This window comes from Geodermatophilus sp. SYSU D00965 (assembly GCF_054050075.1).
On record NZ_JBJGYQ010000005.1, the window covers coordinates 112,096 to 169,303 of the forward strand.

General features: G+C 74.3%; 51 protein-coding genes (2 of these 51 running past the window's edge). 34 read left to right on the top strand and 17 right to left on the bottom strand.

Going from position 1 to position 57,208, the window contains the following annotated elements:
* On the top strand, positions 1 to 75 hold the 3' end of the coding sequence (locus tag ACI789_RS06465; protein WP_457007249.1) for a GuaB3 family IMP dehydrogenase-related protein. It extends 1,074 nt beyond the left edge of the window; 75 of the gene's 1,149 nt are visible here — the last part of the coding sequence; its start codon lies beyond the left edge, outside the window; it ends in the stop codon at positions 73 to 75.
* A complete protein-coding gene (gene guaA / locus ACI789_RS06470) occupies positions 75 to 1,637 on the top strand; it encodes a glutamine-hydrolyzing GMP synthase (RefSeq protein ID WP_457007251.1) in 1,563 nt (520 codons plus the stop codon). Before ACI789_RS06465 ends, guaA begins: the two co-directional genes overlap by 1 nt.
* Positions 1,638 to 1,853: 216 nt before the next feature.
* Here the strand turns inward: guaA and ACI789_RS06475 are convergent, their stop codons facing one another.
* Positions 1,854 to 2,156: a hypothetical protein gene (locus tag ACI789_RS06475; protein ID WP_456917479.1), complete on the bottom strand. Its 303-nt coding sequence runs from the start codon at positions 2,154 to 2,156 to the stop codon at positions 1,854 to 1,856.
* A complete protein-coding gene (locus ACI789_RS06480) occupies positions 2,149 to 3,084 on the bottom strand; it encodes a PspC domain-containing protein (RefSeq protein WP_457007253.1) in 936 nt (311 codons plus the stop codon). The genes ACI789_RS06475 and ACI789_RS06480 overlap by 8 nt, the downstream gene beginning before the upstream one ends.
* A gap of 124 nt (positions 3,085 to 3,208) precedes the next feature.
* Between ACI789_RS06480 and ACI789_RS06485 the strand changes: the two genes are divergently transcribed.
* Positions 3,209 to 4,387: an ATP-binding protein gene (locus ACI789_RS06485; protein ID WP_457007255.1), complete on the top strand. Its 1,179-nt coding sequence runs from the start codon at positions 3,209 to 3,211 to the stop codon at positions 4,385 to 4,387.
* Complete coding sequence (locus ACI789_RS06490) at positions 4,384 to 5,067, top strand: response regulator (RefSeq protein ID WP_457007257.1); 684 nt, start codon at positions 4,384 to 4,386, stop codon at positions 5,065 to 5,067. Before ACI789_RS06485 ends, ACI789_RS06490 begins: the two co-directional genes overlap by 4 nt.
* A 12-nt stretch (positions 5,068 to 5,079) precedes the next feature.
* Here ACI789_RS06490 and ACI789_RS06495 read toward each other — a convergent pair whose 3' ends face one another.
* Both ACI789_RS06495 and ACI789_RS06500 read right to left on the bottom strand, forming a co-directional pair.
* Positions 5,080 to 6,459: an acetamidase/formamidase family protein gene (locus tag ACI789_RS06495; protein WP_457007259.1), complete on the bottom strand. Its 1,380-nt coding sequence runs from the start codon at positions 6,457 to 6,459 to the stop codon at positions 5,080 to 5,082.
* A 118-nt stretch (positions 6,460 to 6,577) separates the two neighbouring features.
* The gene (locus ACI789_RS06500) at positions 6,578 to 7,312 is read right to left on the bottom strand and encodes a PIG-L deacetylase family protein (RefSeq protein WP_457007261.1); all 735 of its coding nucleotides are present in this window, start codon (positions 7,310 to 7,312) and stop codon (positions 6,578 to 6,580) included.
* Positions 7,313 to 7,455: 143 nt separating this feature from the next.
* Between ACI789_RS06500 and ACI789_RS06505 the strand changes: the two genes are divergently transcribed.
* Complete coding sequence (locus ACI789_RS06505; RefSeq protein WP_457007263.1) at positions 7,456 to 9,753, top strand: putative bifunctional diguanylate cyclase/phosphodiesterase; 2,298 nt, start codon at positions 7,456 to 7,458, stop codon at positions 9,751 to 9,753.
* On the opposite strand, the gene sigJ is transcribed toward ACI789_RS06505, so the two are convergent.
* The 4 genes from sigJ to ACI789_RS06525 all read right to left on the bottom strand — a co-directional run bounded on the left by sigJ (position 9,678) and on the right by ACI789_RS06525 (position 15,002).
* The gene (sigJ, locus tag ACI789_RS06510; protein WP_457007265.1) at positions 9,678 to 10,649 is read right to left on the bottom strand and encodes an RNA polymerase sigma factor SigJ; all 972 of its coding nucleotides are present in this window, start codon (positions 10,647 to 10,649) and stop codon (positions 9,678 to 9,680) included. The two genes, ACI789_RS06505 and sigJ, sit on opposite strands and share 76 nt — an antisense overlap.
* Positions 10,646 to 11,200: a carboxymuconolactone decarboxylase family protein gene (locus ACI789_RS06515; protein ID WP_457007267.1), complete on the bottom strand. Its 555-nt coding sequence runs from the start codon at positions 11,198 to 11,200 to the stop codon at positions 10,646 to 10,648. Before ACI789_RS06515 ends, sigJ begins: the two co-directional genes overlap by 4 nt.
* An 86-nt stretch (positions 11,201 to 11,286) precedes the next feature.
* The gene (locus ACI789_RS06520) at positions 11,287 to 14,256 is read right to left on the bottom strand and encodes an acetoacetate--CoA ligase (RefSeq protein ID WP_457007269.1); all 2,970 of its coding nucleotides are present in this window, start codon (positions 14,254 to 14,256) and stop codon (positions 11,287 to 11,289) included.
* Complete coding sequence (locus ACI789_RS06525; protein WP_457007271.1) at positions 14,253 to 15,002, bottom strand: 4'-phosphopantetheinyl transferase family protein; 750 nt, start codon at positions 15,000 to 15,002, stop codon at positions 14,253 to 14,255. Before ACI789_RS06525 ends, ACI789_RS06520 begins: the two co-directional genes overlap by 4 nt.
* Positions 15,003 to 15,250: 248 nt before the next feature.
* On the opposite strand from ACI789_RS06525, the gene ACI789_RS06530 reads away from it, so the two are divergent.
* Positions 15,251 to 15,658: a YybH family protein gene (locus ACI789_RS06530; protein ID WP_457007273.1), complete on the top strand. Its 408-nt coding sequence runs from the start codon at positions 15,251 to 15,253 to the stop codon at positions 15,656 to 15,658.
* A gap of 63 nt (positions 15,659 to 15,721) precedes the next feature.
* On the opposite strand, the gene ACI789_RS06535 is transcribed toward ACI789_RS06530, so the two are convergent.
* Positions 15,722 to 15,997, bottom strand: a complete 276-nt coding sequence (locus tag ACI789_RS06535) for a chorismate mutase (RefSeq protein WP_457007275.1) — start codon at positions 15,995 to 15,997, stop codon at positions 15,722 to 15,724.
* 272 nt (positions 15,998 to 16,269) lie between these two features.
* On the opposite strand from ACI789_RS06535, the gene pcrA reads away from it, so the two are divergent.
* Positions 16,270 to 18,567 (top strand): DNA helicase PcrA, encoded by a 2,298-nt coding sequence (gene pcrA / locus ACI789_RS06540; RefSeq protein ID WP_457007277.1) that lies wholly within the window; start codon positions 16,270 to 16,272, stop codon positions 18,565 to 18,567.
* 130 nt (positions 18,568 to 18,697) lie between these two features.
* On the opposite strand, the gene ACI789_RS06545 is transcribed toward pcrA, so the two are convergent.
* Positions 18,698 to 19,513 carry a M23 family metallopeptidase gene (locus tag ACI789_RS06545; RefSeq protein ID WP_457007279.1) on the bottom strand — a complete coding sequence of 272 codons (816 nt, stop codon included), beginning with the start codon at positions 19,511 to 19,513 and terminating at the stop codon, positions 18,698 to 18,700.
* A gap of 232 nt (positions 19,514 to 19,745) precedes the next feature.
* Positions 19,746 to 20,645: an esterase/lipase family protein gene (locus ACI789_RS06550; protein WP_457007281.1), complete on the bottom strand. Its 900-nt coding sequence runs from the start codon at positions 20,643 to 20,645 to the stop codon at positions 19,746 to 19,748.
* Positions 20,646 to 20,831: 186 nt separating this feature from the next.
* Here ACI789_RS06550 and ACI789_RS06555 point away from each other — a divergent pair, with 186 nt between their 5' ends.
* From ACI789_RS06555 to ACI789_RS06590, 8 genes are all read left to right on the top strand, one after another.
* Positions 20,832 to 21,923 carry a hypothetical protein gene (locus ACI789_RS06555; protein WP_457007283.1) on the top strand — a complete coding sequence of 364 codons (1,092 nt, stop codon included), beginning with the start codon at positions 20,832 to 20,834 and terminating at the stop codon, positions 21,921 to 21,923.
* 123 nt (positions 21,924 to 22,046) lie between these two features.
* Positions 22,047 to 23,207 carry an ADP-forming succinate--CoA ligase subunit beta gene (gene sucC / locus ACI789_RS06560; protein ID WP_457007285.1) on the top strand — a complete coding sequence of 387 codons (1,161 nt, stop codon included), beginning with the start codon at positions 22,047 to 22,049 and terminating at the stop codon, positions 23,205 to 23,207.
* Positions 23,208 to 23,301: 94 nt separating this feature from the next.
* Complete coding sequence (sucD, locus tag ACI789_RS06565; protein WP_457007287.1) at positions 23,302 to 24,180, top strand: succinate--CoA ligase subunit alpha; 879 nt, start codon at positions 23,302 to 23,304, stop codon at positions 24,178 to 24,180.
* Between the two features lie 307 nt (positions 24,181 to 24,487).
* The gene (locus ACI789_RS06570; protein ID WP_457007289.1) at positions 24,488 to 25,762 is read left to right on the top strand and encodes a hypothetical protein; all 1,275 of its coding nucleotides are present in this window, start codon (positions 24,488 to 24,490) and stop codon (positions 25,760 to 25,762) included.
* A 123-nt stretch (positions 25,763 to 25,885) separates the two neighbouring features.
* Complete coding sequence (locus ACI789_RS06575) at positions 25,886 to 27,082, top strand: cell division protein PerM (protein ID WP_457007291.1); 1,197 nt, start codon at positions 25,886 to 25,888, stop codon at positions 27,080 to 27,082.
* 56 nt (positions 27,083 to 27,138) lie between these two features.
* Positions 27,139 to 27,744: a phosphoribosylglycinamide formyltransferase gene (gene purN / locus ACI789_RS06580; protein WP_457007293.1), complete on the top strand. Its 606-nt coding sequence runs from the start codon at positions 27,139 to 27,141 to the stop codon at positions 27,742 to 27,744.
* Positions 27,741 to 29,291 carry a bifunctional phosphoribosylaminoimidazolecarboxamide formyltransferase/IMP cyclohydrolase gene (gene purH / locus ACI789_RS06585; RefSeq protein WP_457007295.1) on the top strand — a complete coding sequence of 517 codons (1,551 nt, stop codon included), beginning with the start codon at positions 27,741 to 27,743 and terminating at the stop codon, positions 29,289 to 29,291. The genes purN and purH overlap by 4 nt, the downstream gene beginning before the upstream one ends.
* Positions 29,292 to 29,302: 11 nt before the next feature.
* Positions 29,303 to 29,968, top strand: a complete 666-nt coding sequence (locus tag ACI789_RS06590) for a pentapeptide repeat-containing protein (protein ID WP_457007297.1) — start codon at positions 29,303 to 29,305, stop codon at positions 29,966 to 29,968.
* Between the two features lie 87 nt (positions 29,969 to 30,055).
* Here the strand turns inward: ACI789_RS06590 and ACI789_RS06595 are convergent, their stop codons facing one another.
* Complete coding sequence (locus tag ACI789_RS06595; RefSeq protein WP_457007299.1) at positions 30,056 to 30,688, bottom strand: hypothetical protein; 633 nt, start codon at positions 30,686 to 30,688, stop codon at positions 30,056 to 30,058.
* A 101-nt stretch (positions 30,689 to 30,789) separates the two neighbouring features.
* On the opposite strand from ACI789_RS06595, the gene ACI789_RS06600 reads away from it, so the two are divergent.
* The 4 genes from ACI789_RS06600 (at position 30,790) to ACI789_RS06615 (ending at position 34,280) form a co-directional block, all read left to right on the top strand.
* Positions 30,790 to 31,659, top strand: coding sequence for a bifunctional methylenetetrahydrofolate dehydrogenase/methenyltetrahydrofolate cyclohydrolase (locus ACI789_RS06600; protein WP_457007301.1), 870 nt, complete (start codon positions 30,790 to 30,792; stop codon positions 31,657 to 31,659).
* A complete protein-coding gene (locus tag ACI789_RS06605; RefSeq protein ID WP_457007303.1) occupies positions 31,659 to 31,958 on the top strand; it encodes a DUF3017 domain-containing protein in 300 nt (99 codons plus the stop codon). Before ACI789_RS06600 ends, ACI789_RS06605 begins: the two co-directional genes overlap by 1 nt.
* A gap of 69 nt (positions 31,959 to 32,027) precedes the next feature.
* Complete coding sequence (gene mdh, locus ACI789_RS06610) at positions 32,028 to 32,981, top strand: malate dehydrogenase (RefSeq protein ID WP_457007305.1); 954 nt, start codon at positions 32,028 to 32,030, stop codon at positions 32,979 to 32,981.
* Between the two features lie 81 nt (positions 32,982 to 33,062).
* Positions 33,063 to 34,280: an NADP-dependent isocitrate dehydrogenase gene (locus tag ACI789_RS06615; protein ID WP_457007307.1), complete on the top strand. Its 1,218-nt coding sequence runs from the start codon at positions 33,063 to 33,065 to the stop codon at positions 34,278 to 34,280.
* 67 nt (positions 34,281 to 34,347) lie between these two features.
* On the opposite strand, the gene ACI789_RS06620 is transcribed toward ACI789_RS06615, so the two are convergent.
* On the bottom strand, positions 34,348 to 35,193 hold the full coding sequence (locus tag ACI789_RS06620; protein WP_457007309.1) for a CAP domain-containing protein: 846 nt from the start codon (positions 35,191 to 35,193) through the stop codon (positions 34,348 to 34,350).
* Between the two features lie 248 nt (positions 35,194 to 35,441).
* On the opposite strand from ACI789_RS06620, the gene ACI789_RS06625 reads away from it, so the two are divergent.
* The gene (locus ACI789_RS06625; protein ID WP_457007311.1) at positions 35,442 to 36,776 is read left to right on the top strand and encodes a hemolysin family protein; all 1,335 of its coding nucleotides are present in this window, start codon (positions 35,442 to 35,444) and stop codon (positions 36,774 to 36,776) included.
* 38 nt (positions 36,777 to 36,814) lie between these two features.
* Here the strand turns inward: ACI789_RS06625 and galE are convergent, their stop codons facing one another.
* Positions 36,815 to 37,771 carry a UDP-glucose 4-epimerase GalE gene (gene galE, locus ACI789_RS06630; protein ID WP_457007313.1) on the bottom strand — a complete coding sequence of 319 codons (957 nt, stop codon included), beginning with the start codon at positions 37,769 to 37,771 and terminating at the stop codon, positions 36,815 to 36,817.
* 57 nt (positions 37,772 to 37,828) lie between these two features.
* Here galE and hisC point away from each other — a divergent pair, with 57 nt between their 5' ends.
* From hisC to ACI789_RS06650, 4 genes are all read left to right on the top strand, one after another.
* The gene (hisC, locus tag ACI789_RS06635) at positions 37,829 to 38,941 is read left to right on the top strand and encodes a histidinol-phosphate transaminase (RefSeq protein ID WP_457007315.1); all 1,113 of its coding nucleotides are present in this window, start codon (positions 37,829 to 37,831) and stop codon (positions 38,939 to 38,941) included.
* Positions 38,942 to 39,004: 63 nt separating this feature from the next.
* Positions 39,005 to 40,027 carry a tryptophan--tRNA ligase gene (trpS, locus tag ACI789_RS06640; protein ID WP_457007317.1) on the top strand — a complete coding sequence of 341 codons (1,023 nt, stop codon included), beginning with the start codon at positions 39,005 to 39,007 and terminating at the stop codon, positions 40,025 to 40,027.
* A complete protein-coding gene (locus tag ACI789_RS06645; protein WP_457007319.1) occupies positions 40,024 to 40,593 on the top strand; it encodes a 2'-5' RNA ligase family protein in 570 nt (189 codons plus the stop codon). Before trpS ends, ACI789_RS06645 begins: the two co-directional genes overlap by 4 nt.
* 92 nt (positions 40,594 to 40,685) lie before the next feature.
* Positions 40,686 to 41,687: a YihY/virulence factor BrkB family protein gene (locus ACI789_RS06650; protein ID WP_457007321.1), complete on the top strand. Its 1,002-nt coding sequence runs from the start codon at positions 40,686 to 40,688 to the stop codon at positions 41,685 to 41,687.
* Here the strand turns inward: ACI789_RS06650 and ACI789_RS06655 are convergent.
* On the bottom strand, positions 41,590 to 42,900 hold the full coding sequence (locus ACI789_RS06655; RefSeq protein WP_457007323.1) for a D-alanyl-D-alanine carboxypeptidase family protein: 1,311 nt from the start codon (positions 42,898 to 42,900) through the stop codon (positions 41,590 to 41,592). The two genes, ACI789_RS06650 and ACI789_RS06655, sit on opposite strands and share 98 nt — an antisense overlap.
* Before the next feature lie 258 nt (positions 42,901 to 43,158).
* Between ACI789_RS06655 and ACI789_RS06660 the strand changes: the two genes are divergently transcribed.
* The 10 genes from ACI789_RS06660 (at position 43,159) to ACI789_RS06705 (ending at position 55,007) form a co-directional block, all read left to right on the top strand.
* Positions 43,159 to 44,220: a BMP family lipoprotein gene (locus ACI789_RS06660; protein WP_457007325.1), complete on the top strand. Its 1,062-nt coding sequence runs from the start codon at positions 43,159 to 43,161 to the stop codon at positions 44,218 to 44,220.
* 238 nt (positions 44,221 to 44,458) lie between these two features.
* Positions 44,459 to 46,045, top strand: coding sequence for an ABC transporter ATP-binding protein (locus tag ACI789_RS06665; protein WP_457007327.1), 1,587 nt, complete (start codon positions 44,459 to 44,461; stop codon positions 46,043 to 46,045).
* Entirely contained in the window at positions 46,042 to 47,277 is a 1,236-nt protein-coding gene (locus tag ACI789_RS06670) for an ABC transporter permease (protein WP_457007329.1), read from the top strand. The genes ACI789_RS06665 and ACI789_RS06670 overlap by 4 nt, the downstream gene beginning before the upstream one ends.
* Positions 47,274 to 48,560 carry an ABC transporter permease gene (locus tag ACI789_RS06675; protein WP_457007331.1) on the top strand — a complete coding sequence of 429 codons (1,287 nt, stop codon included), beginning with the start codon at positions 47,274 to 47,276 and terminating at the stop codon, positions 48,558 to 48,560. The genes ACI789_RS06670 and ACI789_RS06675 overlap by 4 nt, the downstream gene beginning before the upstream one ends.
* Before the next feature lies 1 nt (position 48,561).
* Complete coding sequence (locus tag ACI789_RS06680) at positions 48,562 to 48,981, top strand: cytidine deaminase (RefSeq protein ID WP_457007333.1); 420 nt, start codon at positions 48,562 to 48,564, stop codon at positions 48,979 to 48,981.
* The gene (locus tag ACI789_RS06685; protein ID WP_457007335.1) at positions 48,978 to 50,261 is read left to right on the top strand and encodes a thymidine phosphorylase; all 1,284 of its coding nucleotides are present in this window, start codon (positions 48,978 to 48,980) and stop codon (positions 50,259 to 50,261) included. The genes ACI789_RS06680 and ACI789_RS06685 overlap by 4 nt, the downstream gene beginning before the upstream one ends.
* A 138-nt stretch (positions 50,262 to 50,399) precedes the next feature.
* A complete protein-coding gene (locus ACI789_RS06690; protein WP_457007337.1) occupies positions 50,400 to 51,305 on the top strand; it encodes an ABC transporter ATP-binding protein in 906 nt (301 codons plus the stop codon).
* Positions 51,302 to 52,123 (top strand): ABC transporter permease, encoded by an 822-nt coding sequence (locus tag ACI789_RS06695; RefSeq protein ID WP_457007339.1) that lies wholly within the window; start codon positions 51,302 to 51,304, stop codon positions 52,121 to 52,123. Before ACI789_RS06690 ends, ACI789_RS06695 begins: the two co-directional genes overlap by 4 nt.
* Before the next feature lie 68 nt (positions 52,124 to 52,191).
* Positions 52,192 to 53,268, top strand: coding sequence for an adenosine deaminase (locus ACI789_RS06700; RefSeq protein ID WP_457007341.1), 1,077 nt, complete (start codon positions 52,192 to 52,194; stop codon positions 53,266 to 53,268).
* Between the two features lie 230 nt (positions 53,269 to 53,498).
* Complete coding sequence (locus tag ACI789_RS06705; protein ID WP_457007343.1) at positions 53,499 to 55,007, top strand: DEAD/DEAH box helicase; 1,509 nt, start codon at positions 53,499 to 53,501, stop codon at positions 55,005 to 55,007.
* Between the two features lie 203 nt (positions 55,008 to 55,210).
* On the opposite strand, the gene ACI789_RS06710 is transcribed toward ACI789_RS06705, so the two are convergent.
* Both ACI789_RS06710 and ACI789_RS06715 read right to left on the bottom strand, forming a co-directional pair.
* Positions 55,211 to 56,611, bottom strand: coding sequence for a hypothetical protein (locus ACI789_RS06710; protein ID WP_457007345.1), 1,401 nt, complete (start codon positions 56,609 to 56,611; stop codon positions 55,211 to 55,213).
* Positions 56,612 to 56,688: 77 nt separating this feature from the next.
* Positions 56,689 to 57,208, bottom strand: partial view of an aldehyde dehydrogenase family protein gene (locus ACI789_RS06715; protein WP_457007347.1) — the 3' portion only. 350 nt of this gene lie beyond the right edge of the window; 520 of the gene's 870 nt are visible here — the last part of the coding sequence; its start codon lies off the right edge, out of view; the stop codon is at positions 56,689 to 56,691.

Sequence of the window (57,208 nt, forward strand, 5' to 3'; positions counted from 1 at the left end):
GGCTACCGCGACCTCAAGGAGTTCCAGCGGGTCGACCTCGTCATCGGTGGCTACCAGCCCCAGCAGGACGCCTGATGGAGTTCCCCACCGTCCTCGTCGTCGACTTCGGTGCCCAGTACGCCCAGCTGATCGCGCGGCGGATCCGCGAGGCCGGGGTCTACTCCGAGATCGTCCCGTCCGACGTGCCGGCCGAGGAGATCGTCGCCCGCAAGCCCGCGGCGATCGTCCTGTCCGGCGGGCCCTCGAGCGTCTACGCGCCCGAGGCGCCGCAGGTGGACCCGACGCTGTTCGAGTCCGGGGTGCCCGCGTTCGGCATCTGCTACGGCTTCCAGGCGATGGCGCAGAGCCTCGGCGGCACCGTCGCCCGCACCGGCGACCGGGAGTACGGCGGCACGCCGCTGACCGTCACCACCCAGGCCCGCCTGTTCGGGGACCTCCCGGTCGAGCAGTCGGTGTGGATGAGCCACGGGGACGCCGTCAGCGCCGCGCCGCCCGGGTTCACCGTCACCGCGACGTCCACCGGGGCGCCGGTCGCCGCCTTCGAGGACGTCGACCGCAAGCTCGCCGGCGTCCAGTTCCACCCCGAGGTGCGGCACACCGCGCACGGGCAGACCGTGCTCCAGCACTTCCTGTTCGACATCGCCGGCCTCGAGCCGACCTGGACGATGGCCAACGTCGTCGAGGAACAGGTGGAGCGGATCCGGGCGCAGATCGGGGACCGGCGGGCGCTGTGCGGGCTCTCGGGCGGGGTCGACTCCGCGGTCGCCGCGGCGCTGGTGCAGCGCGCCATCGGTGACCGGCTGACCTGCGTCTACGTCGACCACGGGCTGATGCGCGAGGGCGAGACCGAGCAGATCGAGCGGGACTTCGTCGCCGTCACCGGCGCCGACCTGCGGGTGGTCGACGCCCGCGAGCAGTTCTTCACCGCGCTGGCCGGCGTCAGCGACCCGGAGCAGAAGCGCAAGATCATCGGCCGGGAGTTCATCCGGGTCTTCGAGCAGGCCGCGGCCGACGTCGTCGCCGACGCGCAGGCCCACGGGGAGACCGTCGACTTCCTCGTGCAGGGGACGCTCTACCCGGACGTCGTCGAGTCCGGCGGCGGCACCGGGACGGCGAACATCAAGAGCCACCACAACGTCGGCGGGCTGCCCGAGGACCTCACCTTCACCCTCGTCGAGCCGCTGCGCACGCTGTTCAAGGACGAGGTGCGCGAGGTCGGCCTGCAGCTGGGCCTGCCCGAGTCGCTGGTGTGGCGGCAGCCGTTCCCCGGCCCGGGTCTGGGCATCCGGATCGTCGGCGAGGTCACCCAGGAGCGGCTCGACGTGCTGCGGAAGGCCGACGCGATCGCCCGCGCGGAGCTCACCGCGGCGAACCTGGACCGGGAGATCTGGCAGTGCCCGGTGGTGCTGCTGGCCGACGTCCGCTCGGTCGGCGTCCAGGGCGACGGCCGGACCTACGGCCACCCGGTCGTGCTGCGTCCGGTGTCCAGCGAGGACGCGATGACCGCCGACTGGACCCGGCTGCCCTACGACGTCCTGGCGCGGATCTCGACGCGGATCACCAACGAGGTGCCCGAGGTCAACCGCGTCGTCCTCGACGTGACGAGCAAGCCGCCCGGCACCATCGAGTGGGAATGACCGGCACCTGACGATCAGGAGCGGCGGCGTGTTCCGCCGACGGTTCGTGCACACAACGCGCACGGAACGGCGTGGCACCCGCGTTGCGTGCACGGACTGAGGCGGGACGCCCGGGTCCGGGCGCGCGGGTCGGCGTCCGCCGCCCGGTCCACCACAGCGACGAGGACCCGGGGAGCGATCGCTCCCCGGGCCCTCGCCGTCTCCGCCCCGTGCCGGTCAGCCCCTCCTGCGGCGGGCCTTCCTGACCTCGCTGAGCAGCAGGGCCACCCCGCCCCCGATGAGCAGCAGCCACAGCAACCCGCCGTCGGCGAACAGGCCCAGCGGGAAGGCCGCGCCGGCCATCACCGAGATCGCCAGGACGACGAACAGGATGCCCGGGACCAGGGCGGTGAGGTCCACGCCGCGGCGCTGGGGTGCGGGCGGGTCCTCGACGGGGAGCGGGGCGACCGGGGTGACCTCACCCCAGGCGTGCTCCTGCCAGGCGGTGGGGGTCGTGGGGAACTCGCTGTAGTCAGGCACGGGACACCTCCACGTCGCCGATGCCGGCGTTGATGGTCAGCACGATCTCGGGATCACCGTCGTTGCTCCAGGACGCCGACCCGGACCCGGCGTGGTAGCCCTCGGCCGCGCCCTCGTCGAAGACGTCGACGTCGCCGATACCGGTCTCGACCTGCACCCGGACGTCGGCCGAGCGGGGGACCAGGACGTCCACGTCGCCGACCCCGGCGTCGATGCGGGTCGTCACCGGGACGTCCCGGCCGGCGAAGTCGAGGTCGGTGAGGTCGAGCGTCGTGTCGCCGACGCCGAGGTGGTACTCGGTGCGGACGTCGGCAGCGGTGACCGGGGTGTACGTGCGGTCGCCGATGCCGCCCTCCGCGTTGCGCCACGGCTCGGCCGCGACGGCCAGCAGCGCCAGGGAGAGGACCGCGCCGAGGGCGATCAGCCCGCCCTTGGCCCGTCGTCCCCCGGAGAAGGCGGCGGCCACCAGGCCCAGCCCGACGACCAGCAGGCCCGACCCGAGGATCCACCGCGGGCCGATCGACCAGTCGGTGAACCGGCTGATGAGGACCAGCGTGCCGACGACGATGAGCAGGCCGGCCAGCGTCACCCCCGGCACCGGGGAACGCGGACCCGCGGCCGCCCGGTCGCGGGCGCTGCGGGCGACCCCGCTGCCGCCGGGGCCCGCCGCCATGAACAGCCACAGCAACAGGTAGACCGGGATGCCGGGGCCGGCCAGCGCCAGGGCGACGAAGCCGACCCGCCACAGCAGCGGGTCGATGCCGGTGTACTCGGCCAGGCCGCCGGAGACGCCGCCGATGACCTTGTCCGTGCGGCTGCGCCGCAGTGGCGGCCGGACCGGCGGGCCGGGCGGGGGGTACTCCGCGGCCGGCGGCTCGGACGGCGGGGGAGCGGGGGGTGCGGGGGGAGGAGGCGGTACGGAGGTCATGGCACAGAGCCTGCGCCGCGCCGCCCTCCCCGGACATCAGGGAAGGCCCCCAATCGACCCTGGTCCGGTACTCCAGGGTGATCACCGGTGTGAGCCGGCACCGCGCGGTGCGACGATCGTCAGCGTGACCACGACCGCCCTGGTGCCGCAGCGCCCGCAGCTGGCGCGCCCGCGCTCGGGGCGGCTGCTGGCCGGCGTCGCCGCGGGGACGGCGGTGCACCTGCGGCTGGACCCGCTCGTCGTCCGGATCGCCTTCGTCGTCCTGGCCGTCACCGGCGTCGGTGTCATCGCCTACGCGCTGCTGTGGTTCTTCATGCCGGTCGCCGACGTCGACGCGGTGCCCGAGGCGCCCGCGCCGGACACCGAGCCCAGCCGGCGGCAGGCGCTCGGGCTGACCCTGCTCGGGTTCGGCGGGCTGGTCCTCGTCACGAACCTGGCGACCTGGGGCAACAGCGACCTCGTCGTCCCGCTGCTGCTGGTCGGTGCCGGGCTGGCGGTCATCTGGCGGCAGCTGGACACCGACCGCACCCTGGCCCGCCCCGGCGTCCCGTGGGTGCTGGCCGGGGGCATCGCGCTCGGCGTCGTCGGGGTGGTGCTGCTGCTGGCGACGACCGGCCAGCTGGCCAACGCCCGCAACGGCTTCGCCGCGACCCTGGTGATCCTCGTCGGCGTCGCGCTGGCCACCGCACCGCTGTGGCGCCGGCTGCTGGCCTCCCGGGAGGCCGAGCGGACCGCCCGCGTGCGCTCGGAGGAGCGGGCCGCGGTCGCCGCCCACCTGCACGACTCGGTGCTGCAGACGCTCGCGCTGATCCAGCGGCACGCCGAGGACCCGAAGGCCGTCGCCCGGCTGGCGCGCAGCCAGGAGCGCGAGCTGCGCACCTGGCTCTACGAGCCGGAGAAGTCCGCCGAGGGGACGTGGGCGGCGCTGGTGTCCGGGCTGGTCGCCGACGTCGAGGCCGACCACGCGCTGACCGTGGAGTCGGTCGTCGTCGGCGACGCGCCGGTGGACGACGCCCTCGCCGCGCTCGGCGCCGCGACCAAGGAGGCCCTGGTCAACGCGGCCAAGCACTCCGGCGCGACGTCGGCGGACCTGTACACCGAGGTCACGCCGGCCCAGGTGTCGGTCTTCGTCCGGGACCGCGGCGCCGGGTTCGACCCGGCGACGGTCCCAGGGGACCGGCGCGGTCTGCGCGACTCCGTCACCGGCCGGCTGGCCCGGGTCGGCGGGACGGCGACCGTGCGCTCCGCGCCGGGGGAGGGGACCGAGGTCGAGATGTACCTGCCCAGGGAGGAGGCCGCGTGAGTGACGCCGTGGCGGTGCCGGAGAGGCCGCGCGTCTTCCTCGTCGACGATCACGCCATGGTCCGCTCGGGCGTGCGCACCGAGCTGGGCGACGCGGTGGCGATCGTGGGGGAGGCGGCCGACGTCGCCGGTGCCGTCGAGGGCATCCGGGCCACGGTGCCCGACGTCGTGCTGCTCGACGTCCACCTGCCCGGCGGCGGCGGGCACGCGGTGCTCCAGGAGCTGCGGGCGGAGCTGCCGGAGGTGCGCTGGCTGGCGCTGTCGGTGTCCGACGCCGCCGAGGACGTCATCGCGGTGATCCGCGCCGGCGCCCGCGGCTACGTCACCAAGACCATCTCCGGGCCGGACCTGCTCGACGCGGTGCACCGGGTCGCCGAGGGCGACGTGGTGTTCAGCCCGCGGCTGGCGGGCTTCGTGCTCGACGCCTTCGCCGCGACCACGGCGTCGGCGCCCGCGCCCTCGGAGGACCCGGCGACCGACCCCGGGCTGGACCTGCTCAGCGCCCGGGAGCGCGAGGTCATGCAGCTGCTGGCCCGCGGCTACACCTACCGGGAGATCGGCTCCCGGCTGTTCATCTCGGTGAAGACGGTGGAGTCCCACGCGTCCAACGTGCTGCGCAAGCTGCAGCTGTCCAACCGCAACGAGCTCACCCGCTGGGCGGCGACCAACCGGCTGCTGTGACACGGGTGCCGGTCAGGCGAAGTGGCTCTTGTAGATGACGCCGTGCACGCCGACGGTCCGGTCGACCACCTGCGAGACCTCGAAGTCGGCGGCCGCCGAGAGGTAGGCGTAGGCCACCGAGCGGTCCATGCCGAGGTCGGTCTGCAGGAAGTCGAGCGCGTTGACCACCGCTCGCCGCGCGGCGACGTCGAGGTCGACGAACTGGCCGTCGCGGAACCCGTCGGGGTCGGACAGCCCGATCGGCAGCCACGCGTCCGGCGACTCACCGAACGGGTAGCGGAACGCGACGGAAGGCGCGTCGCCGGACCCGGGCTTGCACACGGTCAGCCGGAAGGTCAGCCGCAGGGACCCCTCCAGCGCGGTCAGGGCGACCTCGCCGTGGCCCATGGACATGTGCGGGTCGCCCACCGAGAACAGCGCGCCCTCCGCGACGACCGGCACGTAGAACGCCGAGCCGACGTTGAGCCGGCGGATGTCGATGTTGCCGCCTCCGACGGTCGGCGGGATCGAGTTCACCAGCGGGTCGTTGAGCACCGGCGCGTCCGAGACGGTGGCGACCGCCATGAGCCCGGGGAAGCAGTCGACCGGCCAGGAGACCCGCCGGCCGGCGGCGCCGACGGGCAGCCAGGCGCGGGTCTCGCCGTCCCGGCCGGAGTCCAGCGGCGTGAACACCGAGACGTTGCCGTAGCGGGTCGGGTCCCCGGTGGCGCGCCCGTCCGTCGAGACCGGCGGCATGACCTCGGCCTCGCTGATCCCGCCCTCGGGGCCGGCGAGCTGGCGGGCCAGGGCACCCTTCCCGTGCCGGCTGGAGACGACGCCGTAGGGCACCCGGGGCAGCGCGGTGAGCGGCTCGATCTTCAGCACGTCGCCGGGCTGGGCGCCCTCGACGAACACCGGACCGGTCACGACGTGCGGTCCGTCGGCGTCGAAGTCGCGCGGGTGCTTCGCGTACTCGGCGGCGATGGCGACGGCGTCGTCGAGCACCTGCTCGCGGGGGACGCCGTTGCCGCCGAACCAGGCCACCGGGTCGCGGCCCTGGTCCTCGAGGATCCCCTCGTGGCTCACGGTGTCGACGGTGACCGTTCCGCCCGAGCGGAGCCGGGTCACCGGCGCGTCGCCGACGCGGGGCAGGTAGCCCCAGAGGACCTGCTCCGGGAGGGAGTTCAGGTAGACGTCGCCGTCGATCGGCCCCTGCCCCGGCTGCAGGACCTCACCGGGCAGGCGGGTGCGCGCCTGCGCCGCCGCGGGGGCCGCGGTGGCGATGCCGGTGCCCAGCACCGCTCCGGCGGCCAGCGCTGCCTGGACGAACGCCCGCCGGCCGATGCCGCGTTCGACGAGCTCCGCGGCACGTGCCGGGTCCGGCCGGCCGTCCTCCGGCGTGGTCAGCGTCATGGGTGGGGTCTCCCGTCCGGAGGGTCGTGCTGGACGAGAGCAGTCCAACGGACGGCGGATTACGGTCCGGGGTCCTGTGTTAGAGGCAGGTTGCCGAGTGCGCGGCAGCCGCGCAGCGTCATGCCGTGAACACGACGTGGAAGGCCTCGGCGAGCCGTCCGGCCGGCAGGCCGAAGCGCGACGCGGTCTGCCGCATCCAGCCGCCGACGAACTCCTCGAGGTCGTCGCGGTGGCTCACCTGGGTGACGTGGCTCTTCAGTGCCGCGAACTTCAGCTCGACGACGTCGGTCACGTCGACGGCGTGGTCGGCGCGCGGGCTGGCGGTCAGCCACACCTCGCGCACCGTCCACGCCTCGAGCCCCTCCTCGGCGAGCAGCTCGGGGAAGGCGAACGGGTTGCGGGCGTCGGGGTAGACCGCCCGCAGCGTCGACTCGCCCACGGTCATGTGGTCGGGGTGGCTGGCGCCGATCCGCTCGTAGAACCGCTCCGGCGAGCTGGTCAGCACCCGCTGCGGCCGCACCTGCCGGATCACCCGGGCGATGTCGCGGCGCAGGTCGAGGGTCAGCTCCAGCCGGCCGTCGGGGTAGCCGAGGAAGCGGACGTCGGTGACCCCGACGGCCTTGGCCGCGGCCTCCTGCTCGGCCCGCCGCAGCGGCCCCATCGCCTCGCGCGGGGTCTCGTCGAAGCCGCCCGCGTCGCCGTCGGTGACGATCAGGTAGGTGACCTCGGTGCCGGCCGCGGTCCAGGTCGCGACCGTCCCGGCGCTGCCGAAGTCGACGTCGTCGGGGTGGGCCAGCACGCACAGCGCGCGGTCGACGGACTCGGCGGGACGGCGGGACTGCGGCGAGGTCACCCGCCGGAGCCTAGGTGTCCCCCCGGAGGCGGCGCAGCGGACCGGGTCGACCAGCATCTCCCCCTCCCGGGTCATGCGGCAGCGACGGTCGCGCGCCGATCAGAGCAGGGAGGGCGACCAGCGCCCGCGAGACGAGGGGCGACATGGGACGGGTTCCCGTACACCGGGAGGCGGCAGCGCGCGGCGTCGTGCTCGCCTGCGCCGCGGTGGTGCTCGCCTGGGCCGCGGTCGCGGTCTGGTCGCCCGACGGCCCGTCCCCGGTGGCCTCCGAGCTCTTCCAGCTCGGCGCGGCCGGGGCGGCCACGGGGTCGACGGCCTGGCGGGCGGTGCGGTCGGCCGGCCGGCTGCGCGCGACGTGGGCGGCGTTCGCACTGGCCTGCGCCGGGTGGACCGCCGGCCAGGCGTACTGGACCGTGGAGGGGGTCGCCGGCCGGCTCGCGCCCTTCCCGTCACCGGCCGACGCCGGCTTCCTCGCCTTCCCGTTGTTCGCCGCCGTGGGGCTGCTGCTGCACCCCGCCGACGACGGCGTGCGCGGCCGCTGGCAGCGGACCTCCGACGCGGTGATGACGTCGGCCGCCATCGGGCTGGTCAGCTGGCAGACCGCACTCGAGGCCGTCGTCACCGGCAGCACGACCAACGACCCGCTGGAGACCCTGCTCCTGGTCGCCTACCCGGTCCTCGACGTCCTGCTCGTCGTCCTGACCCTGCTCACCCTCGCGCGCAGTCGGCGCCGCGGCGCCGACCTGCTGCTGGTGGGCGCCGGGCTGGTGGCGCTCAGCGTCTCCGACAGCGCGTTCGCGTTCCTCCAGTCGACCAGCGCCTACGACGGCGGGCTCGTCGACGGCGGCTGGGTCCTCGCCTTCCTCGCCATCGCCGCGGCGGGTGCCCTCTCCGGGGTCGGTGCGCCCGGTGGGGCGGCCACGGCGCGCGGCCGGGGCGTGCGCACCACCTTCCTCCCGTACCTGCCGGTGGCCGCGGCCCTGACCAGCAGCCTGACGGTGACCATGGTCGGGCGTCCGCTGGGCCGGGCGGAGATGCTCCTGGCCACCGTCGTCATCACCCTGCTGCTCAGCCGCCAGTTCGTGGCGCTGCGGGACAACGTCCGCTTGGCCGGCGAGCTGGCCGCGCGCGAGGCGATGCTGCGCCACCAGGCCTTCCACGACGGCCTCACGGGGCTGGCCAACCGGGCCCTGTTCCGCGACCGGCTGCAGCACGCGCTGCAGCTGCACCGCCGCGACCTGCGCCCGGTCTCCGTGGTGTTCCTCGACCTCGACGACTTCAAGGTCGTCAACGACACGCTGGGTCACGCCACCGGGGACCAGCTGCTGGTCAGGGTCGCCGAGCGGCTGCGGGACGCGGTGCGCATCGGCGACACGGTGGCCCGGCTCGGCGGGGACGAGTTCGCCGTCCTGCTCGAGGACGGCGCCGACACCTCCGCCACCACGGCGCGGCTGCTGGAGGCGCTCCGTGCGCCGGTGTCCGTCGGCGGACGGTCCTTGTCGGTCCGCGCCAGCGTCGGCGTCAGCACGCTCGGGGCGAGTGACGCCACCGTGGACGTCGACGAGCTCCTGGTCCGCTCGGACCTGGCCATGTACGCCGCCAAGCGCGCGGGCAAGGACCAGGTCGTGGCCTACACGCCCGGCCTCAACCTCCTGGAGGTGGAGGAGGGGGAGCTGCGGGATCGGCTGCGCGTGGCCGTCGCCGAGCGCGAGGTCACGCTGGAGTACCAGCCGATCGTCGAGCTGGGGACGCACCGCGTCGTGGCGCTCGAGGCGCTGGCCCGGTGGCGGCCCGACGGCGTCGAGGTGGGTCCCGACGTCTTCGTGCCGGTCGTCGAGCGCACCGGGCTCATCGACGAGCTCACCGTGCAGCTGCTCGGCGAGGCCTGCGCGCGGGTGGCCGGCTGGTCCGCGGACCGCGGCGCGCCGGTGGCGGTGCACGTCAACGTGGCGCCGTCGTCCCTGGCCGCGCCCACCTTCGTCGCCACCGTCGGAGAGCTGGTCGCCCGGCACGGACTGGCCCCCGGGCAGCTGGTCCTCGAGCTGACCGAGCGGGGCCTGCTCCCCGATCCGGAGGCGGCCGAGCGGGTGCTCGCCCGGCTCCGGGCCCTCGGCGTCGGGGTGTGCCTCGACGACTTCGGCGTCGGCCAGTCCTCGCTGGCCCGGCTGCGCACGCTGCCGCTGGACTCGGCGAAGATCGACCGGTCGTTCCTCGAGCGCAGCGACAGCGACCCGCGGGCGGCGACGCTGCTCGGCGCCGTCCTCCGGCTGGCCCGCGACATCGGCCTGCCGGTGGTCGCCGAGGGGGTCGAGCGCCCCGGGCAGCTCACCACCCTGCGCGGTCTCGGCTGCCCCCGGGCGCAGGGCTACCTGCTCGGCCGGCCGGTCCCGGCCTCCGCCGTCCCCGGGCTGCTGGACGGGTCGGCGGTCCTCACCGGCTGACCGGCCGCGAGCCCGCGCAGCTTGTCGGGGTTGCGGACGACCAGCACCTGCTGGACGTGCCCGCCGACGAGCACGAGGGACAGCGTGAGGAACGGCGCGGCCCCGGACCACAGGACGACGCCCGGTGCGCCGTTGAGGTCGGCCACCTCGATGCGCAGGTCCGGGACGGCCAGGCCCTGGGCGGCCGTCGCCACCAGGAAGCGGGCCACCTTGTCCGCTCCGGAGATCGGCCGCAGCGCCGCCTTCGCCCTGCCCCCGCCGTCGGAGATCAGCACCACGTCGGGGGCGAGGGCGGCCAGGAGCGCGTCGACGTCCCCACCGGCGCAGGCAGCCAGGAAGCGCTCGGTCACCGTCCGCTGCGCCGCCCGGTCGGCGTCGAAGCGCGGCTGCCGGGCCTGCACGTGCTCGCGGGCACGGTGGGCCATCTGCCGGACGGCGGCCTCGCTGCGGCCCAGGGTGGCGGCCACCTCCGCGGCCGGCAGCCCGAACACCTCCCGCAGCACGAACACGGCCCGCTCCGCGGGGGAGAGCGTCTCCAGGACCACCAGCAGCGCCAGCGAGACCTGCTCGCCGAGCTCGGCGGCGTCGTCCGGGTCCGGCGGCGGTGCGGCCCCGGCGACCGGCGCCGCACCGGTGAGCAGCGGCTCGGGCAGCCAGGGCCCGACGTAGCTCTCCCGGCGCGTGCGGGCGGCGGCCAGCCGGTCCAGGGCCAGCCGGGAGGTGATCCGCACCAGGTAGGCCCGCGGGTCGGCGACGTCGGACCGGTCGGCCGCCGACCAGCGCAGCCACGCGTCCTGGACGACGTCCTCCGCGTCGGCGACGCTGCCCAGCATCTGGTAGGCGACGGTGAACAGCAGCCGCCGGTGCCGGTCGAAGGGGGACGGCTGCTCGGTCACGGTGCGGCCGGGAGGTCGCAGCGGTCCCGGAAGCCCTGGCTGGTGAGGCCGAGCGCGGAGTTGAAGCGCGACCGGACGTTCTCCACGGCGACCATCATGGTGAGCTCGATCAGCTGCGCGTCGTCCAGCTCGCGCCGCAACGCGGCGACCATCTCGTCGGTCACGTCCGGTGGCGTCGCCGTCACGGCCTCGGCGTAGGCCATCACCTGGCGCTCCAGGTCGGTGAACACGTCGCTGTCCCGCCACGTCGGGACCGCCCGCAGCTTCGCGGGGTCCACGCCCTCCTGGCTGCTGATCCAGTAGCCGAAGTCCACGCACCAGGAGCAGCCGATCGCGACGGCCGACGCCATGACCGCCAGCGCCTTGAGCGAGCGGTCGAGCCGGTTCCAGCGGGCCAGGGACATCTCGAACCCGGCGTCGGTGACCAGGACCCCCGGGTGGTGCGCCATGGCGGCCAGCGGGTCGGGCAGCGCGCCGTAGGTCCGGCGCGCGTACCACCCGGCGAGCCGGGTGACCAGCGTGCGGGGCGGATCGAGCGGGATGCGGGCCATGGTGGTCGTCCTCTCCATCGGGTGGTGCACATGGAGACGGGACAGCCGACCCGGGCGTGACATCGGTCGCGGCCCGCGGGAGCCGCTCACTGCAGCGTGGCCGACAGCCGGGCGGCCAGTTCGACGACGTGGGGCTGGGCGAGCAGGTGCTCGTGGTCTGCAGGGACCTCGGTCACGAGGAGGTGGGGAGCGGACCGCCGCCAGGCCGTCAGGGTGTTGCCCACCACCGGCAGCCGGCGCTCGGCCAGGTAGTACGTCACGGGCCCGGCGTAGGCGCTCAGCCGGTGTGCGTTGAAGGTGCGGTACGACTCGCCCCAGGCTTCCGCCTCGGGGTCCGGGTCACCGATCCCGAACCGCATGCGCAGCTGCTCCGACAGGCGCTTCCGCGAGCTCACGGTGTCCAGCCGGCCGGCCCACCGGCGGCCGACCAGTTCCCGCGGGGTCATGCTCGCCATCGGCGGGATCACGTCGATGAGCCCGAGGAAGCGCACCTCGTGGCCGGCCGCGGCGAGGCGGCAGGCGGTCTCGTAGACCAGCAGCCCCCCGAAGGAGTAGCCGACGAGGCCGTAGGGGCCGCCCGCTTGGACCTGGAGGACCTGGTCGGCCGTGTCCGCGACGAGTTCCTCGATGCTGCGCCGCCGCCCGTCGTCGTCGACCAGTGACGGCTGGAGCCCGTACACCGGGCGGGTCGTCTCGAGCGCCTGGACGAGGCCGTGCAACTCGTTGAGCTGGCCCCAGGCGTCGCACGCGATGAACACCGGGCGCCCGGCGCCCGCGCGCAGCAGCCGGCCGCAGGGAGCCTGCGCCGTCCGTGCCGCGGCGACGGCCCGGGCGAGGCTTCGGAGGGTCGCGTCCGCGTAGAACGCCGTGATGGGGACGTCCGCGCCGAGTTCCAGCTTGAGACGGCGCAGCAGGCTCATGACCTGGCGGGAACTGCCCCCGAGGTCCATGAAGTCGTCGTCCGGCCGGGCGTCAGGGACGCCGAGGACGTCCTGCCAGATGCGGAGGAGGGCCCCGGGCGGCACGACGCCGTCCTGAACCGGTGCCGGTGATCCGGTTCCGGCGGGGGCCGACTCCGGAGCGTCCTCCGCGGTCGCGGGCTCCGGGATGGCGGTCAGCACCGCGGTCCGGATGGCGGCCAGGCAGCCGGGGTTGCGCAACGCCGACTCGTTTGCGACGGGGTCGCCGTTCACGGCGTCCCGTGCCGCGCGTTCGGACCGCTTGCCGTTGTGGGTGACCGGCAGCTCGGGGACGGCCGCGACCAGGGAAGGGACGTGCGCGGCGGACGCCTCCCGGCGGAGGGTCCGGCGGATGGTCCGGTCCAGATCGCCGTCGAGCACCGCGCCCGCACGCGTCACGACGAGCAGGACCATGCGCGACCGGCCACTCCCGGCCGGGTCCCGCTGCTCGACCGCCATGGCGTCGGCGACCTCCGGCACCCCGCGCAGTGCGGTGTACACCTCGCTCGGACCGATGCGGACCCCGTTCACGTTGAGCACGCCGTCGGAGCGGCCGTGCATGCGGGCCGTTCCGTCGGGGGCGAACTCGACGAGGTCCCCGTGGGTCCACGTGCCGGGGTGCTGGGCGAAGTAGGCCCGGTGGAACCGGCTGCCGTCCGGGTCCCGCAGGAAGCCGATCGGCCGGGACGGGAAGGGACGCCGGCAGACCAGCTCACCGATCCGGCCGACGAGCTCCTCGCCGTCCTCGTCCACAGCGGCGACGTCCAGACCGAGACTGCGGGTCTGGCAGCGGCCGGGGCGAACGGGGAGCTCGGGGTGGCCGAGGACGAAGCAGCCGAGGATGTCGGTGCCGCCCGAGATCGACTGCAGCGGCTGCGGGCCGACGGCCTCGGCCAGCCAGTCGAACTGCCAGTCGTGCAGCACCGCGCCGGTGGACAGGACGCTGCGGAGGCGGCTGAGCGCGACCGCTCGGCCCGGCCGGTACCCCGCGTCCTGGCACAGTTGGAGGTAGGCGGGGCTGGTGCCGAACACGGTGACGTCGTGCTGCGACACCAGCTCCCAGAGGGTCTTCGGACCGAGCACTGGTCCGTCGTGGAGCACCACGGAGGCGCCGACCGCCAGCGCGGAGAGCTGCCAGTTCCACATCATCCAGGCGGTCGTCGTGTGGAAGAAGAGGCGGTCCTGGGGGTGGAGGTCGCCGTGCAGGCGGTGTTCCTTGGTGTGCTCCAGCAGGGCGCCGCCGGCGCCGTGCACGATCGCCTTCGGCGGGCCCGTGGTCCCGGACGAGAACATGACGAACAGCGGGTGGTCGAAGGGCAGCCGGGGCCACTCCGCTCGCGGCGTGTCCCGCACGTCGGCGACCAGATCGGTGAGGCGCGCGACCGGCACGGCACAGGCGGCCGGCAGGGGCAGCTCGTCGAGGACGACGACCTGCCGCACGGTCGGCAGCCCGACCAGCAGGCCGGTGGTGCCGGCCTCCGGCCCGTCCTGCAGCCCCGCCCGGTCGAGGAGCACGAGCACGGGCTCGACCTGCTCGAAGCGGCCCAGGAGCGCGGCGGTCCCGACGTCCGGGGCGGCAGTGGCGACGACCGCGCCCAGCGCCGTGGCGGCCAGGACGGCCACGGTCGTCCGTGCGTCGTTGGGGGCGACGGCCACGACCCGGCTGCCTGCGACGATCCCGGCGGCAGCGAGTGCGGTCGCCGTGGTCGCGACCGCGTCCCGGAGCTCCCGGCGGCTGAGCGTCTCGGCCGGGCGGTCGGCGTGGACCGAGATCAGGGCCGGCGCGTCGTCGTCCACGTCCGGCAGGGGCCGCAGCAGGGCTTCGGCGTAGTTGAGGGTGACGTCCGGGAAGAACCGGGCCGTCTCCACGTCGTCCCCGACGAGGACGGGGGTCGCGAGACCCGACCACGGTAGCTGCGACCACTCGAGGAACGCGTGCCAGAACGTCTCCGGCTCCTCGACGGAGAAGGCGTGCAGCTCTGCCGGGTCAGCGAGCGACCGCCCTGCTCGCTGTTCGCACAGGTCCCGGAACGAGGCCAGCTGTGTCTTGTGTGCCCGGGGGGCACTGCTGGAGGAGGTCGTGGCGGTCGATGTCACGGGCGCAGCCTCTCGTCGAGCCCATCGAGGTCGATCAGGTCCCGGGGAACGACTGCGTGCCCTCCGGTGACGAGCCTCGACGTGGCGAGCGTCGCCACCATCCCGCGTGGGGCCGCCACGCCGGTGACGTGCCACGTGCCGACGCGCTGCGGGGTGCGTCCACGCAGGCCCACGTCGAGGCGGACAGGCGGCACGGACAGCCCGGAACCGCCGCCCTTGAGCACGGCCTCCTTGACCGTCCAGAGCCGAGTGGCTGCGGCGGCACGCCGCTCCGGGGAGAGGCCTCGCAGGCCCGCGACCTCGCGGGTGGTCAGCCAGCTCTCCGCCAGGGTCGCGTCGGTCCACGGAGGGACACGCTCGAGGTCGATCCCGACACGGGTTCCGCGCGCCACCGCCACCATGCCGAGATCGCCGCTGCGGGTGCAGGTGACGTCCAGTTGCAGGTCTGGCAGTGACGGGGGAGGCAGTTCGGGACGTCCGTGCGGGGTGACGGTGAGCGGCACCTCGGCCGCACGGCACGACAGCTCGCGGCTCACGACGTGACGGAGCGCCGCCCGCAGGGCGATCCGGCGCCGCCGCACCTCCGGTGTCCCTCGGTCGGCCCGCTGCAGCTCGGACGGCGAGAGCACGCCGGCCGCGCGGGCCAGCGACCGGTCGTCGACATCCAACGCCACCTGCCACACGTCGACCTGGACCCGCGGGCTGCGTTTCCGCACGAGGCCGTGGCTGAGCGTGAGCGCCGGCATGGGGTGAAGCCTCGCACGACGCGACGACGGGGTGGGGTCGTTCCGGAACAGGGTCACCCGATGGCGCGGACTCCTCACCAGCGAGGAGGTCAGGACGTCCGCGGTCCGTGACCGGCCGGTCCGAGGACGGCCGACCCGGACGTCCCGCCCGCGCAGGGTTCCGTGACGACGCCGTCCGGAGGACCCTGGCGCACCCACGGGGGCGGTTCCGGGAGCCCGCGCGGCGGTGCCGCCGGGGAGGAGGGGACGTGGACGCCGACTTCGCCAAGACCGTGCAGCGGACGGCCGAGGCCCTGGCCGCGATCGGGTCGGGTGACCCGGGGCCCTACACGGCCCTGTGGGCCCGCTCGGACGACGTGACCCTGTTCGGCGCCTGGGGGCCGATCGAGAAGGGGTACGACGCGGTCACGCAGACCTTCCAGTGGGTGGGCAGCCGGTTCAGCGACGGAGCGCTGACCCCGACCCACGACGTCGTCCACGTCGACGGGGACCTCGCCTACACGGTGGGGTCCGAGCGGGGCGTCGTCCGGGTCGACGGCGGTGAGCCCCGGCCCATGACGATCCGGGTCACCCATGTGTACCGGCGGTTGGACGGCGAGTGGTGGCTCGTGCACCGCCACGCGGACTTCCCGCCCCCCGACCAGCGCCGCGGCTAGCAGCCGGCCCCGTCCGGAGGCTCGCCGCGAGCCGGCGAGCGGTGAGGGGGGCAGGGGGTCCTTTCAGAGGCGGCCGCGGCCCTGGCGCAGCAGCATCATGCCCAGGGTGGCGCCGTCGCGGCCGAGGGCGTCCTGGAAGCGGGCCAGCACCTGCTGCTCGCGGGACAGCGACAGCCGGGTGCCGCCCGCGGCGCGGCGCAGCTCGCCGATCTGCTGGGAGACGGCCAGCCGGCGCTGCACGAGCCGGATGATCTCGGCGTCGCAGTCGTCGATCTGCTCGCGGAGCTCGGCGATGCGCTCGTCGGCGTCAGCGGCGGCGGTGGGGACCGTGGCGGTCATCGGGGTTCCTCCAGGGCGGGCGGGTGGCCGTCGGACCCCGGGAACGAGAAACGCCCCGGGCTCCTCGGGCCCGGGGCGTCTGTTGCGGCGTGTGCTCAGCCAGCGGTGACGGACACCGGATCCCGGTGGCCGTAGAAAAAGCTGAGCGCGGTGAGCACGGCGGGGAGTCTGCCACATCCCCGGGTGTGATCGCCACGACGTCCTCGGGTGGGTGTGGCGGACGTTCCGCGGCCCCGGGGAGCGTCACCCGTCCGAACTACAGTGGTGTGGTCATGAGCAGCGTCCAGCAGGCCCTCCCCGGTACCGCCGCACTCCAGCGCTCCGCCTCCGGCTCCGTGGGGCGGGAGCTGGACCGGATGCTCGCCGGTCTCAACGGCCCTCAGCGGCAGGCCGTCGTCCACGAGGGCAGTCCGTTGCTCATCGTGGCCGGCGCAGGCTCGGGCAAGACCCGGGTCCTGACCCACCGCGTCGCCTACCTGCTCGGTGCCCGCGGCGTGCAGCCCGGCGAGGTCCTGGCCATCACCTTCACCAACAAGGCCGCCGGGGAGATGAAGGAGCGCGTCGCCGCCCTCGTCGGTCCCCGCGCCCGCGCCATGTGGGTGTCGACGTTCCACTCGATGTGCGTGCGGATCCTGCGGGCCGAGGCGGCCAAGCTCGGCATGAAGTCGTCGTTCACGATCTACGACCAGGGCGACTCGGTCCGGCTGATGACGATGGTCGCCCGCGACCTGGACCTCGACGCCAAGCGATACCCCGGCCGCAGCCTGGCCGCCCAGGTGTCGAACCTGAAGAACGAGCTGGTCGACGAGGAGTCCTTCGCCCCGGTCACGGCGCCGGAGAAGGTGCTCAAGGAGGCGTACACCCTCTACCAGCGGCGGCTGCGCGAGGCGCACGCCATGGACTTCGACGACCTGATCATGACGACGGTCAACCTGCTGCAGGCCTTCCCGGACGTCGCCGAGCACTACCGCCGCCGGTTCCGCCACGTCCTGGTCGACGAGTACCAGGACACCAACCACGCGCAGTACGTGCTGGTCCGCGAGCTGGTGGGCACCGGGGAGGGGCCGGTGCCGCCGGCCGAGCTGTGCGTCGTGGGTGACGCCGACCAGTCGATCTACGCCTTCCGCGGCGCGACGATCCGCAACATCGACGAGTTCGAGCGCGACTACCCGGACGCGACGACGATCCTGCTGGAGCAGAACTACCGCTCCACGCAGCGGATCCTCAGGGCGGCCAACCAGGTCATCGCGAAGAACACCGGCCGCCGTCCGAAGAACCTGTGGACCGACGCCGGGGACGGCGAGCTGATCGAGGGCTACGTCGCGGAGAACGAGCACGACGAGGCCGCCTGGGTCGCCGAGCAGATCGACGCGCTGGTCGACGAGGGCAAGGCCAAGCCCAAGGACATCGCCGTCTTCTACCGGACCAACAACGCCTCCCGTGTCTTCGAGGAGGTGTTCATCCGCGTCGGCATGCCCTACAAGGTGGTCGGCGGGGTGCGCTTCTACGAGCGCAAGGAGGTCCGCGACGCGCTGGCCTACCTCAAGGTGGTCGCCAACCCGGCCGACGTCGTCAGCCTGCGCCGGGTCATCAACACGCCCAAGCGCGGCATCGGCGAGCGGGCGGAGACCTGCGTCGAGAACTTCGCCGACCGGGAGCGGATCGCCTTCGCCACGGCCCTGCGGCGGTGCGCGGAGATCGGTGACCTGGCCACCCGCTCGCTCAAGGCGATCCAGGAGTTCGTGGCGCTGCTCGAGGAGTTCGAGCGGCTGGTGGAGACCGGCTCCGGGCCGGCCGCGCTGCTGGAGAGCATCCTCGACCGCACCGGCTACCTCACCGAGCTGCAGGCCAGCACCGACCCGCAGGACGAGGGGCGGGTCGACAACCTCAACGAGCTCATCTCGGTGGCCGCGGAGTTCGAGGCGGCCAACCCGGAGGGCTCGGTCACCGACTTCCTGGAGCAGGTGTCGCTGGTCGCCGACGCCGACCAGATCCCCGTCGCGGGCGACGACGCCGGCGTCGTGACGCTGATGACCCTGCACACCGCCAAGGGCCTGGAGTTCCCGGTCGTCTTCCTCACCGGCATGGAGGACGGCGTCTTCCCGCACCTGCGGGCCCTCGGGGACCCCAAGGAGCTGGAGGAGGAGCGCCGGCTGGCCTACGTGGGGATCACCCGCGCCCAGCAGCGGTTGTTCCTGTCGCGGGCGACGGTGCGCACCAGCTGGGGCCAGCCGGCGTACAACCCGCCGTCCCGCTTCCTCGACGAGCTGCCCGGGGACACCGTGCACTGGGCGGGGAAGGAGCCGGTGCCGGCACCGAGCACCGGGTACCGGTCGGCGCAGCAGCGGGTGGCCGCCACCGGGCTGTCGACCGGCGGGCTGCGCGGCGGGGCGGGCAACCGCGCCGTGATCTCGGTGGAGGTCGGGGACCGCGTCAGCCACGACGCGTTCGGCCTGGGCACCGTCGTCGAGGTCACCGGCGCCGGCGACAAGGCCCAGGCGACGGTCGACTTCGGCTCGGGCGGCACCAAGCGCCTCGTGCTGCGCTACGCCCCGCTCGTCAAGCTCTGACCCGAGGAGCGGGGCCGGGAGGGTCGCGCGGCCAGGCCGCCCGGCCGGGGGATTGCCGGTGTTCCTCGTGCTCTGCGGGTCCTGCAGCCCCCGCAGGGCACGAGGAACACCGGCACAGCGGCGTCGACCGCTAGATCGCGACGCCGTGGTCGGCCAGGTACTGCTGCGGGTCGATGGGCCGGCCGGTCATGCCGCCGCGGTGGATCTCGTAGTGCAGGTGCGGCCCGGTCGACTGGCCCTCGCTGCCGACCTTGGCGATCTGGTCACCGGCGTGCACGATGTCGCCGGCCTTCACCGAGTAGTAGCGCATGTGGCCGTAGATGTGGACGTTGCCGTCGGCGTCCTGGATGTAGATCGCGTTGCCGTAGCCGGAGGCGGCGCCGGCGCGGATGACGACGCCGTCCACGGCGGCGACGATCGGCGTGCCCAGCGGCGCGGCCAGGTCGATGCCCCAGTGCATCGTGCCCCAGCGCATGCAGAAGCAGGTGCTCATCCGGCCGGGGGTCGGCAGGACGGTCTTCGGCTCACGCGCGGCCCGGGAGGCGGCCAGCTCGCCGAGGCGGGCCTGGGCCTCGGCCTCGGTGATGCCGCGGCGCACCCCGGCGTCCTCCATGTCGCTGATCAGGCCGACGTCGGAGGCGGTGCCGAGGCCGTACTCGGCGGCGCTGACGCTGAGGTCGCCGGCGTCGGACCCGAGCGCGCTGGGCAGCGCGGCGACCACGGCGCCGGCGACCAGCGCGGCCAGCCACAGGGGACCGCGCCGACCGGGCGGACGCGGCACCGCGCGGCGCCGGGTGGGCGCCCCGGCGGTGTCGTCGGCGGTCGGGACGGGCGCCGGGACGTCGGCGACGGGCTCGGTGGAGGAGCGCGGGGCCGGGACGACCGGACCGGGCTTCCGGTCGGTCCTGGGTCGCTCCAGCAGTGCAGGCCCGGTCTGCGGGGTCACGGAGCACCTTCTTCGTCAGCGACCCTCCCGACCGGTGCCCGGAGGCACACCGTCGGGGGAGCGACGGCGGTTGAGGCGTCCGGCAGGACGCCCGCCGACGGGTGTCGGCGCCGTGATCGGACCGTAACGATCTGTCAGGTCGCCGAGGGTCAACGACACTCCGTGTCGCTTTGTCTGCAACGTGTGATCTGCGTGAGGCGTCCGAGGGCCCGACGGCGGGCGGGGGAGCGGCTCAGGCGACCGCGGTCGGCGCCGGCCGGAGCGCCTGTGGGGTGCGCACCCCGGCCAGGGTCGCGGCGACCTCGTCGAGCACGCCGCGGTGGAAGGGCAGCGAGGTGTGGCCGACCCCGCGGACGAGCACGTTGCGCGCCTGCAGGTCGGGGTGGTCGCAGCGCCCGGCAGCCGTCGGGATGACGACCTGGTCGAGGTCGCTGTAGATGGCGGTCACCGGGGTGCGGACGCCGCGCGCCGGCTCGGCCAGCTCCCGCAGCACCGGCGAGCCCGGGCGCAGCTGGCGGACCAGCGGCGTCGGCAGCAGGTGGGCCAGGACCGAGCCCTGGTGCGGCGTCCCGAGGGTCACCAGTTGCTCCACCCGGCGGTCGCCGCCCTGTCGCTGGACGTGGTAGCGGGCGATGAGCCCGCCCAGGCTGTGGCCGACCACGTGTACTCGGTCGTGTCCGGTCTGCTCGCAGATCCGCTCCAGGTGGGCGCCGAGGTCCCGGGCGCCGCGGGCGACGTCGGAGAGCAGCGGGCTGTAGTTCCAGGAGCAGACGTGGGCGAACCCGCGCCGCCGGAGGCTGCGGCGCATCACCGCGAAGATCGAGTGGTTGTCCACCAGGCCGTGCACGAGGACGACGGGGACGCGCGCGGCCAGCGGGTCGGCGGCGAACAGCGCCCGTACGTCGGGAGGCTGGTCACCGGGGCGACACCGCGGGTCGACGCGCAGCGGGTCGGTGCGGGCGCCCAGTGGGTACATGAGCACGTGTGCCCCGACGAGGGCCAGTTCGGTGATCCCGCCGGTCAGGGCGGTGCGGGTCACCAGGGAGCGCAGGCCGCCCCGTGGCGTCCGCGGATCGGCGGTCGTCGTGTGCGAGGCTGGTCCGGACTCCGGGTCGCCGAGTGGGCGCATCATCGTGTCCCTCCCCGTTCGTGACCACCGGTGGAGCCCGGGTTCGACGTCGGCCGGTGGTGAGTGCCGCCCTCTGCCAATGCCCGGTTAACCCGACGGTAAAGCTGTTGTGTGACAGCCGTCACACGACTTGGCCGCGCCGAGGCCGGATCGACGCCGGTTCGTGACCTACCCGACGAAGGGGGAACCGTGGCCGCCCGCGATGGCTCCACCCGGAACCGCGACCGCGTCCGGGCCGCCGGCCCCGAGCGGGGCGCCGACCGGAACAGTGCGGTGCCCTCCTCGGCCCGGACGGCGTCCGCCCGACGCGCCGGGCCCCGCCGGCCCGCTGCCGATCCCGCCCCGGCGCGTCCTGCCGACGGCCTGGTCGTCGGCGACGTGCCGGCGGCCGCGCGGCTGTGCGGGGTGCTGCTCGTCCTCGCCGGCCTCGCCGGGGTGGCCGGCGCCTTCCCGATCTACCTGGTCGTGGGCGGCCAGGACGTCGCCCAGGCCGGCGGGTTCGGAGGGGCGCTGGTCGTCCTGCTCACGCCGCTCGTCGGCGCGGTGGTCGGCGGCGTCCTCGCGGCGGGGCGCGTCCCCCGGCTGGGCCTGGCGTACGCCGGCGTGGCCGGTGCGCTGGCCCTCGGCCTGCTGCTCATCGAGGTCTACCGGGCCCAGGCCTCGACCGTCCGCCCGGCGGTGGAGGTGCTGGCCGGCCGGGAGGTGCTGACCAGCTCGGTGCAGATCGGCGCCGGGTGGGTGCTGGGCGCGGTCTCGCTCGGGCTGACCGTGCTGGCGGGTCTGGTCGCCGCGCTCGCCTGGGGGCGGACCGTCATGGAGGACGGCGGCTCGCTCGACCCCGCCCGCCCGACGCTGGCCGGCGTCGCGACGCTCCTCGGGGTGGGCACCGTCCTGTGCCTGGTGCTGCCCGCGGCCGACGTCCCCGATCGGATCGTCACCGACCCGGCGACGGGGATGCAGACGGTCGTCGAGCAGGACGGCCCGCAGGGGCTGCTCGAGCGGCCCGGCCTGGCGCTGCTGGGCGGGCTGCTCCTGGCCGGGGCCGTCGTCCTGTGCTCGGTGCTGGCACCCTCCCTGCGGCCCCGGCTCGCCGCGGTCGGCGGCCTGCTGGCGATCACCACCGTCGTCCTCGCGGCGGCGCTGTCCGGTCTGCGCGACGCCGCCGTCTCCGACCGGCTGGAGTGGACGCTGCCCGGTGCCGGGCTGCTGGTGGCCGGGCTCGGGTACGCCGTCCTGACCGCGCTCGCCTGGCGGTTGCGCCGGCCGTCGCGGGCCGCCTGAGGCGGTCCCGCCGGCGGTGCGGCTTCCGCTCGGCAGAATCGCGCTGGCGGTCGGTGTGATGCCGAGCACGCCTCCCGGTGCCGGTGGGACGACGCGGTCCGCCGGGCGTTACCGTGCTCGTTCGTGGATCTCTTCGAGTACCAGGCCCGTGACCTTCTGGCCTCCCACGGCGTACCCGTCCTCCCCGGCGGCGTCGCCGAGACCCCCGAGCAGGCCGAGGCGATCGCCCGCGAGATCGGGACCACCGTCGTCGTCAAGGCGCAGGTGAAGACCGGTGGCCGCGGCAAGGCCGGCGGCGTCAAGCTGGCCGACGACGCCGAGGACGCGCGCGCCCGCGCCCAGGACATCCTCGGCCTGGACATCAAGGGCCACATCACCCACCGCGTGATGGTGGCCCAGGCCAGCGACATCGCCGAGGAGTACTACTTCTCCTACCTGCTCGACCGCGCCAACCGCACCTTCCTGGCGATGGCCAGCGTCGAGGGCGGCATGGAGATCGAGCAGCTGGCCGTCGAGCGCCCGGAGGCGCTGGCCCGCATCCCCGTCGACGCCACCGTCGGTGTCGACACCGCCAAGGCCGCCGAGATCGTCGACGCCGCCGGCTTCCCCGCGGAGGTCCGCGACCAGGTCATCGCCATCGCCGTCCAGCTGTGGGACACCTTCAGCGCCGAGGACGCCACGCTGGTCGAGGTCAACCCGCTGGCCAAGGCGCCCGACGGCACGGTCCTCGCGCTGGACGCGAAGGTCACCCTCGACGACAACGCCCGCTTCCGGCACCCGCAGCACGAGGAGCTCGAGGACAGCGCCTCGGCCGACCCGCTCGAGGCCGCGGCCAAGGAGAAGGACCTCAACTACGTCAAGCTCGACGGCGAGGTCGGGATCATCGGCAACGGCGCCGGGCTCGTGATGAGCACGCTGGACGTCGTCGCCTACGCCGGTGAGGAGTTCGGCGGGGTCAAGCCGGCCAACTTCCTCGACATCGGTGGCGGCGCCTCGGCCGAGGTCATGGCCAACGGCCTGCACATCATCCTGTCCGACCCGGCCGTGAAGAGCGTGTTCGTCAACGTCTTCGGGGGCATCACCGCCTGCGACGCGGTGGCCAACGGCATCGTGTCCGCGCTGCAGCTCCTCGGCGACGAAGCGACCAAGCCGCTGGTCGTCCGGCTGGACGGGAACAACGTCGAGGAGGGCCGGCGGATCCTCGCCGAGGCCAACCACCCGCTGGTCACCCTGGTCGACACGATGGACGGCGCCGCGCGCCGGGCCGCCGAGCTCGCCGCCTGAGCAAGGACCCCCTTCCTCCCCACCCCTCGCAGGCTCGGGGCGGGCCCCTGGAAGGGGGCCGGCCCTCCACTCCTGAGACAGGACACCAACAGAGATGTCGATCTTCCTCAACGAGAACAGCAAGGTCATCGTCCAGGGCATGACCGGCTCCGAGGGGCGCAAGCACACCCAGCGCATGCTGGCCTCGGGCACGTCGATCGTCGGCGGGGTGAACCCCAAGAAGGCCGGCCAGAGCGTCGACTTCGACGGCGGCGCCAGCGTGCCGGTGTACGGCTCGGTCGCCGAGGCGATGAAGGAGACCGGCGCCGACGTCAGCGTCATCTTCGTGCCGCCGGCCGGTGCGAAGGCCGCCGTCATCGAGGCCGTCGACGCCCAGATCGGGCTCGCCGTCGTCATCACCGAGGGCATCCCGGTGCACGACTCGACCTACTTCTGGGCGCACGCCCAGGGCGGTTCCACCCGGATCGTCGGGCCCAACTGCCCCGGCCTGATCAGCCCCGGGCGGTCGAACGCCGGCATCATCCCGGCCAACATCACCAAGCAGGGCAAGATCGGGCTGGTCAGCAAGTCCGGCACGCTGACCTACCAGATGATGTACGAGCTCCGTGACATCGGGTTCTCCACCTGCGTCGGCATCGGCGGCGACCCGGTCATCGGCACCACGCACATCGACTGCCTGCAGGCCTTCCAGGACGACCCGGAGACCGAGGCCATCGTGATGATCGGTGAGATCGGTGGGGACGCCGAGGAGCGGGCCGCCGACTTCATCAAGGCCAACGTCACCAAGCCGGTCGTCGGCTACGTCGCCGGCTTCACCGCGCCCGAGGGCAAGACCATGGGCCACGCCGGGGCGATCGTGTCCGGCTCGGCCGGCACCGCGCAGGCCAAGAAGGAGGCCCTCGAGGCCGCCGGCGTCCGCGTGGGCAAGACGCCGTCGGAGACCGCGCGCCTGATGCGCGAGATCGTCGGCTGACGCCGGCCCGTGCCGTCGTCGGCTGACGCTGCCGTGAGCATCGCAGGGAGCGCCAGCGACCGAGGAGTGGAGCGGGGGCGGAAGCCGACCCCTGCCATCGTCGGCTGACGGAGCGACCCGCCACGCCGGTGACGACCGGTACACCGCTGCCCGGTGACCTCACCCGAGGTCGCCGGGCAGCGGTGTCTCCAGGGGGACTCGATACCGTCACGGACGGCGACGCTCGGGCGTGCCGCATTGCCGCCCGTCTCGACCGCTGATCAGGATTGCGTTCAGTGATCACGCAACTACCGAGGAGTGCCCCGCGATGACCAGCCAGCCGCCGCCACCCCCGGGCGGTCACGGGGAGCCGGGCCACGACCAGCAGACCGGGCAGCCGCAGTACGGCCAGCAGACCGGGCAGCCGCAGTACGGCCAGCAGCCGGGGCAGTCCTCGCCGTACGGACAGCAGGCCGGTCAGCCTCAGTCCGGGCAGCAGCCTCCGCAGTACGGGCAGTCCTCGCCGTACGGGCAGCAGCCGCAGCACGGGCAGCCCTCGCAGTACGGGCAGCAGCCGCAGCACGGGCAGCCCTCGCAGTACGGGCAGCAGCCCGGGTACGCCGGGCAGCAGCCTCCGGGGTACGGCCAGCAGCCGCAGTACGGCGGCCAGCCGGGGCAGCCCTACGGCCAGCCCCCGCAGCAGCCCTACGGGCAGCCGGGCTACCCGCCGGGGTACGGGCAGCCGGGGTACGGCCAGCCGCCCTACGGCCAGAGCCCCTACGGTCAGCAGCCGTACGGCCAGGGTCCCTACGGCCGCCCGGCCAGCACCGCGGGCGGTGCCGGCTTCGACCTCAAGCGGCTGAAGACGGGCGACTACGTCGTCGCGGGCGGCGCCCTGCTGTTCCTCGTGCTCTCCTTCTTCCCCTGGTACCAGTTCGACGACGCCTTCTTTGGCACCGACTTCAGCTTCAGCGGCTGGGCGTCCGGCCAGGTGAAGACGGCGTTCTTCTTCTTCCTGCTGGCGGGGGTCTGGGCCGTCCTGCCGGCGCTGGTCCCGCTGCGGCTGGGTTTCCCGCGGTCCTTCGTCACCGTGGGGCTCGCGGCCGTGGGCGTGCTGTTCGCCCTCCTGGGCTGGCTGGACTCCTTCAGCGAGGGCTTCTCGTTCTCGGTCTGGGCGCTGCTCGGCTTCCTCGTCGCCCTGGCGATCCTCGCCTTCGCCGTCCTCTCCCTGCTGCCGGAGCTGAAGAACCGCCCCACGCTGTCGGGTGGGCCGGCCGCCGCAGGCCAGTGGGCCAACCGGCCGGGGCCGCAGTTCGGTGCTCCCGGCGGGCAGCAGCAGCCCTACGGTCAGCAGCAGGCCTACGGTCAGCAGCCGTACGGCCAGCCGGGCCCCGGTCAGTCCTACGGCCACCAGGCTCCCGGCCACCAGGCTCCCGGCCACCAGGCTCCCGGGCAGTCCTACGGCCACCAGGCTCCCGGGCAACCCGGTACAGCGCAGCCGCCGTCCGCGCCGGGTGCCGGGACGGCTCCGGGCACGGACCCCGGGGCCGGCGAGGGCGGGTCCACCGCCTCCGGGTCCGGGCAGCCCCCGGGCAACGCCTGACGAGCACGAACCGACTCCGACGACGGGGGCCGGCGGCCACGGGCCGCCGGCCCCCGTCGGCTTTGTGCGGACCGTTGGGCGCGGATCCCGGCGATCGTGGTCCGGCCTTGGGACAGTGGAGGGGTGGTCTCCCTGCTCGCACGACTGACCCTCCCCGGGCAGCGGGAGTCCGCCGCCCGTGGGCCCCGGACCGGTCCCGTGCTGGCGGTGGTGGCCGCCACGGCGGTCTCGGTCCTCGGGCTCCTGGGACTCGGGCTGGCGGTCGTCGTCGTGCAGACCCTCGACCCGGCCGGCGGCCTGCCGGTCGCGGGGTCCGCCCGGCTGGCCGGCCGGCTGTGGCTGCTGGCCCACGGAGGCGGCCTCACCCTCGGGTCCGGCCCGCTGGTGCTGGCCCCGCTGCTGCTGACCCTCGCCGTCGCGTGGGGGCTGTCGCGCGCCGGCCGCGGCGTCGTCCGGGCCTGCGACGTCCGGGAGATCCGGGACGTCGGCGCGGTCCTGGGCACGCTGGTCGCCACGCACGTCCTGGTGGCGTTGCTCGTGGGGCTCGCCGTCGACGAACCGGGAGCCGACGTCGACCTGCTGCGCTGTCTCCTCGGCAGCGCGGTGCTGGCCGGAGTGGCCGCCGGCTGGGGCACGGTGCGCGAGTCCGGCGTCCTCGACGCGGTGCTGGACCGGCTGCCCGCACCGGTGCGGCCGGTGCTGCGCGCGGTGCTCGCCGGGTTCCTGGCCGCGCTGGCCCTGGGCCTGGCGGTGGTGGCGGTGGCGCTGGCGTCGGACACCCGGGGGTACGCCGCGCTGTCCGGGGCGCTGGGCGGTTCCGGCGCCGGGACGGTCGGGTTGCTGGCGCTCGGCGTCCTCCTGCTGCCGAACGCGGCCGCCGCCGCGATCGGGCTGGCCGCCGGGCCGGGCTTCGTCGTCGGCACGGGCACGCTCGTGTCGGTGCACGGCGTCACGCTGGGCGCGGTGCCGGCGCTGCCGCTGCTCGCGGCGCTGCCCGACACCCAGGCCGTCCCGCTCGTCGCGTTCGCGTCCCAGGCGGTGCCCGCGCTGGCCGGGCTGGTCGCCGGGGTCGCCCTCGGTCGCCGGCTGGACGACGGGGACGGCGGCTCGGTGACCGCCGGGCTGTGGGGCGTGCTCACCGGCGTCCTCCTGGGCCTGGCCTGCGGACTGTTCGCCTGGGTGGCCGGCGGGTCGCTCGGCGACGGTGCGCTGGCCGAGGTGGGCGCGCCCGGCGTCGCCACGGGGCTCGCCGTCGCCGCCCAGGCGGGGATCGCGGCCGCTGTCGGCGCCGCGATCGCCCGCTGGCGCTCGCTCGGCTGACCCCTCCGGCCCCCCGTCGAACGGGCCGTCGGCGGTCCCCGGCTAGGGTCGCTGGCGTGCCCGCTCCCGAGCCGTTCCCGCGGGCGCGGGTGGTCGTCCTGCTGTCCGGGACCGGCTCGCTGTGCGCGGCCCTGCTGGACGCCGCCGACGACCCCGGGTACCCCGCGACCGTCGTCGCCGTCGGCGGGGACCGCGACGCGGCCGGGCTCGAGCACGCCCGCCGCCGCGGGATCCCGACTTTCGTCTGCGCCCTGCGCGACCACCCCGACCGCGCCGCGTGGGACCGCGCCCTGGCCGGCGCCATCGCCGAGCACCGGCCGGACCTGGTGGTCTCCGCCGGGTTCATGAAGATCGTCGGCCCGGCGGTGCTGGACGCCTTCGGTGGCCGGCTCGTCAACACCCACCCCGCGCTGCTCCCTGCCTTCCCCGGGGCGCACGCCGTACGGGACGCGCTGGCCGCAGGGGTGGAGGTCACCGGCAGCACCGTGCACCTGGTCGACGCCGGCGTCGACACCGGCCCTGTGCTCGCCCAGCGCGAGGTGCCCGTCCTCGACGGGGACGACGAGGCCCGGCTGCACGAACGGATCAAGGCCGTGGAGCGCGAGCTCCTGGTGGACACGGTGGCGCGACTCGTCACCCAGCACACGGAGGACCCCCGATGAGCGACCGCACCCCGATCCGCCGCGCGCTGCTCGGCGTCTACGACAAGACCGGGATCGAGGAGCTGGCCCGCGGACTGGCCGACGCAGGCGTGGAGCTGGTGAGCACCGGCGCCACCGCCCGGCGGATCGCCGACGCCGGCGTGCCGGTCACCCCCGTCGAGCAGGTCACCGGCTTCCCCGAGTGCCTCGACGGGCGGGTGAAGACCCTGCACCCCGCCGTCCACGCCGGCATCCTGGCCGACCGCCGCAAGCCCGAGCACGTGCAGCAGCTCGACGACCTCGACGTGGCGCCGTTCGACCTCGTCGTGGTCAACCTCTACCCGTTCACCGAGACGGTGCTCTCCGGCGCCACCCCCGACGAGTGCGTCGAGCAGATCGACATCGGCGGCCCGGCGATGGTGCGCGCGGCGGCCAAGAACCACCCGTCGGTCGCCGTCGTCGTCGACCCGGCCCGCTACGGCGACGTCCTGGCCGCCGTCGCCGCCGGGGGCTTCACCCTGCCCGAGCGACAGCGGCTCGCCGTGGCCGCGTTCCGGCACACCGCCACCTACGACATCGCCGTCGCGTCCTGGCTCGGCAACGTGGTGGCGCCCGACGACGAGTCCGGCTTCCCGGCGTGGGTCGGCGCGAGCTGGCAGCGCGCCGACGTGCTGCGCTACGGCGAGAACCCGCACCAGCGGGCCGCGCTCTACCGCGGGGGGCAGCCGGGGCTGGCGCACGCCGAGCAGCTGCACGGCAAGGAGATGTCCTACAACAACTACGTCGACACCGACGCCGCGGTGCGGGCCGCCGCCGACCACGCCGACCCCTGCGTGGCGATCATCAAGCACGCCAACCCCTGCGGCATCGCCGTCGGCACCGACATCGCCTCGGCCCACCGCAAGGCGCACGCCTGCGACCCGGTGTCCGCCTTCGGCGGCGTCATCGCGGCCAACCGCGAGGTCGACCTGGCGATGGCCGAGCAGGTCGCCGGCGTCTTCACCGAGGTGGTGGCCGCGCCGTCGTTCACCGACGACGCCCTGCAGGTGCTCACCACCAAGAAGAACATCCGGCTGCTGCGGCTGCCCGAGGCCAGCGTCTCCGCGACCGAGCTGCGGCCGATCAGCGGCGGGCTGCTGCTGCAGACCGTCGACCGCATCGACGCCCCCGGCGACGACCCCACGACCTGGACGCTGGCGACCGGGGAGCCGCTGGACGCCGCCGGCCTCGACGACCTGGTGTTCGCCTGGCGCAGCGTGCGTGCGGTGCGCAGCAACGCGATCCTCCTGGCCCACGACAAGGCGACCGTCGGCGTGGGGATGGGTCAGGTGAACCGGGTGGACGCCGCCCGGCTGGCCGTCGCACGGGCGGGGGAGCGGGCCGCGGGCTCGGTCGCCGCCTCCGACGCGTTCTTCCCGTTCGCCGACGGGCTGCAGGTGCTGCTCGACGCCGGGGTGCGCGCGGTCGTCCAGCCGGGCGGGTCGGTGCGCGACGAGGAGGTCATCGCCGCCGCGGCAGCCGCGGGCGTGCCGCTGTACCTGACGGGCACCCGCCACTTCGCCCACTGAGAAAGGACCCCGTGCCCCCCACACCTCGCAACGGCGCGGGTCCCCACACGGGGCCGAAGCCGCACGTCCGTCCACCGGAGCCGGGCGCGGAGGTCGAGGGCGCCGACCTCGCCCGGGTCGACTGGTGGGGGGCGCAGCTCGACAACGTGACCTTCACCCGCTGCCGGTTCGACGACGCCGGGCTGGAGGAGCTGGTCACCCGCCGCTGCGTGTTCGACTCCTGCGTGCTGACCGGCGTCCGGATGGGCGGCTCCCGGCACCAGGGGACGGCGTTCCTGTCCTGCCGGTTCGACCGCGCGCGGCTGTTCGACGTCGTCTGGGAGGGCTGCAAGCTCACCGGCTCCCAGTTCCCGGGTGCGCAGCTGCGGCCGATGACCTCGACCGACTGCGACTGGTCGTGGACGTCGCTGCGCGGGGTCGACCTCTCCGGCCTGGACCTGTCCGGTCAGCGGTTCCGGGAGGCCGACCTGACCGACGCCGACCTGCGGGAGAGCGACCTCACCGACGCCGACCTCGACCGCGCCCGGCTGCAGGGCGCCAAGCTGCGCGGTGCCGACCTGCGCGGCGCGTCGACCGACGCGGTCCACTGGCGGGCGCTCGACCTCACCGGCGTGCGGGTGGACCTGGTCCAGGCGGTGCAGTTCGCCCGCGCCCACGGCGCCCTCGTCGCGGACTGACGGGGGAGCAGCACCGGGTGTGCACGCACCGTGGTGTCGCGAGCCGGGACGCCACGGTGCGTGCACGGACAGTGCTGTGGCCAGGCCTCAGTCGCGGGGGCCGTGGGTCCCGTACTTCGGGCCGGTGAACATCGCCTTGAGGGCGCCGAGCAGGCCCAGCACCGGGACGGCGACGGCGAACCAGAACCCCGTGTCGATCTCGGCGACGTCCCAGCCGATGCCTGCCAGGGGCACCACCACGCCCGCCGCGGCCACCAGGCTGACCAGCAGCGCGAGGACCCCGAGGAACCGGTGCGTGCGCGCCGGCACCACCATGAGCAGGCCCAGGACGAACAGCACCCCGCCGCCGAGGATCACGGCCATGGGCTGCCAGAACCCGGTCTCGAACAGCCGCCCGAAGCCCTGCCCCACGTCGTCGAAGCCGCGGCGGACCAGGTCGAGCCCGGTCAGGTCGCTGCCGGGCAGCCAGCGCAGGAGCAGGCTCACCGCGGCGGCGATGCCCGCCAGGATGAGCAGCAGGCTGGCGAAGGTGTCGGGACGCCGGACGGTCACCGGCCTGGTCGAGTACTCCGGCGCGGTGTAGGACGTCGCCCCGGCGGTCCCGGCCGGCCCGGCGTCGGTCTGCGGGCCGCCCATCGGCACGAGCCCCGGACTGGTCTGCTCCCGCCAGTCACCGCTGCCGCGCTGCGTGCCGGCCGGGGACTGGTCGCGCTCGGTCATCTGCTCTCCTCGCGGATCGGCAGGCGGGGAAGGCGCCCGCTGTCCTGCGAGGGTAGGGCCGCGGTCGGTCGCGTGGAGGGCTCTCGGGCAGACTGTCGGCCGTGCCCGCGACGATCCTCGACGGCAAGGCCACCGCAGCAGCCATCCGGGCGGAGCTGACCGGACGCGTCGCCGCCCTCACCGCCGCCGGCCACCGGCCCGGCCTCGGCACGCTGCTCGTCGGTGACGACCCCGGCAGCCGCTGGTACGTCGACGCCAAGCACTCCGACTGCGCCCAGGTCGGCATCGCCAGCATCCAGCGCGAGCTGCCCGCCACGGCCACGCTCGAGGATGTCCTCGCCGTCGTCGAGGAGCTCAACGCCGACCCCGCGTGCACCGGCTACATCGTCCAGCTGCCGCTGCCGAAGGGGATCGAGGAGAGCGTCGTCCTCGAGCGCATGGACCCGGCCAAGGACGCCGACGGCCTGCACCCGGTCAACCTCGGCCGGCTGGTCCTCAACGTGCCCGGCCCGCTGCCGTGCACCCCGGTGGGCATCGTCGAGCTGCTGCGCCGGTACGGCGTCCCGATCGCCGGCGCCGAGGTCGTGGTCGTCGGCCGGGGGATCACCGTCGGCCGGCCGCTGGGGCTGCTGCTGACCCGGCGCACGGAGAACGCGACGGTCACCCTCTGCCACACCGGCACCCGGGACCTGGCCGCCCACCTGCGGCGGGCCGACATCGTCGTCGCCGCCGCGGGCGTCCCCGGGCTGGTCACCGCGGACGTCGTCAAGCCCGGGGCCGCGGTCCTCGACGTGGGCGTCAGCCGGGTGGACGGCAAGATCGCCGGGGACGTCGCCAAGGACGTCGTCGACGTCGCCGGGTTCGTCGCCCCCAACCCCGGCGGGGTCGGCCCGATGACCCGCGCGATGCTGCTGCAGAACGTCGTCCTCGCCGCCGAGCAGGCCGCGGCCGAGGAGATGCTGACCTCCTGATGACCCGCCCGCCGCTGTACACCCGCCGGCCGTTCCTGGCCGGTCTGCTCCGGCAGCTGCCGTTGCTCGCGGTGCTGGTCGGGGTGGCGGTGGGCCTGCTCATGGTGACCTTCGAGCACTGGCGGCGCGGCCTGGTCGTCGTCGGCCTGGTCCTCGTCGGCGGCGGGGTGCTCCGGTTGCTGCTGCCGCTGCGGCGGGTGGGCTTCCTCGCCGTCCGCAGCCGGCCGGTGGACGTCGTCCTGCTCGTGGGGGTCGGGGTCACGCTGACCGCCTTCGCCCTCGCCATCCCCGGCAGTTGAGAGAGGGCCCTGTCGGGGTCGCGCGACCCGCTCAGGCGGTGGTGCGCGCTCAGCGATAGGTTGGCCGCCATGGCAGAGCAGCCCAGGAACGGCAAGGTGACCGTCGTCGGTGCCGGGTTCTACGGCTCGACCACCGCCCTCCGCCTCGCGGAGTACGACCTGTTCGAGACGGTCGTGCTCACCGACATCGTGGAGGGCAAGCCCGAGGGCATCGCCCTCGACATGAACCAGTCCCGGCCGATCGAGGGCTTCGAGACGAAGGTCGTCGGTGTCGGCGGCGGTTCGTACGAGGGCACCGAGGGCTCGGACGTCGTCGTCATCACCGCGGGGCTGCCCCGCAAGCCCGGCATGAGCCGGATGGACCTGATCGAGACCAACGCCAAGATCGTGCGGCAGGTCGCCGAGAACATCGCGCAGACCTCGCCGGACGCCGTGGTCATCGTCGTCTCCAACCCGCTGGACGAGATGACCGCACTGGCGCAGCTGGCCACCGGCTTCCCGAAGAACCGGGTGATGGGCCAGGCCGGCATGCTCGACACCGCCCGGTTCACCAACAACGTCGCGGAGGAGCTCGGCGTCCCGGTGGCCTCGGTGCGCACCCTGACCCTCGGCTCGCACGGCGACACGATGGTGCCGGTGCCCTCGCGCTGCACCGTCGACGGCAAGCCGCTGGCCGACGTCCTGCCGGCCGATCGCATCGAGCACCTCGTCGACCGCACCCGCAACGGCGGCGCGGAGGTCGTGGCCCTGCTCAAGACGGGGTCGGCGTACTACGCGCCGTCGGCCGCGGCGGCACGCATGGCCCGCGCGGTCATGGAGGACTCCGGCGCGGTCATGCCCGTCTGCGCCTGGGTGGAGGGCGAGTACGGCATCTCCGGGGTGTACCTGGGTGTCGAGGCCGAGATCGGGCGCGAGGGCGTCCGGCGCGTGGTCGAGGGTGACCTGACCGAGAGCGAACTGGCCGGGCTGCGCGAGGCGGCCGAGGCCGTGCGCGCCAAGCAGGCCGACGTAGCCGACCTCTGAAGAAGGACCCCGCTGCCCCCCGCCGCTCGCACGCGCGCGGCGGGACCCTGCAGCGGGGCCACACGAGCACAAGGAGAACCTGTGGCGAAGATCAAGGTCGAGGGGACGATCGTCGAGCTCGACGGCGACGAGATGACCCGGATCATCTGGCAGTTCATCAAGGACCAGCTGATCCTCCCGTACCTCGACGTGGACCTCGAGTACTACGACCTCGGCATCGAGAAGCGCGACGAGACCGACGACCAGATCACCGTCGACGCGGCCAACGCGATCAAGAAGCACGGTGTCGGCGTCAAGTGCGCGACGATCACGCCCGACGAGGCGCGGGTCGAGGAGTTCGGGCTCAAGCGGATGTACCGCTCGCCCAACGGCACCATCCGCAACATCCTCGGCGGCGTCATCTTCCGTGAGCCGATCATCATGCAGAACGTGCCGCGGCTGGTGCCGGGCTGGACCAAGCCGATCGTCGTCGGCCGTCACGCCTTCGGTGACCAGTACCGCGCCACCGACTTCCGCTTCCCCGGCGAGGGCACGCTGACCCTCACCTTCACGCCGAAGGACGGCTCCGCGCCCATCGAGCACGAGGTCTTCCAGTCGCCCGGTGGTGGCGTCGCGATGGCGATGTACAACCTCGACGAGTCGATCCGCGACTTCGCCCGGGCCTCGATGAACTACGGCCTGCAGCGTGGCTACCCGGTCTACCTGTCGACCAAGAACACGATCCTCAAGGCCTACGACGGCCGGTTCAAGGACCTGTTCCAGGAGGTCTTCGAGACCGAGTTCAAGGACCAGTTCGAGCAGGCCGGCATCACCTACGAGCACCGGCTCATCGACGACATGGTCGCCGCCTCCCTGAAGTGGGAGGGCGGCTACGTCTGGGCCTGCAAGAACTACGACGGTGACGTCCAGTCCGACACCGTGGCCCAGGGCTTCGGGTCGCTGGGCCTGATGACCTCGGTGCTGATGAGCCCCGACGGCCGCACCGTCGAGGCCGAGGCCGCCCACGGCACGGTGACCCGGCACTTCCGCCAGCACCAGCAGGGCAAGGAGACCTCGACCAACCCGATCGCGTCGATCTTCGCCTGGACCCGGGGCCTGGCCCACCGCGGCAAGCTCGACGGCACCCCCGAGGTGACCCGCTTCGCCGAGACGCTGGAGAAGGTCTGCATCGACACCGTCGAGGGCGGTCAGATGACCAAGGACCTCGCGCTGCTGATCAGCAAGGACCAGCCGTGGCTGACCACCCAGGACTTCCTGGCGGCCATCGACGGCAACCTGAAGAAGGCCATGGCGTCGTAGGACGGCTCATCCGCGTCGGCCCCCTCACCCACCGGGTGAGGGGGCCGACGTGCGTTCCGGGGAGCGGTCAGGCGCCGAACAGCTGGGTCCACCACGGGCCACCGGGCCCCTCGGCCACGCCGACCCCGAGCTTGGTCAGGTCGCAGTCGAGGATGTTCGCCCGGTGCCCGGCGCTGTCCATCCAGGCCTCCATCACCGCGGCGGCGTCCGGCTGGCCGAAGGCGATGTTCTCCGCCCGCGCGTAGCCGACCCCGGCCTGCTCGGCCCGGTCGAACGGCGAGAGCCCCTCGGGGGTGTCGTGCGCGAAGTAGTCGCGGTCGCGCATGTCGGCGCTGTGCCCCCGCGCGACGGCGGCGAGGGCGGCGTCGGCCACCAGGGGCGCGCAGCCGGCGCCGGCGCGGGCCTCGTTCACCAGCGCCAGCACCTGGCCCTCGGTGCTGGGGTCGGCGGGGGCCGCGGCCGCGGGGGCCGCCGTGCGCTCGGCGGCGGCCGGCTCGTCTGCGGCCTCCTCGGCGGCGGTCGGCTCGTCGGCGGCCTCCTCGGCCGGCTCATCGGGGGACGACGCGGCCGGCTCGTCGGCGGTCGCGTCCGGCGCGTCCGCCTCGGCCGCGGGCTCCTCCGTCGCCGGGGTGGTCGAGGCCGCAGCAGGGGACTCCGCCGGTGTCGACGGTGGGGGCGCGGCGGGGTCGCCGTCGACGCCCATCTGCACCGTGGCGCCGCCGGAGATGGCGTCGTCGGAGGAGGTCGGGTCGTCGGAGGTCGTCGTCCCGTACGACGAGGACGACCCGTCCAGCGCCACCTGGTCCGAGGCGGTGGTCACCACGCGGGAGACCATCGGGACGGCGAGGGCGACACCGGCCACCACGGCGACGACGGCCAGCACCGGGAGGACCCGGCGGAACAGGCGGCCCATCCTCGCGGCGATGCGGGAAGACAGCGGGGGACCCGCTGGTACGTGGTGCACGAGGTAACCCTCACGAGTTGCTAGATCACGAAATGTAACTTCAGTGAGAGTAGCCGGGCGCGGAGCGTGATCGGCAGCGGACTGTGAGCGAGATCACGCCGAGTTCGACTTCACCCCTCCCGAGCGGTGTCCTCCGCGGCCGGGGCGGGCAGCATGGAGACCGTCATGCCCACAGCAGATCGAGGAGCGCGCCGCCGGTGAGCGACGTCTGGCTCAACATCGTCATGGTCGTCGTCTTCGTCCTGATCGGCGGGGCCTTCTCCGGAGCGGAGATCGCGCTGGTGAGCCTGCGCGAGTCCCAGGTGCGGGCGATGGCCGAGAGCGGCGGACGGCGCGGCAAGGCCGTGGCCCGGCTGCTGAGCGACCCCAACCGCTTCCTGGCGGCGGTGCAGGTCGGCGTGACCCTCGCCGGCTTCTTCTCGGCGGCCTTCGGTGCGAGCACGCTCTCCGAGCCGCTCGCCGACTGGCTCGTGAGGCTCGGTATGGGGGAGGGTCTTGCCGGCACCCTGGCCCTCGTCCTGGTCACCATCGCGATCAGCTACCTCTCCCTGGTGGTCGGCGAGCTGACCCCGAAGCGGCTGGCGCTGCAGCGGGCCGAGGGCTTCTCGCTGATCGTCGCCGCGCCGCTGAACGCGATCGCCAAGCTGTTCCGCCCGGTCATCTGGCTGCTGTCGAAGTCGACCAACGTGCTGGTGCGGCTGCTCGGCGGGGACCCCAAGGCCAGCGGTGAGGCGATCAGCCAGGAGGAGCTTCGCGACCTGGTCAGCGCGCACGAGTCGCTGAGCACCGACGAGCGGCGGCTCATCAACGAGGTCTTCCGGGCCGGGGACCGCGAGGTGCGCGAGGTCATGACCCCCCGCACGGAGGTGGACTTCCTCGAGGCGTCGATGACCGCCAGCCGCGCGGCCAAGCAGGTGCACGACTCCAGCCACTCCCGCTACCCCGTCGTCGGCCGGGACGAGGACGACGTCGTCGGGTTCGTGCACGTGCGCGACCTGTTCCTGCCCAACCACCCCGCGGGCCGCGCGGCGACCGTCGGCGACCTGGTCCGCGAGGTCAAGCGCCTGCCGGGCACCGCCGGCGTCCTCACCGCGCTGTCGGAGATGCGGCGGGAGAACCACCACCTGGCCATCGTCGTCGACGAGTACGGCGGCACCGACGGCATCGTCACCCTCGAGGACCTCATCGAGGAGGTCATCGGGGAGATCTACGACGAGTACGACGAGGACGTCACCGACGACGGCGGCGAGGTGCCCGGCGGACCGCACGAGGTCGACGGCCTGCTCAACCTCGACGACTTCCGCGAGGCGACCGGCCTGCAGCTGCCCGAGGGGCCCTACGAGACGGTCGCCGGCTACGTGCTGGCCGTGCTCGGCAAGCTGCCCGAGCCCGGGAACTCCGTGACGGTCGAGGGCCGCACGCTCACCGTGCTCGAGCTCGACGGACGGCGGATCGCCCGCATCTCGGTGAGCCGGGCCCCCGAGCCGGAGATCGACCCGGCGACGGTGCACACCGGCACCATCGGGACCTAGCTCGCGGCCCCGCTGCAGGGGGCCGCGGGGCCCTTCTCTCAGGCGCGGCTGCGGGCGGTGTCCCAGGCGTCGCGGACGATGCCGGCCAGGTCGGTGTGGCGCGGCGTCCAGCCGAGGTCGGCCCGGATCCGGTCGCTGGAGGCCACCAGCTGGGCGGGGTCGCCCGAGCGACGCTCGCCCACGACCACCGGCACCGGGTGCCCGGTGACCTCGCGGACGGCGTCGACGACCTGCTGCACCGAGAAGCCGGTGCCGTTGCCCAGGTTGTAGATGCGGTGCTCGCCCGGCTGCGGGGCGGTCAGCGCGAGCAGGTGCGCGTCGGCCAGGTCGGCGACGTGGATGTAGTCGCGGATGCAGGTGCCGTCCGGCGTCGGGTAGTCCTCGCCGTAGACGGTCATGCTCTCCCGGGTGCCGGCCGCGACCTGCAGCGCGATGGGGATGAGGTGGGTCTCGGTGGTGTGCCGCTCCCCGAGGCCGTAGGCGGCGCCGGCCACGTTGAAGTAGCGCAGGCTCACCGCGGCGAAGTCGTACGCGGTCGCGTACGAGGTGAGCATCGTGTCGACGGCGAGCTTCGAGGCGCCGTAGGTGTTGGTCGGCCGGGTGGGGGCGTCCTCGCGGATGGGCACCTGCTCGGGCTCGCCGTAGGTGGCCGCGGTGGAGGAGAAGACGATCCGCCGGCAGTCCACCGCGCGCATCGCCTCGAGCAGCGCCAGCGTGCCCGCGACGTTGGTGTCCCAGTAGATCTCCGGCCGGACCTGCGACTCACCGACGAGGCTCTTGGCGGCGAAGTGCAGCACCCCCTCGGGGCGGACGTCGGCCAGCACCGGGCCCGACTCGTGCAGCGAGGCCCGCACCAGCCCCGCGCCCTCCGGGACGGCGTCGGCGTGCCCGGTGGACAGGTCGTCGAGCACCGTGACCTCGTGGCCCGCCGCGAGCAGGGCGGCCGTGACTACGCTGCCGATGTAGCCGGCCCCGCCGGCGACGAGTACGCGCATGCGCCCACCCTAGAGATCCGCGCCCCGCGCGGACGGCGCGGTCAGGAGGCAGAGCCAGTGGTCAGCGCACGACCGGCGGTGCAGCAGCTGCCCGCCTACAAGCCGGGGCGCAACCCCGCCGACCTGGCCCGGGAGATCGGGGTCCCGCAGGCGGTCAAGCTGGCCAGCAACGAGGTCGCCTTCCCGCCGCTGCCCGCCGTCGTCGAGGCGCTGGCCGCCACCGCCGCCGAGAGCAACCGCTACCCCGACAACGGCGCCGTCGTCCTCACCGCCGCGCTGGCCGAGCGGTACGACGTCGACCCCGTGCAGGTCGTGACCGGCTGCGGCGCGGTCATGCTCTGCCAGCAGCTGGCGCAGTCGTTCAACGACCCCGGCACGAGCATCGCCTTCGCCTGGCGGTCGTTCGAGATGTACCCGCTCCTGGCCCAGGTGGCCGGGGCCCGGTCCATCCAGGTCCCGCTGGCGCCCGGCCGCCCCGGCGGGCCGGCCGACACCCACGACCTCGAGGCGCTGGCCGCGGCCGTGGACGAGACCACGCGGGTGGTCTTCGTCTGCAACCCGAACAACCCCACCGGGACGGCGGTGCGTCGGCCTGAGCTCGAGCGGTTCCTGGACGCTGTCCCGGCCGACACGCTCGTCGTCCTGGACGAGGCCTACCGCGAGTTCGTCACCGACCCCGACGTCCCCGACGGGCTCGAGCTGATGCGCGGCCGCCCCAACGTCGCGGTGCTGCGGACCTTCTCCAAGGCGTGGGGGCTGGCCGGCCTGCGCGTGGGTTACCTCGTCGCCGAGGACCCGGCGGTGGCCGAGTCGGTGCGCAAGACCCACGTCCCCTTCAGCGTCAACATGCTCGCCCAGGCCGCCGCGGTCGCCGCCCTGGCCAGCGAGGACGAGGTGCGCCGGCGCTGCGCGGCGGTCACCGGGGAGCGGCAACGGCTGACCGAGGCCCTCCGCGAGCGCGGGTTCGACGTCGCCGACAGCCAGGCCAACTTCGTGTGGCTGCCGGTGGGGGAGGACGCCGCGGGGCTGGCCGCCGCCCTCGAGTCGCGGGCGGTCATCACCCGGCCGTTCGCCGGCGAGGGGATCCGGGTCACCGTGGGCACGCCCGAGGAGGACGACGTCTTCCTGGCCGCGCTCGACGAGGTGCGTTCGGCCACACCGGCCGCGTGACCCGCCGACCGTGACGAGGACGTTCGGGACGCGCAGCGCACGGGCCCAGGATCGGCTGGTTTGATGGCCGACGTGCCTCTTCCCCGTGTGCTCTCCGGCATCCAGCCGACGGCGGGCTCCTTCCACCTCGGCAACCACCTGGGTGCGCTGCGGCAGTGGGTCCAGCTGCAGGAGACCACGGAGGCCTTCTACTGCGTGGTCGACCTGCACGCGATCACCGTCCCGCAGGACCCCGCGGAGCTGCGGCGCAACACCCTCGTGTCGGCGGCGCAGCTGCTGGCCCTCGGCGTCGACCCGGCGCGCAGCACGCTGTTCGCCCAGAGCCACGTGCCCGAGCACCTGCAGCTGTCCTGGGTCCTGGAGTGCCTCACCGGCTTCGGCGAGGCCAGCCGGATGACCCAGTTCAAGGACAAGAGCCAGCGGGAGGGCACCGCCGGGACGACGGTCGGCCTGTTCACCTACCCGGTGCTGATGGCCGCGGACATCCTCGTCTACCGGGCCGACCAGGTGCCCGTCGGTGAGGACCAGCGCCAGCACCTCGAGCTGACCCGCGACCTGGCCTCCCGGTTCAACGGCCGCTTCGGCGACACCTTCCCGGTGCCGGACGGCATCATCCCCGAGGGCGCGGCGCGGGTCATGGACCTGCAGTCGCCGGACAAGAAGATGAGCAAGAGCCTGCCGCCGGCCGGCTGCGTCTTCCTGCTCGACGACCCCAAGGTGACGGCGAAGAAGATCCGCTCGGCGGTGACCGACACCGGCCGTGAGGTGGTCGCCGACCCGGTGGAGAAGCCGGGCATCACCAACCTGCTGACCATCCACAGCGCGCTGTCGGGCGCCTCGGTCGCCGAGCTGGAGGAGCGCTTCGCCGGCCGCGGCTACGGCGACTTCAAGAAGGAGCTGGCCGAGGTCGTCGTCGACTTCGTGACGCCGGTGCGCCAGCGGACGCTGGAGCTGCTCGACGACCGGGCCGAGCTGGAGCGGGTCCTCGCCGCGGGCGCGGCACGGGCGCGGGAGGTCGCCGCGCAGACCGTCACCGCGGTGTACGACCGGGTCGGCTTCCTGCCAGCATCAGGAGCGGGCGCGTGAACGACGACACCTTCGTCCCGCGCAGTCGCAGCGTGGTGCCGGAGACCTCCGTCCTCGGCGTCGTCGTCCCGATCCCCGAGCCGTGGTCGCAGCTGTTCGTCGACTGGCGCACCAAGGTGGGGGACCCGCAGGCCAGCCTCGTCCCGCCGCACGTGACGCTGCTGCCGCCCACCGAGGTGGCCACCGCCGACCGCTCGGCCATCACCGCCCACCTGGCCGACGTGGCCCGGGCGCACCCGCCCTTCGACATGCACCTGTCGGGGACGGGCACCTTCGCGCCGGTCTCGCAGGTCGTCTTCGTGGCGGTGGCCCGCGGCATCGGCAACTGCGAGCTGATCGCCAACGACGTGCGCCGCGGCCCGCTGTCCCGGGGCCTGTCCTACCCGTACCACCCGCACGTGACCGTGGCCCACGACGTCCCCCCGGACATGCTGGACCTCGCCTACTGCGGACTGGCCGACCTCTCGGCGCAGTTCCGCGTCACCTCCTTCACCGAGTTCGAGCAGACCCCCGACGGCGCCTGGGCGGTCGCCCGCGAGTACCCCCTCACCGGCCCGCCCCGCTGAAGGACCCCGTCTCCCAGGGCCGTCGAGCGGTCGGCTACGGGTGGGGGCGACCGGGTCGCCCGCCGTGTGCCCGGGCCGCAGACTGGGCCGCGATGACTGCGCCCCGGGCCGAGCCGTCCGCGCCCCCCGGCGACCACCGCCCGACGCTCCGGAGCCGCATCGCCGGCCTGACCGCGGGCTGGGACGCGCTGGTCGCCCGGCTGCGGCGCAGCCAGCCCTGGTTCGACCACCTGGCCCGCGCCGGCGGGCGCTACCGGCGCACGCAGGGCGACCTGATGGCCGCCGGCGTCACCTACTTCGTGTTCCTCGGGCTGGTCCCGGTCCTGCTGCTGGCCGCCTCCGCCATCGGCCTGGTGCTGGCGGGTAACCAGCTGCTCCAGGACGAGCTCTACGCCGCCATCCGCGACACCTTCCCCGGCTCCACCGGCGACCAGATCGTCCGGGAGCTGCGCGCGGCGGTGGGGTCGGCCGGCGTCGTCGGGGTCATCGGGCTGGCCGGCTTCGTCTACGCCGGGCTGCGGGCCATGGACAAGCTGCGGATCGGCATGGAGCGGATCTGGCGGGGACGGGCCGACGAGCCGGAGTTCCTCCGCGACAACCTCCAGGACCTGCTCGCCCTGGTCCTGCTCGGAGCCACCGGCCTGCTCAGCCTGGGCGTCACCGGCGTGGTCACGCAGGCCACCGGCTGGCTGCTCGGCCTCCTCGGCCTGGACGACGCCCCCGGCCTGGGCGTCCTCACGTTCGTCCTCGGCCTGGCCTTGGCGGTCGCCACCGACGTCCTGGTCTTCCTGTGGCTGCTCAAGGTGGTGCCGTCGACGACCCACCCGCTGCGCCGGCTGCTGCCGGGAGCGCTGTTCGGCGCGGCCGGCCTCGAGGTGATGAAACTGCTCGGCAGCCTCTACCTCTCGCTGATCTCCGGCAGCGTGACCGCCTCGGCCTTCGGTGGCGCCGTCGGCATCCTGGTGTGGATCAACCTCGTCTGCCGCTTCGCCTTCTTCACCGCCGCGTGGACCGCGACCCTGCGCCGGGTCCAGGGCGAGGTCCACGTGGTCCGCGAGCGCGCGGACCCGGTGGTGCCGCCGGCCGACCGCTGACCCGCGGCGGGACCACGTGCACCGCGCGGCGCACGCCGACCACCGTCGCGACGACGACCCCGACCGCCGCGGCGGCCAGCGCCGCGGGCACCAGCGGGGAGTCCTCCGTCTCCCCGCGGGCCGCCGGGGTGCCCGGGGCTGCGACGGCGGCCGGGGCCGCGGGCCGGGTGGCCGAGGGCGTGGCCACGACGTCGGCACCGGACTCCACCAGCACGCCGACCCCGTTGGTGCCCGCCGGGACGCCGAAGCCCCAGTCGAGCAGCAGGGCGGCCTGGTCGGCGGCGCGCAGCGGGGTGTTCTCGGTGCCCATGACGCTGACCACGAGCCGGCGCCCCTCCCGCTCGGCGGCGGTGACGAAGGTGTGCCTGGCGGCGTCGGTGAACCCCGTCTTGCCGCCGAGGTTGCCGGGGTAGCGGGTGAGCAGCGGGTTCTGGTTCTGGATCTGGTAGCCCTCGGACCTCCCCTCGACGGCGGGCATCGCGGCCAACTGCGTGGTCAGGATCGCCTCGGTGCGCGGGTCGTCGACCAGCCGGCGGAACACCAGGGCCAGGTCGTAGGGGGAGGAGGTCTGCCCGGCCACGTCCAGCCCGGACGGCGACCCCGCGACCGTGTCGTACGCGCCGATCGCCACCGCGGTCTCGTTCATCGCCTCGACCGTGACCTCGACCCCTCCCGCGGCGCGGGCCAGCGCGTTGGCGGCGTCGTTGCCCGACTGCATGACCAGGGCCTCGAACAGCAGCGAGACCGGGTAGCGCCCACCGGCCACCAGGCCGACCCGGCTGCCCTCCATCGCCTCGTCCTCCTCGGTCCCGACCACGACCTCGTCGGGGTCGAGCAGCGGGACGAGGGTGAGCAGCGTCAGCGTCTTGAGCGTGCTCGCCGGGTAGTAGCGGCCGTGCGGGTCGCGGGCGGCCAGCACCGCGCCGGTGTCCGCGTCGGCCACCAGCCAGCCGGGGGCGACGACGCCGTCGGGCAGCGGGGGAGCGCCGTCGACGGCGACGGTGCCGCGGGTGTCCAGCCCCTCCCCGCCGACGGTGACCCCGGCCGGGCCGCTGCCCTGGGGCGGTCCGCCCGGCAGCGGCGCGGTGGGGGTGGGGGCCAGCGGGTCGGCGGTGGGCCGCGGGTCCTCCGCGAGCGCGGCGCCGGGAGAGAGGGCGATCCCGGCGGCCAGGAAGACGGCCGCGAGCCGGGCTGCCGCCGTCCGCCGTCGCACGAGGGCACGCTAGCCCCGGCGGCTGCCGGCGTCCCCCCGGACCGTCCTGGTGGCGCAGGCCACGCGCCCGGGTCGCCTTCGCAACGATCGCATCTCGGTCTCCTCCGCGGGCTGCGGCGCGGCCGTCGGCCGCGGTTAGCGTGCCCAGGTCGCGCGTTCTACCGCCCCGGCAGCGCCGGTCCGGCGGCGCGCGACCCGGATCCCACCGGGACGGGCCGGTGCACGAGTGCGGCTCGTCCCCCCAGAGAGGAGAGCGTCTTGCGCCGAGCGCGGAGGATGAAGGCCGCGGCGTTGCTGCTGGCCGGCAGCATGGCCCTGGCGGCCTGTGCCAGCGACGAGGAGGGCGGCGGCAGCACCGGCGGGGGTGGCGGCGAGGCCGCCGGCGACCTGCAGATCGGCCTGGCGTTCGACACCGGCGGCGAGGGCGACCGCTCGTTCAACGACGCGGCCGTGGCCGGCGTCGAGCAGGCCATCGAGGAGCACGGCGGCGAGGTCACCAAGCTCAGCCCGAACGCCGACGCGTCCAACCGCGCCGACCTGCTGACCCAGCTGGCCGACCAGGGCTTCAACCCGATCATCGCCGTCGGCTTCGCCTACAGCGACGTCATCGGCGAGGTCGCCGCGCAGTACCCCGACGTGACCTTCGCGCAGGTGGACGGCTCGGTCGCCGACGCCGGCAACCCCGAGAACCTGACCGGCCTGCTGTTCTCCGAGGAGCAGGGCTCCTTCCTCGCCGGTGTCGCGGCGGCGCTGAAGACCGAGACCAACAGCATCGGCTTCGTCGGCGGCGTGGAGACCCCGCTGATCCAGAAGTTCCAGGCCGGCTACGAGGCCGGGGCGCGGGCGGTCAAGCCGGACATCGCCATCAACAGCCAGTACATCTCGCCGGCCGGTGACTTCAGCGGGTTCAACGACCCGGCCCGCGCGCAGATCATCGCCCAGGGCATGTACGACGGCGGCGCCGACATCGTCTACCAGGCGGCGGGCGGCTCCGGCATCGGCGTGTTCCAGGCGGCCGCCGCCTCCGGCGGCCGGGCGATCGGCGTCGACTCCGACCAGTACCAGACGGTCGACGACCCGGCCCTCCAGGCGGTGATCATGACCTCGATGCTCAAGCGCGTCGACGTCGCGGTCGACACGTTCATCGGCGAGTTCGTCGACGGCAACGTCGCCGGGGGCACCGACGAGCGGTACGACCTGGAGTCCGACGGCGTCGGCCTGGCCACCACCGGTGGCTTCATCGACGACATCCAGGGCGACCTGGACACCTACCGCCAGCAGATCATCGACGGCACGATCACGGTCCCGACCACCCCGTGACGACGATCGGCTGACACGCACGACCGGCAGCGGGCCCGGGGGAGCAGGACGCGCCCCCGGGCCCGCTGCCGCGAGCAGGACCCCTGCGCCCCTCCCCCCAGCCCGCCGTGGGCGATCATGCGGCGCCGGGGAACCCGGGCCGGGGGAGCGGTGGCCGCGGTCGATCCCGCGTCACCGATGCAGCAGAGTGGACGTGCCCCGCACACCCGCAGGGGCGCAGCGAGGGGAAGGGCCCACCATGCCTCCAGAACACGGGGCCGCAGGTGTCCCGACGGGGACGCCGGCGGGGGACGGCGACGCCGCGCCGCTGGCCGTCGAGCTGCGCGGCATCACCAAGCGCTTCCCCGGCGTCGTGGCGAACAAGGACATCGAGCTGCGGGTCCGCCGCGGCGAGGTGCACGCCATCGTGGGGGAGAACGGCGCCGGCAAGTCGACGCTGATGAAGACGCTCTACGGCGAGCACCGCCCGGACGAGGGCCAGATCCTCGTCGACGGCCGGCAGGTGCACTTCCGCAGCCCCGCCGACGCGATCGCCGCCGGCATCGGCATGGTCCACCAGCACTTCATGCTGGCCGACAACTTCACCGTCCTGGAGAACATCGTCCTGGGCAGCGAGCCCACCCGCGGCGGCCGGCTGGACCGGGCCGCGGCCCGTCGCCGGATCCGGGAGATCTCCGACGCCTACTCCCTGGGGCTGGACCCCGACGCGCTGGTCGAGGACCTCGGCGTCGGCGACCGGCAGCGGGTCGAGATCGCGAAGGTGCTCTACCGCGACGCGCGCACGCTGATCCTCGACGAGCCCACCGCCGTCCTCGTGCCGCAGGAGGTCGACGAGCTGTTCGGCAACCTCGCCGAGCTCAAGCGGGAGGGCCTCACCGTCATCTTCATCTCGCACAAGCTCGACGAGGTCCGCAAGGTCGCCGACTCGATCACCGTCATCCGGCGCGGCACCACCGTCGGCACCGCCGACCCGAGGACGACGACCAGCCGCCAGCTGGCCGAGATGATGGTCGGCTCCGAGCTGCCCTCCCCGGAGACCCGCACCTCCACCGTCCGGCCCACGCCGGTGCTCGAGCTGCGCGGCGTCACGGTCGCCAGCCCCGCGGGCCGGCCGCTCGTCGACGACGTCGACCTGGTGGTCCGCGAAGGGGAGGTCGTCGGCATCGCCGGCGTCGAGGGCAACGGCCAGGCCGAGCTCGTGGACGCCGTCATGGGGCTGCGCGCGGTCGCAGCCGGCACCGTGGCGCTGGGCGGGGAGGACATCACCGCCTGGAGCACCCGCACCCGCCGGGAGGCCGGGCTGGGCTTCATCCCCGAGGACCGGCACCGGCAGGGGATGCTGCTGGACGCGACGCTGTGGGAGAACCGCATCCTCGGCCACCAGACCCGCCCGCCGGCGGTGAAGGGCCCGTTCATCGACCGCCGGGGCGCCCGCGCCGACACCGAGCGGATCATGCGCGAGTACGACGTCCGCGCCCCGGGGCCGGACACGCTGGCCGTCGCGCTGTCCGGCGGCAACCAGCAGAAGCTCATCGTCGGCCGGGAGATGAGCGCACAGCCCCGCCTGCTGCTGGCCGCGCACCCGACCCGCGGTGTCGACGTCGGCGCCCAGGGGTCCATCTGGAGACTGCTCGAGGACGCCCGCGCCAACGGTCTGGGGATCCTGCTGGTCTCCGCAGACCTCGACGAGCTGATCGGCCTGTCCGACACGCTGCACGTCATGCTCCGCGGCCGGCTGGTCGCGACCCTGGACCCGGCGCACGTCACCCCGGAGGAGCTCGGTGGCCACATGACCGGCGCCCGGACGACGGCGGGTGCGGCATGAGCGCGCTGCGCCGTCTCGGCGCGGCCCTGGTCGCGCCGCTGCTGGCCATCGTCGCGGCGATCGTCATCTCCGGCCTGGTCATGGCCGTCCTGGGGGTCGACCCCTTCCAGGTGTTCGCCGTGATGGTCGACTTCGGTGACACCCCCACCCAGCAGGTCACCGCGATCGTCGTGATCCTCAACCGGGCCATCCCGCTGTTCATCTCCGGGCTGGCGGTCGCGATCGCGTTCCGGATGGGGCTGTTCAACATCGGTGTGGAGGGCCAGTACCGGCTGGCCACGGTCATGGCCGCCGCGGTCGGCGCCGCCGTCGTCCTGCCGGGACCGCTGCACGTGCTGCTGATCGTGGTGGTCGCCATGGCGGTCGCCGCGATCTGGGCGGGCATCGTCGCCGTCCTCAAGGTGACCCGCGGCGTCAGCGAGGTCATCAGCTCGATCATGCTCAACTTCATCGCGCTGGGCATCGCGTCGTTCCTGCTCACCGGGCCCTTCCGGGGCAGCCCCGAGGGCGCGTCGATCATCAGCACCAGGGAGATCCCCGAGTCCGGGTGGATGCCCAGCCTCAACGGGCTGTTCGACCTGTTCGGCCTGGCCAACCCGCCCCGGCAGCTCTACGGGTTCCTCGTGGTGGCCGCGCTGCTCGGCGTCGTGATCGCGGTCCTGCTCAACCGCACCCGGTTCGGCTACGACCTGCGGGCCACCGGGCTGTCGCCGTCAGCGGCGCGGGCCAGCGGCGTGGACGCCCGCGGGATGGTCGTCAAGACGATGCTCCTGTCGGGGGCGGTGGCCGGGCTGATCGGCATGCCCGACCTGCTCGGGACGACGCACGGCTACACGACCGACTTCACCTCGGGCCTGGGCTTCCTGGGCATCGCGGTGGCCCTGCTGGGGCGCAACAACCCGGTCGGCATCGCGTTCGCCGCGCTGCTGTTCGCCTTCCTCGACCGGGCCCTGGTGCCGCTGCAGATCGCGGACTACCCGGCCTCGGTCGTCACGATCATCCAGGGCGTGATCGTGCTCGCCGTGGTCATCTCCAACGAGGTGGCCCGGCGGGTCGCCCTGCGCGCCGCGGAGCGCGGCGCGGCCCAGGCCGGGCCCGCCGCGGCCACCGGGGACGGGAGCGCCGGCCCCGCACGCACCGCCGACGGCGCGGACGCGGGCACCGGTGCGGGCGTCAGCCGCGGGACCGGCGCGGGCCAGCAGACCGACGAGCGGCAGGAGACCGGGGCATGAGCGCCACCACCACGACCCGGACCTCCGGGACCGGCCCCGCCCGCGGCCCGGTCGGCGAGCTGTTCCTCGGCGGCGGGCGGGCCCGCCGGGTCACCTGGCTGCTGGTCGGCGCGTTCGTGCTGGTCTCGGCCGTGCGGGTGATCAGCGGCGAGCAGGCGCTCACCTCGTCCTCGACGATCTCCGCGGCGCTGCTGCTGGCCGTGCCGATCGGGCTGGCCGCCCTGGGTGGGCTCTTCTCCGAGCGGGCAGGCGTGGTCAACATCGGCCTCGACGGGATGATGACGCTGGGCACCTGGGGAGCCGGGTTCGCCGGCTACCAGTGGGGCTGGGCGGCCGCACTCGTCGGCGGCATCGTCTTCGGTGCGCTGGGCGGGCTGCTGCACGCCGTCGCCACCGTCACCTTCGGGGTCGACCACGTGGTCTCCGGTGTGGCGATCAACATCCTCGCGGCTGGCGTCGTCCGCTTCCTCTCCGAGCTGCTCTACACCGACAACCCGGCCGGCGGCGGGGTCACCCAGTCACCGGCGCTGTCCAGCGACCCGCCGGAGTTCTCCGTGCCGGTGCTCTCCTCGGGCCCCGACCTGCTCGGCGACCTCGAGCGCCAGCAGTGGTTCCTGGTCAGCGACGTGGCCGGCATCCTCCGCGGCCTCACCAGCGGCGTGGGCCTGCTGACCCTGCTCGCGGTGCTGCTGGTCCCGGCGTCCTACCTGCTGCTGTGGCGCACCGCCTTCGGGCTGCGGCTGCGCTCGTGCGGGGAGAACCCCGCGGCCGCCGACTCCCTCGGCGTGCCGGTCTACCGGCTGAAGTACGTCGCGGTGGTCGTCTCCGGCGCGCTGGCCGGGATGGGTGGCGTGTTCCTGGTCTTCATCGCCGGCATCTACCGCGAGGGGCAGACCAACGGGCGCGGGTTCATCGGCCTCGCCGCGCTGATCTTCGGCAACTGGCGGCCCGGCGGCCTGGCGGCCGGCGCCGGCCTGTTCGGTTTCGCCGACGCGCTGCAGCTGCGCAGCCGCTCGGCGGTGGTGGCGCTGTTCCTGCTGCTGGCCGTGCTGCTCGCCGGTGTGGCCGTCTGGCAGGCGGTGCACCGGCGCGCGGTTCGGGCGGTGGTGGCCGCGGTGGTCGCCGCCGGCTCGCTGGTCGCCTTCCTGACCATCGACGAGCTGGCCCCCGGCCTGGTCTCGTTCACCCCCCACCTGACCACGCTGCTGGTGCTGTCGCTGGCGTCCCAGCGCCTGCGGATGCCCGCGGCCGACGGCCTCGTGTACCGAAGAGGAGAGCACTGACGTGCCACAGATCGACTGGGACGCCCTGCGGACGGCGGCCCGGGAGGCCATGACCCACGCCTACGCCCCCTACTCGCGGTTCCCGGTGGGCGTCGCGGGGCTGGTGGACGACGGCCGGGTGGTGACCGGCTGCAACGTGGAGAACGCCTCCTACGGGCTGGGCCTGTGCGCCGAGTGCGGCCTGGTCAGCGACCTGGTGCGCACCGGCGGTGGCCGGCTCGTGGCCGTCGCCTGCGTCGGCGGGGACGGGCAGCCGCTCATGCCGTGCGGCCGCTGCCGGCAGCTGCTGTGGGAGCACGGCGGCGCCGACATGCTCATCGAGACCGTGTCGCTGGGGATCGTCCCGATGCGCGAGGTGCTGCCGGACGCGTTCGGGCCGGACGACCTGGTCGCGGCCGCGGAGAGGGAGGGCCGGGCGTGAGCGCCGTCGACGCGATCGACGTCATCCGGGCCAAGCGGGACGGCGCCCGGCTGACCCCGGAGCAGATCCGCTGGGTGATCCGGTCCTACACCGACGGGACGATCCCCGACGAGCAGGTGAGCGCGCTGCTCATGGCGGTGTTCTTCCGCGGGATGTCGGCCGACGAGCTCGCCGTCTGGACCCAGGCGATGATCGACTCCGGCGAGCGCAAGGACCTCTCGCCGCTGGGCCGGCCGACCGCCGACAAGCACTCCACCGGCGGGGTCGGCGACAAGACCACGCTGCCGCTGGCGCCGCTGGTCGCCGCCTGCGGGGTGGCGGTGCCGCAGCTGTCCGGCCGGGGGCTGGGCCACACCGGCGGCACACTGGACAAACTGGAGTCGATCCCGGGCTGGCGGGCCGACGTCCACGAGGAGGCCTACCTCCGCCAGCTGCGGGAGGTCGGCGCGGTCATCTGCGCGGCCGGCAACGACCTCGCCCCGGCGGACAAGAAGCTCTACGCGCTGCGCGACGTCACCGGCACCGTCGAGTCGATCCCGCTGATCGCCAGCTCGATCATGAGCAAGAAGATCGCCGAGGGCGCCGACGCGCTGGTGCTCGACGTCAAGACCGGGTCCGGGGCGTTCATGAAGGACCCGGACTCCTCCCGCGAGCTGGCCCGCACGATGGTCGGCCTGGGCGAGGCGGCCGGGGTGCACACCGTGGCGCTGGTGACCGCCATGGACCGGCCGCTGGGCCGCGCCGCGGGCAACGCCGTCGAGGTGGCCGAGTCGGTGGAGGTGCTCGCCGGGGGTGGTCCGGCCGACGTCGTCGAGCTGACCCTCGCGCTGGCCCGGGAGATGCTGGCCGGGGTCGGGCGGTCCGACGTCGACCCCGCGGACGCGCTGCGGGACGGCCGGGCGATGGACGTGTGGCGGCGGATGATCACCGCCCAGGGCGGGGACCCGGACGCGCCCCTGCCGCAGCCCGCGGAGAAGCACGTGGTGCCCGCGCCGGCGACCGGCACGCTGACCCGCCTGGACGCCTACGCGCTCGGGGTCGCAGCCTGGCGGCTGGGCGCCGGCCGGGCCCGCAAGGAGGACCCGGTGTCGGCCGCGGCCGGTGTCACCTGGACCGCCGCGGTGGGCGAGCCGGTCACCGAGGGGCAGCCGCTGCTCGAGCTGCACACCGACGACCCCGCGCGCATCGAGCGGGCGCTGGAGGCGCTGGACGGCGCGATCGGGATCGACACCGACGACCAGCCGCTCCCGCTGGTCCTGGACCGCATCACCGCGTCCTGACCCCCGTCGCCTCCGCGATCATGGCGCGGTGACCACCTCGGACGCCCCGGGCGTGGTCACCGCGCCATGATCGTCGGGAGGGCCCGGTCGCGGTGCGGCCCGGAGGGCGGCAGTGACGCAGTGGGAGACTGTCTCCTCGTGACGAGTACGTCCGCGCCCGTGGTGGCCGACAGCAGGCCGCGGCCCGGCGACCCGCTGGACCCGGACGCCGCCATCTCCATCCGCGGCCTGGTGAAGCGCTACGGGGACCGCACCGCCGTCGACGGCCTGGACCTCGACATCCGGCGGGGCGAGATCTTCGCGCTGCTCGGGCCCAACGGCGCCGGCAAGACCAGCACGGTCGAGGTGCTCGAGGGCTACCGGAAGCGGGACGGCGGCGACGTCCGCGTGCTCGGCGTCGACCCGGCCAAGGGCGGACGCCGGTGGAAGGCCCAGCTGGGCATCGTGCTGCAGTCGGGCGCGGGAGACAGCCAGCTCTCGGTCCGCGAGCTGGTCACGGCGCGGGCGTCGTACTACGCCGAGCCCCGCGACCCCGACGAGGTGCTGGAGCTGGTCGGCCTCACCGACAAGGCGGGGGCCCGCGGCCGCGCCCTCTCCGGTGGCCAGCGCCGGCGGCTGGACGTCGCGCTGGGCATCGTCGGCCGTCCGCGGCTGCTCTTCCTCGACGAGCCGACCACCGGCTTCGATCCCGAGGCGCGGCGGCAGTTCTGGGCGCTGATCCGCTCGCTGCGCGACCTGGGCACCACGATGCTGCTCACCACCCACTACCTCGACGAGGCCGAGACGCTGGCCGACCGGGTCGGTGTCCTCGCCCGCGGCCAGCTCGCGGAGGTCGCCGTCCCGACGGCGCTGGGCGGGCGCGGCACCGCACCCGCCGTCGTCAGCTGGACCGAGGACGGCGTCCGGCGCACCGCCGAGACCACGACACCCACCGCGTTCGTGCGCGAGCTGGCCGCCCGCTTCCCCGGCGAGGTGCCCGACCTGTCGGTCAACCGGCCCACGCTGGAGGACGTCTACCTGAAGATGATCGGGGACCACTCGTGACCGTCTCCGCGCCCGAGCGGGCCGCGCTTCCCTCGTTCGGCCGGGTCTACCTGACCCGCGCCGGCGTCGAGCTCAAGGAGTTCTTCCGCCAGCGCGAGTCGGTGGTCTTCACCCTCGCCTTCCCGGTGATCCTGTTGCTGGGCCTGGGCGCGGTGCTCGACTACGACCTCGGTGCCGGCGTCGACTTCCCGCAGTACTTCATGGCCGGGGTCATCACCGCCGGCATCGTCGGCGCCAGCCTGCAGAACATGGCGATCCACATCGCCGCGGAGCGCTCGGACGGCACGCTCAAGGGCCTCGCCGGGACCCCCATGCCCGCCAGCGCGTACTTCGCCGGCAAGGTCGTGCAGGTGCTTGCGGTGGCGGTCGCGACGATCGCGCTGCTCCTGCTCGTCGGCGTCCTCGTGTTCGGCATCGACCTGCCCTCGGGCACCGACTGGCTGACCTTCGCGTGGGTGTCGGTCCTCGGCGCCGCGGCGTGCACCCTGCTGGGCATCGTCGTGTCGACGCTGGCCCGCAACGGCCGCTCGGCGTCGGCGACGGTCACCCCCATCGCGCTCGTGCTCGAGTTCATCTCCGGCGTGTTCATGCCCTTCGACCAGGTGCCGGGCTGGCTGCAGGACGTCGCCGCGGTCTTCCCGGTGAAGTGGCTGGCGCAGGGTCTGCGCTCGGTCTTCCTCCCGGACGCGCTGGCCGCCCGCGAACCGGCGGGGTCGTGGGAGCTCGGCACCGTCGCGCTGGTGCTCGGCCTCTGGTGCGTCGCCGGCCTGGTCCTGTGCGCCCTGACCTTCCGCTGGCAGGACCGAGGGACCGACTGACATCCCGTCGGTTTCCGCGGAAACCGACGGACCGCTGACCGGCCGTCACCGGTGGGTAGCGTGTCGTCGTGCCCGCACCGCTCGACGCCGCCTCGCTCCGCCGCGCCCCGAAGGTCCTCCTGCACGACCACCTGGACGGCGGGCTGCGGCCGCAGACGGTGCTGGAGCTGGCGGACGCGGCCGGGTACCGGGCGCTGCCCGCCGACGACGCCGACGAGCTGGGCCGCTGGTTCCGGCAGGCCGCCGACTCCGGCTCGCTGGTGCAGTACCTGGAGACCTTCGCGCACACCGTCGGGGTGATGCAGCGCCCCGAGGCCGTGCAGCGGGTGGCCCGCGAGTGCGCCCTCGACCTGGCGGCGGACGGCGTCGTGTACGCCGAGGTGCGCATGGCGCCGGAGCTGCTCACGGCGGAGGGCACGCCGATCGAGGAGGCGGTGGAGGCGATCCTCGACGGGTTCGCCAAGGGCAGCGCGGAGGCGGCCGCGGCGGGCACGCCGATCACCGTCGGCACGCTGCTGTGCGCCATGCGGCAGAACGACCGGTGGGACGAGGTGGCCGGCCTCGTCGTCCGCCACCGGGACGCCGGGGTGGTCGGGTTCGACCTGGCCGGCCCCGAGATCGGCTTCCCGCCCGACCGCCACCCCTCGGCGATCGCCCTGCTCGACCGGGCCGGCGCCCACCGCACCATCCACGCGGGCGAGGCCGCCGGCGTCGACAGCATCGTCGCCGCGCTGGACGGCGCCCGCGCCGAGCGGCTGGGCCACGGGGTGCGCATCGCCGACGAGGTGGGGCCCGACGGGGCGCTGGGCCCGGTGGCGGAGCGGGTGCGCGCGGACGGCGTGACGCTGGAGGTGGCGCCGTCGTCCAACGTGCAGACCGGCGCGTACCCGTCGCTGGCCGAGCACCCGGTCGACCGGCTGCACCGGCTCGGGTTCGCGGTCACGCTCAACACCGACAACCGCCTGATGAGCGGCGTCTCGGTGACCAGCGAGTTCGCCGACGTCGTCGCGACCTTCGGCTGGGACTGGGACGACGTCCAGGCGGTCACCGAGCGGGCGCTGGCCGGCGCGTTCCTCGCCGACGGCGAGCGGGACCGGCTGCGGGCCGACGTGGTCCGCCCCGGGTACGCCGCGCTGCGCGGCTGAGGGTGGCGGGGGCCACCCCGCGCTCGGGAATCCCTGGTCGCGCTGCGCTGCTACCGTGAGTGGACCGGCACTCGCCGGTCATCCTCCCGGACGGTCCGTCCGGGCATGAGCGCATCCGTGCAGATCAGCAGCGTCTCCTGACGTCGTGATCGCCAGTGAGGACGCCGGTCTGCCGGTGTCCGCGCACCACCACGGGACGCGCCCGAGTCGTATCGGAGTCCCACACCCGCATGACCACGTTCGACACTGTCGACGTCCAGACCACCCCTGAGACCCCCGAGGTCGAGGCCGCCGCACCGGTCGGCCCGACCTTCGCCCAGCTGGGCCTGCCCCAGCCGCTGGTCACCGCGCTCGAGCGGCGCGGCATCCGGCACCCCTTCGCCATCCAGGCCTCCGCGCTGCCCGACGCCCTCGCCGGGCGTGACGTGCTCGGCAAGGCCGCCACCGGCTCGGGCAAGACGCTGGCCTTCGGCCTGCCCCTGCTCGCCCGGCTCGGTGAGGACGTCCTGCGCGGCCGCCGCGCGCCGCGCGGGCTCATCCTCGTGCCGACGCGTGAGCTCGCCCAGCAGGTGCACGACAACCTGGCCCCGCTGGGCCAGGCCACCGGCGTGCAGCTGGCCACCGTCTACGGCGGTGCCTCCATGTACCGCCAGATCCAGCAGCTGCGCCGCGGCGTCGACGTCGTCATCGCCACCCCGGGCCGGCTGCAGGACCTCATCGGCCAGGGTGAGTGCACCCTCGACGAGGTCGCCGTCACCGTCATCGACGAGGCCGACTTCATGTCCGACCTCGGCTTCCTGCCCGTGGTGCAGGAGCTGCTCGACCAGACCCGCCCCGACGCCCAGCGGCTGCTGTTCTCGGCCACGCTGGACGGCGAGGTCGACACCCTGGTCCGCCGCTACCTCAAGGACCCGGCCCGGCACGAGGTCAAGCGCCCCGGCGACGACGCCCCGCCGGCCGAGCACCTGGCCTACAGCGTCGCGTTCCGGGACAAGGTGCCGGTGACCCAGGAGCTGGCCGCGCGTCCGGGCCGCACCATCGTCTTCGCCCGCACCCAGCTCGGCGTCGACCGGCTCACCGAGAACCTCAAGGCCGTGGGCATCAAGGCCGAGGCGATCCACGGCGGGCTGCCGCAGTCGGCCCGCCGCCGCGCGCTGGAGGCGTTCACCGACGCCCGCAGCCCGGTGCTCGTCGCCACCGACGTCGCCGCGCGCGGCATCCACGTCGACGACGTCTCGCTGGTCCTGCACTACGACCCGCCGACCGACCACAAGACCTACCTGCACCGCTCGGGCCGCACCGCCCGCGCCGGTGCCGCCGGTGTGGTCGTCTCGCTGCTGCTGCCCGACCAGGTGGGCCAGGCCAAGCGCCGGTTCCGCCAGGCCAAGGTGGAGCCGACGGTCAGCCGGATCCGCCCGGGTGACACCCCGATCGCCGAGCTGGTCGCCAGCGGCGTGCACGTCGAGCCGGTCGAGCGCCCGGTGCGCGAGTCCCGGCGTCCCTCCGGCGGTCCCGGCGGCCGGCGTCCGCGGCGGGACGGCGAGCGCCCGCGTCGCGACGGCGACCGGCCGCGTCGTCCCTACGGGGACCGGCCGCGCCGGGACGGCGAGCGCCCGGCGGGTGAGCGGTCCCACGGCGAGCGCGCGTACGGCGAGCGCTCCGGCGGCGGGGACCGTCGTCCCAGCGGCTACCGCGGGCAGGGCCGGCGGCCCAGCCGCTCGGCGGACTTCTCCGACTGAGCACCTGACACACGGCAGCGGCCGGTCCCGGGGTTCCCCGGGGCCGGTCGCTGCCGTCTGTGCTGTGGCGCCCTCCCCGCGTTGATCATGGGGGTGTTGCACCCGGACACGCCGGGGAACGGCGAGTCCTGCGGCAAGACCCCCATGATCAACGCGGCGTGAGGGCTAGGGCTCCGCTCCGGGCCCGCGCGGAGGGGCCTCGCTCAGTCGCGGAAGGTCAGGGCACCGCTGACCTGGGCGACCACCTCGTCCCAGGGCTGCCGCAGCGCGGCGGCGTCCTCGGCGCGCAGGACGGCCTCGGGCTCGCGCTCGGCGCGGGCCACTGCCCGGCCCAGCGGCTCCGACGGGCGCAGCAGCTCGTCGACCCGGCCGAGCCCGGCGTACTCGGCGATGTCGCGCACGCCCTCCACCGGCTGGGCCAGCGCGCGGTGGTCGGCGAGCCCCGCGGCCCCGTCGGCCACCTCGGTCAGGACGTCGGTGAGCTCGGTGAGGTCGTAGCGGTCCTGCTCGGCCGGCAGCGGCGGGACGTCGGTGTCGGCGACCTCCGGCCAGGACGCGATCTCGGAGAGGTCGTGCTCCTCGTTGCTCGCGCAGAACCGGGAGAGGTCGGCGGGGGAGGAGAAGAGGTACACCTCGCCGTCGCGGCCCAGGAAGCGGGCCCGGTCGTCGACGTAGCAGCGCAGCGTCACCCCGGCGCCCTCCGGGACGACGACCTCCACCGGCAGGATGCCGACCGCCTCCCAGAACTCGGCGGCCTTCGCGACCTCGGACGGGGTGGCGCTGATCCGGCCGGTGCGGGCGATGGCGCTCACCGGGGCGGCAGCCGACTCCGTGGGGGCCGGTGCGGCCGCGGTCTCCTCCGCGACGTCCTCGCCGTCCTCGGTCTCCGACGCCGAGGGGTACTCGTCGAGCGTGACGGTCCCTCCGCCGGTCCAGTCCAGGTGGGCGTCGAGCTCCTCGAGGACGTCCTCCCACAGGTCGTCGAGGGCGTTGCCGACGCCGATCCACGCGTCCTCGCCGGACCGGCCGACGAACGCGTCCACGCCCAGTCCCAGCGACCCGACCTCGGGGCGGGCCACGAGCTCGGCCAGCGAGCCGAACTCCCCGCCGCGCCCCACGTCGGCGTCCGGACGGCGGTCGAGGTCGACGTCGGCGTCGACGTCGCGCTCGTCCTCGTCGTCGGTGAGCTCGTCGTCCAGCTCGTCCTCGTCGTCGACGTCCAGGCACTCGGCCAGCCGGCTGACGATGTCGACGGTGGCGGCGAGCTCCTCCACCGCCCAGCGGTCGGGGTTCTCCGCGGCGATGTCGTAGACGCCGTCGAGGTCGTAGCGGTGGTCGTCGTCCGGTGTCAGGTCGGCGGCGCCCAGGCCGACGACGACCGGCCAGACCGGGTGGTCGGCCAGGTCGTGGTCGGTGCGGCTGCGGCAGAACGCCGCCAGCGCCGCCGGCGTCGGGAAGAGGTGGACGCTGGCCCGGTCGCCCTCGGACGTGCCGAGGAACGCCTGCCACTCCTCGCCGTCCTCCTCCCACGGCGGGGCCCACAGGGTGTATCCGGTGCGGTCGTCGAGGGTCAGGGCGATCGGGACGATGCTGGGCCTTGCCACGGGGCACATCCTGCCCGCTCCCCCTGGGAGCGCACCTCCGGGTTGCCGAGGGGGTCTCTCAGGGGGCGTCAGGTCCTTCAGACGCCCATCGGGTGCCAGACGGTCTTGGTCTCGAGGAAGCGCGTCAGCCGGGTCAGCCCGGGGTCGGCGGTCCAGTCCGGCTCCTCGGCCGGCGGGCGCAGCACCCGCTTGATGCTGCCGGCGGCCAGCCGCTCCAGCTCCATCGCGCGGCCGGCCGGGGCGCCGGTGAGGTCGACGGCGTCGACGTCGTCGTGCTCGGCCAGCCACGGGCCGATCTCCCCGGCGTCGCCGGTCAGCAGGTTCACCACGCCCGCGGGGACGTCGCTGGTCGCCAGCACCTCGCCGAGGGTGACCGCCGGGAGCGGGCGCTGCTTCGAGGTCACGACCACGGCGGTGTTGCCACCGGCCAGCACCGGGGCGAGCACGCTGACCAGTCCGAGCAGCGAGGAGCGCTGCGGCGCGAGGACGGCGACCACCCCGGTGGGCTCGGGGAGGGAGAAGTCGAAGTACGGGCCGGCGACCGGGTTGGCCCCGCCGAGGACGGCGCCGAGCTTGTCGGTCCACCCGGCGTACCAG

What these genes read in the sequence shown, in the direction of transcription:
- guaA (WP_457007251.1), top strand. Translation starts at nt 75, where the DNA reads ATGGAGTTCCCCACCGTCCTCGTCGTCGACTTCGGTGCCCAGTACGCC.
- ACI789_RS06480 (WP_457007253.1), bottom strand. Translation starts at nt 3,084, where the DNA reads ATGACCTCCGTACCGCCTCCTCCCCCCGCACCCCCCGCTCCCCCGCCG.
- ACI789_RS06495 (WP_457007259.1), bottom strand. Translation starts at nt 6,459, where the DNA reads ATGACGCTGACCACGCCGGAGGACGGCCGGCCGGACCCGGCACGTGCC.
- ACI789_RS06505 (WP_457007263.1), top strand. Translation starts at nt 7,456, where the DNA reads ATGGGACGGGTTCCCGTACACCGGGAGGCGGCAGCGCGCGGCGTCGTG.
- ACI789_RS06515 (WP_457007267.1), bottom strand. Translation starts at nt 11,200, where the DNA reads ATGGCCCGCATCCCGCTCGATCCGCCCCGCACGCTGGTCACCCGGCTC.
- ACI789_RS06525 (WP_457007271.1), bottom strand. Translation starts at nt 15,002, where the DNA reads ATGCCGGCGCTCACGCTCAGCCACGGCCTCGTGCGGAAACGCAGCCCG.
- ACI789_RS06535 (WP_457007275.1), bottom strand. Translation starts at nt 15,997, where the DNA reads ATGACCGCCACGGTCCCCACCGCCGCCGCTGACGCCGACGAGCGCATC.
- pcrA (WP_457007277.1), top strand. Translation starts at nt 16,270, where the DNA reads ATGAGCAGCGTCCAGCAGGCCCTCCCCGGTACCGCCGCACTCCAGCGC.
- ACI789_RS06550 (WP_457007281.1), bottom strand. Translation starts at nt 20,645, where the DNA reads ATGATGCGCCCACTCGGCGACCCGGAGTCCGGACCAGCCTCGCACACG.
- sucD (WP_457007287.1), top strand. Translation starts at nt 23,302, where the DNA reads ATGTCGATCTTCCTCAACGAGAACAGCAAGGTCATCGTCCAGGGCATG.
- ACI789_RS06570 (WP_457007289.1), top strand. Translation starts at nt 24,488, where the DNA reads ATGACCAGCCAGCCGCCGCCACCCCCGGGCGGTCACGGGGAGCCGGGC.
- purH (WP_457007295.1), top strand. Translation starts at nt 27,741, where the DNA reads ATGAGCGACCGCACCCCGATCCGCCGCGCGCTGCTCGGCGTCTACGAC.
- ACI789_RS06595 (WP_457007299.1), bottom strand. Translation starts at nt 30,688, where the DNA reads ATGACCGAGCGCGACCAGTCCCCGGCCGGCACGCAGCGCGGCAGCGGT.
- ACI789_RS06605 (WP_457007303.1), top strand. Translation starts at nt 31,659, where the DNA reads ATGACCCGCCCGCCGCTGTACACCCGCCGGCCGTTCCTGGCCGGTCTG.
- mdh (WP_457007305.1), top strand. Translation starts at nt 32,028, where the DNA reads ATGGCAGAGCAGCCCAGGAACGGCAAGGTGACCGTCGTCGGTGCCGGG.
- ACI789_RS06620 (WP_457007309.1), bottom strand. Translation starts at nt 35,193, where the DNA reads ATGGGCCGCCTGTTCCGCCGGGTCCTCCCGGTGCTGGCCGTCGTCGCC.
- galE (WP_457007313.1), bottom strand. Translation starts at nt 37,771, where the DNA reads ATGCGCGTACTCGTCGCCGGCGGGGCCGGCTACATCGGCAGCGTAGTC.
- trpS (WP_457007317.1), top strand. Translation starts at nt 39,005, where the DNA reads ATGGCCGACGTGCCTCTTCCCCGTGTGCTCTCCGGCATCCAGCCGACG.
- ACI789_RS06650 (WP_457007321.1), top strand. Translation starts at nt 40,686, where the DNA reads ATGACTGCGCCCCGGGCCGAGCCGTCCGCGCCCCCCGGCGACCACCGC.
- ACI789_RS06665 (WP_457007327.1), top strand. Translation starts at nt 44,459, where the DNA reads ATGCCTCCAGAACACGGGGCCGCAGGTGTCCCGACGGGGACGCCGGCG.
- ACI789_RS06670 (WP_457007329.1), top strand. Translation starts at nt 46,042, where the DNA reads ATGAGCGCGCTGCGCCGTCTCGGCGCGGCCCTGGTCGCGCCGCTGCTG.
- ACI789_RS06675 (WP_457007331.1), top strand. Translation starts at nt 47,274, where the DNA reads ATGAGCGCCACCACCACGACCCGGACCTCCGGGACCGGCCCCGCCCGC.
- ACI789_RS06705 (WP_457007343.1), top strand. Translation starts at nt 53,499, where the DNA reads ATGACCACGTTCGACACTGTCGACGTCCAGACCACCCCTGAGACCCCC.